Here is a 57,330-nt window from a genome sequence, read left to right as displayed (position 1 = left end):
TTCAATGCCTTCGTCGGTCAGCACTGCACGGCGCGCATCGAGCAGCCGACCGTCTTCGAGCAGTTCAACACTCTCGGCCATCTCGTCGAACTTGGCGCGGGCAAGCGCGTCGATCTGGTCGATCAGCTCGATCTGGCGCGCAGTCGCTTCCTCGCCGATCAGCGTGCGAATGCGGTCGAGCGCCGGATCGATCTGTTCCCTGCCAGCCTGGTAGGGGGCGAGATAGCGGCGATCGAGCGTGATCAGGTAACCGCGCTGGCCGGTCTCGCCGCTCAGCACCGAGCGGTTCACCTGGCGCAGTTCCTCGAGCACCTCGACGGTGCGGCGGACCTGTTCGCGCTGGGCGCGTTCGGACTCGACCGTCTGGTAGACCAGGAACAGGGTCGCGAACATTGCCGCGGCAATGACGCCGAGCAGCGCGACATTCATCCAGCGCGGATCGCGCGTGCGCGCGACGAATTCCTCGATCTCGGTCAGTGTGCCGCTCCCCAACTGGTGCCGGTGCCGATATCGACACCCAGCGGCACATCGAGCGACACCGCAGGTTCGGCGGCGCCCGCCATGACCCGCTCGATAACCGCAGAGGCGGCGGCGACATCGGCTTCGGGCAATTCGAACACCAGTTCGTCATGCACCTGCAGCAGCATGCGGACATGGCCCAGCCCGGCTTCCTGCAGGGCGGGCATCATGCGGACCATCGCGCGCTTGATGATGTCGGCGCTGGTCCCCTGGATCGGCGCATTGATCGCCGCGCGCTCGCTGCCCTGCCGTTCGGCCTGGTTCTTCGAACCGATCCGCGGGAACCAGGTCTTGCGCCCGAAGAGCGTTTCCGAATAGCCGCGTTCGCGGACTTCCTCGAGCGTACGGACGATATATTTCTGGATGCCGGGAAAGCGCTGGAAATAGGTGTCGATCATCGCCTGCGCCTCATCCGCCTCGACCCCAAGCCGTCCGCCCAGGCCCCAGCGCGAGATGCCGTAGAGGATGGCGAAATTGATCGTCTTGGCGCGTCCGCGGGTGTCACGATTGACCTCGCCGAACATCTCGATTGCGGTGCGCGCGTGGATGTCCTCGCCCTGCGCGAAGGCTTCCTTCAAACTCGGCACGTCGGCCATATGCGCCGCCAGCCGCAGCTCGATCTGGCTGTAATCGGCGGCGAGCAGGACATGGCCCTCCTCGGCCACGAAGGCCTCGCGGATCTGGCGGCCAATCTCGGTGCGGATCGGGATGTTCTGCAGGTTGGGATCGGTCGAGCTCAGCCGCCCGGTCTGCGCGCCGACCAGGCTGTAGCTGGTATGCACGCGGCCCGTCTGCGGGTTGATCGCTTCCTGCAGCGCATCGGTATAAGTGCTCTTGAGCTTGGCGAGCTGGCGCCATTCGAGTATTTTGGCCGCAATCGGCGCGCCTTCGCCCGACAGGCGTTCGAGCACGCTCTGGTCGGTCGAATACTGTCCGCTCTTGCCCTTCTTGCCGCCCTTGTAGCCGAGCGTGACGAACAGCACTTCGCCCAATTGCTTGGGGCTGCCGACGGTGAATTCGGTCCCCGCAATCGCGTGGATTTCCTTCTCCAGCCGGGCGGTTTCGCCGGCGAATTCCTCGGACAATCTGGCCAGCCGCGCGCGGTCGACCTTGATCCCGTGCCGTTCCATCTGCGCCACCACCGGGACCAGCGGGCGGTCGACCCGCTCGTAGATCTTCGTCCCGCCTTCGGTCGCGAGCCGTGGTTTCAGCTGCTGGTAGAGCCGCCAGGTGACATCGGCATCCTCGGCGGCATATTCGGTGGCCTTGTCGAGCGGCACTTCGCCAAAGGGGATCGCCTTGCGCCCGGTGCCGCACAATTCCTTGAAGGTGAGGCAGGTATGGCCGAGATGGCGTTCGGCCAGTTCGTCCATCCCGTGACCGCCGCCGATCCCGTCGAGCTGGCGCCCGGCATCGAGATCGAAGCTGATGATCATCGTATCGTCGACCGGCGATACCGCCACGCCGTTGCGCGCGAGTACGTTGAGATCGTATTTGCCGTTGTGGAACACCTTGAGCACGGCATCATTTGCCAGCAGCGGTGCGAGCGCCTTCAGCGCGGCAGCCTTGTCGATCTGCACCGGCTTCTCGGCAAACATGTCGCTGCCGCCATGACCGAGCGGGATATAGCAGGCATCATTGGCGCCCAGCGCCAGGCTGATGCCGACCAAATCGCACTGCATGCAATCGAGCGAGCTGGTTTCGGTATCGACCGCGACCAGCCGTGCGGCCTGCGCGCGTTCGGCCCACGCCTCGAGCCGGTCGAGCGTCTGGACGCATTCATAGGTGCTGCGATCGACCGCGGGAAAATCGGGCAGCGGCTGGCGATTGCCCGCCGCATTGGCGGGCGCACCGGCCGTGTCGCGCTTCGCCGGGTCGAGATCGGTGGTGCGCGAGGGGCTGCCATTGCCTGCCTCGAGCCGTTTGAGCAGGCTGGAGAAGCCATGCTTGCCGAGGAAGGCGGCGAGCGGTTCGCTGGGGACCTGGTCGAGCTTCATGTCGTCGAGCGACACGGGCAGGCCGCAATCCTCGCGCAGCGTCACCAGCACGCGGCTGAGCTCGGCATCGGCGCGATATTCGAGCAGGCGTTCCTTGAGCTTGCTTTTCTTCATGCCCTCTGCCGCATCGAGCGCGGCGGTCAGTCCGCCATGTTCGGCGATCAGGCGGCTGGCTGTCTTGGGCCCGACGCCGAAGATGCCGGGGATGTTGTCGACCGAATCGCCCATCAGCGCGAGGACATCGCCGACCTTTTCGGGCGGGACGCCGAATTTCTCCTCGACCTCCTCGATATAGATGCGCGCGTTCTTCATCGTGTCGAGCATGTCGATCCGCGCGCCGTCCTGCTCGCCGACAAGCTGCATAAGATCCTTGTCGGAGGAGACGATCGTGACGTTCCACCCCTGCCGCTGCGCTTCGCGTGCGTAGGATGCGATCATGTCGTCCGCCTCGACATCGGGTTCCTCGATGCACGGCAGGCTGAAGGCGCGGGTGGCGTCGCGGATCAGCGGGAACTGGGGCACCAGATCCTCCGGCGGCGGGGGCCGGTTGGCCTTGTACTTGTCGTAGATCTCGTTGCGGAAGCTGCGGCTCGACTTGTCGAGAATCACTGCCAGATGCGTCGGCCCATCGGCCTTGTGCAGATCGTCGGCCAGCTTCCACAGCATGGTGGTATAGCCATAGACCGCGCCCACCGGTGTCCCTTCGGGGTCGGTCAGCGGGGGGAGGCGATGATAGGCACGGAAGATATAGGCCGAGCCATCGACGAGGTAGAGATGCGGTGTTTCAGCCATGGCCAAGCGGCTTAGCAACGGCTTGGCACAATGGGGAGCGCGATTTTCGCCCATCCCCACAAGTCGCGGAATTCTGTCGATTTTGGCCAAAATGAGACCACAATGTGGCAAGATTGCGGTGAATCCGCTTGCCGTGCCCCATTTCTGCCATTATTCAGACGCTGTGAGGCCCCAACGGGGTTTCGCGCGGGAGGGGCCACTGGCCTTGCACCGCACCCAACACTCGCTGTTCAAGGATTTAGAACTATGCGCAAGATCGCTCTTTTCGCTGCTGCTTCGGCCGCTGCCCTGACCCTCGCCGCTTGCTCGGAAGCTACCGAAGACAGCGCCGAAGCAACCGCCGATTCGATGGCTGCCGACGCTGAAACCAACATGGAAGCCACTGGTGAAGCCATGGAAGCCGGCGCTGACGAAATCGCTGCTGACGCCGATGCGGCTGTTGCTGAAGTCGAAGCTGCTGTCGAAGGCGACGAGACTGCCGCTGAAGCCGAAGCCGACTAAGTCGATTTCGCTTCGCGAACGGTTTCACGTTCACGAACAGAAAGGGCGGTGCCTCACGGCACCGCCCTTTTTGTTTGTTACAATGGTAGGGGGTCAATCCCCGCCGTAGTCCGCCGTGGCCCAGTTGCGGCCGTCCTGCGCTTCGCGGCCAAAGCCGTCATACAGCGCCTGGGTAATGGTCGAGATCCGCGAATCGCGATTGTAGCGCGCCTCGAGCTTGCGTGTGCGGCTGCCGTTTTCCACCGCCATCGACGGGCTTTGCCCGGTGACATAGATCGCAGCGGCAATTGCGCGCCCATCGGGCGTATGGAAAATACCGATATCGCTCGCGGTCCGCGCAAGCGTCCCGGTCTTGTGCGCCAGATTGGCGCTGAGCGGCAGCGCCGAGCGCATGCGCTTCTTGCCAGTCGTGGTTTCTTCCATCGCATCGAGCAGGACGCGGCGCGAATAATCGCTCAGCCATTTGCCCTGGTAAATCCCGGCGAGCAGCTGGCCCATGGCGCGCGGGGTCGCACTATCCTTGGTATCGACGCTCCAGGCGGGGTCGATGCGGCCATCTTCGCGGATAAGCGTGGCGATATCGCGGGTCAGCTGGAACCCTTCGATCCCGGCATCTTCCATCCACTTGTTGACCGCGCGCGGGCCGCCGACTGCGGCAAGCAGCGCGTCGGTGCAATCGTTGCAGCTCTTGCTGATCATCAGGCTGAGATGACGGTAGGCGGGCATATAGGCTCCGCCAGGACGCGGCAGGCGAAACTCGCTCGTCAGGCTCCACTTGCCCGCATCGACACCGGCCAGATAGGTCGCGGCAATTGCGACCTTGCTGGTGCTGGCCATCGGGAAACGCTGGTCGGCCAACACGCCGACCTCGCGCCCGGTCGACAGATCGATCGCATAGACGCCAATCCGCCCGTTCGACCCTTCCGCTAATTGCGCGATCTGGCGCTCGAGCGGGGTCGCATACAGCGCGTCATAGCTTGGCGGGGTCCGAACCTCGGTCCCCAGAACAGTGTCGAACTGGGATTCGAAGCCATTGCCCTGCGCCAGCGCGGGCGTGCCGCATGCCATCGCCGCAATCGCCAGCAGTCGTCCGAAAAGTCTGTTACCCATACTGACCCTGTATACCTTTCAAGGTTAGGCGAAGCTTAATGCTGATCGATTGGGGCCAGACAAGGGCGCCGCGATGAAAAGTGTTGCGCGCGCGACAGGTTCGATGATCGCCGCGTTACTTTGATGCGGGGAGCATCGGTCAAGCGTTTGCAATCACCTGTTCGATCCGCTCGGTCGGTTCGCCCGACATGGTCTTGTCGATCTCGCCGACCAGCCGCTTTTCCAGTTCGGAATGATAGTGGCGGCGCATTTCGCCCAAAGTCTTGGGATCCGCGATCACCAGTACATTGTCGATCTCTCCTGCGACTGCCTTGGCGTTGAGCCATTCACTGGCGGCGGCGCCATGCGCGAGCTCGTTGAGATCGGTGCGCCCATGCTGCTGGCCACCCGCGTCCTGATGCTTCACCCCGGCGCTGAAATTGGTCGCCGACAGATCGGGTTTTTCGGCTGCCCCAAGCTTGGGTTCGAGCGGCTGGCCGCTGTTGCGCATCACGATGAAGTTCTCGCCGTCGACGATGGCGACATGGGCATTGGTGGGAAGGCGCATGGATTCTCCTCTGGATTGTTGCTTGCCCTGACAACGTTCGAGATCGCGATGAGGTCCGGGCTTGAGCAACGGCCCGTTTCAATGCACAACTCATTCCATGGGAGAGACGGAAAGCGCGGGCGCGCTGGAGCAGGGACTGGCGCAGGCGCTCGCACGCGCCGGTATGGCCGCACCCGAGGGGATCACGCGGCTGACTGGCGGGGCCACCATGGAAAGCTGGCGCTTTGCGAGCGGCGACGGGGATTATGTCCTGCGCCGCGCGCCCAGCCTGTCGTTCATGGAAGACCGGCCCTTCGGACACGATACCGAGGCCGCGATCATCCGCGCCGCGCATGGCGCAGGCGTCACTGCCCCCGAAGTGCTGGTCGAATTGCAGCCCGGTGACGGCATCGGCAGCGGTTTCGTGATGCGCGCCTTGCCCGGGACGCCCGATCCGCGCGCGATCCTGGCGATGGACGAGCCCGCGCAATTGCTCCGTCAGGTGGCGCGCGACCTGGCAAAAATCCATTCGCTGCCGCGCGCCGCGCTGCCCGGAGATGTGCCCGAAATGGATTATGCCGAGGCAGTCGACGGCCTCGCCGCGCAATTCGACGAGGCCGGCGCCGATCGCCCGATCATCGCGCTCGGCCTGCGCTGGCTGCGCGACAACCTGCCCGAGCGTGTCGAACCGGTGCTCAACCATGGCGACTACCGGCTGGGAAATCTGCTCGCTGCGGATTCGCAGCTGACCGGCGTGCTCGACTGGGAGCTGGCGCATTTCGGCGACCGGCACGAGGACCTCGCCTTCGGCTGCATGGCGGTGTGGCGCTTTGCCCGCGTCGACCGGCCCGCGCTCGGACTGGGATCGCTGCAGGACTATGTCGATGCCTATCAGGCCGAAAGCGGCGCGCAGGTGGATGCCGGGCGGTTCCGCTTCTGGCTGGTCTATCGCACGGTGTGGTGGGCGCTCGGCTGCCTGCGCATGGCGAGCTTCTGGCGCAGCGGCGATGATCGCATGCTCGAACGGGTGGTAATCTCGCGGCGGACGAGCGAGCAGGAGCTCGATCTGCTCCTGCTGCTCGAAGAGGATGCCCCGGCCGCCGAACAGGCTCGGCCCGTGCCTCCTGCCGACGATCCGCTCGAACCCGAAGGCGAGGCGAGCGTCGGCGAAATCGCCACTGCCATCGCCGAATGGCTCGGCACGGTGAAGGACCGGATGGAGGGGCACGACCGCTTCCAGCTGGCAGTCGCGCGCAATGCGCTGGGCATGATTGCGCGCAATGACGCGGCCGCTACGCAGAGCGAAGATGCCATGCTTGCGCAGGATCTGCTCGACGGCAAGGCAACGCTGGCAACCCCCGGCCTGCTGGCGATGCTGCGGCGCGCCGCGCTCGACAAGCTGGCCGCCGACGTGCCCAAATACCCGATGCTCGCGCTCGCGCAGGCCAAATGGACAGGAGAGGATTGATGGACTTCGCGATACCGCAGGACCTGGAGGACTATTACGCCGAGCTGGAAGGCTTCATCGACAGCACAATCGCGCCGCTGGTGGCGCGCGACGACAACATCCGCTTTTTCGATCACCGCCGCGAGGATGCGCGCACCGACTGGGATCGCGGCGGCCTGCCGAGCCACGATTGGGAAAACCTGCTGCGCGAATGCCGCAAGGCCGCCGACGAGGCAGGCCACTGGCGCTTCTCCGCGCCGAAGAAATACGGGGGCAAGGATGGCTCGAACCTGTGGATGGCAGTGATCCGCGACCGCTTCGCGCAGCGCGGGCTGGGGCTGCACAACGATCTGCAGAACGAGCACTCGATCGTCGGCAATTTCCCCTTCGTCGCGATGTTCGAGACCTTCGGCACCGAGGCCCAGAAGGAGGAATTCATTACCGGCGGCTTCGAAGGCACGCGCAGGGTCGCCTTCGGCCTGACCGAGCCCGACCACGGTTCCGACGCCACCTGGATGGAAACCAGGGCGGTGCGCGAGACGCGTGAAGGGGTTTCCGGCTGGCGCATCGATGGCGAGAAGATGTGGATCACCGGCATGCATGTCGCCACGCATTGCGCGATGTTCGCGCGCACCGGCGGCGAGAATGGCGATGCCAGCGGGATCACCTGCTTCCTCGTCCCCAATCCCACGCCGGGCCTCGAGATCGAGGAATGGATGTGGACCTTCAACATGCCCACCGATCACCCGCGCCTGTCGGTCAACAATGTCTGGGTGCCCGACGAGGCGATCCTCGGGGTCGAGGGACGCGGGCTCGCGCTGGCGCAGAGCTTCGTCCACCAGAACCGCATCCGGCAGGCCGCATCGAGCCTTGGCGCGGCGCAATATTGCGTGGAAGAAAGCGTCAAATACGCGCGGACCCGCAAGCCGTTCGGCGAGGAGCTGGCGCGCAACCAGGCGATCCAGTTCCCCCTGGTCGAGCTCGCGACGCAATGCGAAATGCTGCGGCTGCTGATCTACAAGACCGCCTGGGACATGGACAACATGCCGCATGAAGAGATCGAGAAGACGATCTCGGACAAGGTCTCAATGTGCAATTACTGGGCGAACCGGTTGGTGTGCGAGGCTGCCGACCGGGCGATGCAGGTGCATGGCGGGATCGGCTATTCGCGGCACAAGCCGTTCGAGCATATCTATCGCCACCACCGCCGCTACCGTATCACCGAAGGGGCGGAGGAAATCCAGATGCGCAAGGTCGGGGCCTATCTGTTCGGCTATCTCGGTCCGCGCCGCGGGAAGTTCTCCGCAGCCTGACCGGGCGCGCGGGCGGTTCCCGAAATTGGCGCTTGACCGGCTGCGGATCGCAGGGCCTTTTGGGACAGCAAATTTAGGGATCGACATTATGAAAATCACGCTTCGGGCGCTGGCGACCGGCCTGCTGCTGTCCACCTCGGCTGCGGCCCTTGCCCAGCCTGCGCCGATCGTGCTGCCCGGCGCGCCGGGCACGGCTTCACGGGTGATCGACGAGGATGAGGCGATCCGCCTGTCCGACACGCGGTTCTCGCCTGCCGACGTCAAGTTCATGCAGGACATGATCGTCCATCACCAGCAGGCGGTCGATCTGGCCGCGCTGGTCGAGGGCCGCAGCAACTACGCCGATCTGGCCAAGATCGCCGGCCGCATCGACGCGAGCCAGGCGGACGAGATCACCTTCATGCGCGACTGGCTGGCCGAACGTAGGCAGCCCGCCGCGGCAATGCAGCACGCGGGAATGGACCATTCCGCGCATCACTTGATGATGGGCATGGCGACGCCCGAACAGATGGCGGAACTGGCAACGCTCGAAGGAACTGCGTTCGACCGCATGTTCCTGCAGCTGATGGTGCGCCATCACGAGGGCGCGATCGACATGGTCGAGGCGCTGCATCGCCAGCCCGGGACCGCCTACGACCCGGTGATGTTCGAATTCAGCAACGATGTGGTCAAGGAACAGAAAGCGGAGATCGACCGGATGAACGGCATCCTCGCGGCGCTGTCGAGCGATCCGCGCGCCAGCCTTGCAGCGGGTTTCCGCGATGCAGAGGAAGCGATCAGCAATCTGCGCCTCGTGACCGCACTGCCCAAGCCGACCGGCTTCTTCGATCCCGAGAACCCGGCCCAGCTCGCGCCGCTGATCGAGGAAGACGAGGAAACCGAAGACAAGGCAGAGCTGGTCGATGCGTCGCGCGCCGATATTCGCGACGAGGAAGACGAGGACGGCCAGCCCCGCTTTGGCGAGCGCGGCTCGCTGCTGAGCTTTGCCAATACCGACATGGCGTTCAGCCGCGACCTGCTGGTGGCGGGCAATTACCACGGGTTCAACACCTACCGGCTGGGCGCGGACGGCGCTCCGCAACTGGTCAGTTCGACCGTCTGCCCCGGCGGACAGGGCGATGTCTCGATCGTCGGTGACCTCTTGCTGATGAGCGTGCAGGACAGCCGGGCACGCAAGGATTGCGGGCTGCAGGGCATTGTCGACAATGTCAGTGACGAACGGTTTCGCGGCCTCAGGATCTTCGACATTTCGGACGCCACCCGCCCGCGCCAGGTCGGGCAGGTGCAGACCTGCCGCGGCAGCCATACGCATTCGGTCGTCAGCGCCGATGCGGACCGCGTGGTGGTCTATAATTCGGGCACCAGCTACGTTCGCGATGGCAAGGAACTGGCGGGCTGTTTCGAAAGCGGCGGCGACAGCACCGCGCTGTTCAGCATCGATGTGATCGCGATCCCCGTAAACGATCCGGGCGGGGCGCGGATCGTCGACAGCCCGCGCATCTTCGCGCAGGATGGGCAGATCGCGGGCCTGTGGCGCGGCGGCGACCATGGCGAGGGCACGCAGGACACCCGCGTCACCGATCAGTGCCACGACATCACCGTCTTCCCGTCGCTCAACCTTGCGGCGGGCGCCTGTTCGGGCAATGGCATCATCCTCGACATTGCCGACCCGCTCAAACCGCAGCGGATCGACGATGTGACCGACCAGGGCTTTGCCTATTGGCACTCGGCCACCTTCAACAATGACGGCACCAAAGTGCTGTTCACCGATGAATGGGGCGGCGGCGGGCGGCCGCGCTGCCAGGCGGGGGATCCGGTGACCTGGGGCGCCAATGCGATTTACGCGATCGAGGATGGCAAGCTCGACTTCCGCAGCCTCTACAAGCTGCCCGCACCGCAGACCGACAAGGAAAACTGCGTCGCGCACAATGGCTCGATCATCCCGGTGCCGGGACGCGATATCTTCGTCCAGGCGTGGTATCAGGGCGGCATTTCGGTGATCGACTTCACCGATGCGGAGAACCCGTTCGAGATCGCCTATTTCGACCGCGGGCCGGTCGATGCGGACCAGCTGGTGACCGGCGGTTACTGGTCGGCCTACTGGTACAATGGCCGCATTTACGCGACCGAGATTACCCGCGGGCTCGATGTCTTCGCGCTCGAGCCGAGCGAGTTCCTCGCCGCCGAGGAGATCGCCGCGGCGGAGGCGGCACGTTATGAAGGCGAGCTGTTCAATCCGCAGACGCAGACGCAGGTGACCTGGCCGGCAGAAGTCGCCGCGGCGGCGGAGGCCAGCCGCAAGGGCGGTTGAGATGGCTATCGATCAGCGAAGCGGAGACCGCTCCCGCAGCCGGACGATCGGGACGAGGCTTGTCATCGGGCTGCTCGCGCTGCTCGCCATCGCAGCGCTGATATCGCTGCTCGATACCAACCGCGGTTCGGTGCGCATGCTCGACATGCTGCGCGAGCCGTCGGTCTATCTGGCTGCCGCGCTGGCGGTGGTCGGCCTGATCCTGTCGCACAGGCGGGCAATGGTGCTGGGTCTCGCGGCGATCACCATCGGCATCAATATGTGGCGTTTGTGGCCCTATACTTTCCTCGCCACTGCGCAGGTTCCCCTGCCCGACGAGGTCGACGGGATGAGCTGCGCGCGGCTGCTGTCGTTCAATGTGCTGCAGGACAACGACCGCTATGATGAAACCGCGAAGCTGATCGAGCGGGTCGATCCCGATATCCTGTTGCTGATGGAAACCCACCAACCGTGGCTCGACGCGCTCGAGCCGCAATTGGCGCGCTATGGCTACCAGCTCGACCGGGCGCTCGATAACAAATACGGCATGGCCTTCGCCACCCGGCTGACGGTGGACCGCGCCGAAATGGTCGCCAACACCAGTTCCAATACCCCGACGCTCTATGCCACTCTGCGCATGGACGATGGCGCGCGGTTCGAACTGATCGGCCTGCATCCGCGCCCGCCGCTACCGGGGCAATCGACCCGGAGCCGCGATGCGAATATCGCGCAGGCGGGTGCGCGCACACCCGACGGCCTTTCGAACGTGCTCGCGATTGGCGATTTCAACGATGTCCCCTGGTCTAAAACCACGACCCGCTTTGCCCGCGAAGGCGGCTATCGCGATCCGCGCGCAGGCCGGGGCAGCTTCGCGACCTTCCCCGCCGACTATGCCTGGGTCGGCTGGCCGCTCGACCAGATCTTCGTCAAGGACGGGGTCAAGGTGGAAGAGCTCGAGATCGGCGACGATGTCGGGTCCGATCACCTCCCGCTGATCGCACGGGTCTGCGTCGATCCGATGTCCGCCGATGCCGATATCGAGGGATTGTTCGCGCCGGAAACCCCCGCCGCACAAGGGCTATAGGACGCACTTTCTCCAGCGCGCGGTGAGCCAATAAAAAGGCCCGGCAGGATCGCTCCTGCCGGGCCTCTACATGTGACCTGTCGGTCGGGGCGGGGCTTAGAAGCCCATGCCGCCCATACCGCCCATGCCGCCCATGTCGGGCATTGCCGGGGCAGCCGACTTGTCTTCGGGCTTCTCGGCGATCGCAGCCTCGGTCGTGATCAGCAGGCCGGCCACCGAAGCGGCGTCCTGCAGCGCGGTGCGCACGACCTTGGTCGGGTCGATGACGCCGGCCTTGACCAGGTCTTCGTAGGTGTCGGTCGCCGCATTGAAGCCAAGCGAGGTATCGTTGGCATCGGTCAGCTTGCCGGCAACCACAGCGCCATCATGGCCTGCGTTCGAGGCGATCTGGCGGACCGGAGCCTGCAGCGCACGACGGATGATGTCGATGCCGCGGGTCTGGTCGTCATTGATGCCTTCGAGGCCTTCGAGAGCCTTGGTCGCATAGAGCAGCGCGGTACCGCCGCCCGGGACGATGCCTTCTTCGACGGCTGCGCGGGTGGCGTGCAGCGCGTCGTCGACGCGGTCCTTGCGTTCCTTGACTTCGATCTCGGTAGCGCCGCCGACCTTGATCACGGCCACACCGCCGGCGAGCTTGGCGAGACGCTCCTGGAGCTTCTCGCGGTCGTAATCGCTGCTGGTGTTGTCGATCTGGGTGCGGATCTCGTTCACGCGCGCCTTGATGTCGCCTTCGTCACCGGCACCGTCGACAATCGTGGTGTTGTCCTTGTCGATGGTGACGCGCTTGGCTTCGCCGAGCATGCCGAGGGTAACGTTCTCGAGCTTGATGCCGAGGTCTTCCGAAATCATCTCGCCCTGCGTCAGGATCGCGATGTCCTGCAGCATCGCCTTGCGGCGATCGCCGAAGCCGGGAGCCTTGACCGCTGCAACCTTGAGGCCGCCGCGCAGCTTGTTGACCACGAGAGTGGCCAGCGCTTCGCCTTCGATGTCTTCCGCGATGATCAGCAGCGGGCGACCGCTCTGAACAGCCGCTTCGAGCACCGGCAGCATTGCCTGCAGGTTCGACAGCTTCTTTTCGTGGATCAGGATGTACGGATTTTCGAGTTCGACCGTCATCTTGTCCGGGTTGGTGATGAAGTAGGGCGACAGGTAGCCGCGGTCGAACTGCATGCCTTCGACGGTTTCGAGCTCGAATTCGAGACCCTTGCTCTCGTCGACGGTGATCACGCCTTCCTTGCCGACCTTTTCCATGGCTTCGGCGATCTTTTCGCCGACTTCACGGTCGCCATTGGCGGAGATCACGCCGACCTGGGCGATTTCTTCGCTGCCCGAGACGTCCTTCGAACGGTTCTTGAGGTCTTCGACGACCTTGATGACGGCGAGGTCGATGCCGCGCTTGAGGTCCATCGGGTTCATGCCCGCGGCGACCGATTTCATGCCTTCGGTCACGATCGACTGTGCCAGCACGGTAGCGGTGGTGGTGCCGTCACCGGCGGCGTCATTCGCCTTCGATGCGACTTCCTTGATCATCTGCGCGCCCATGTTCTCGAACTTGTCCTTAAGTTCGATTTCCTTGGCGACGGTGACGCCGTCCTTGGTGATGCGCGGGGCGCCGAAGCTCTTGTCGATCACGACATTGCGGCCCTTGGGGCCGAGCGTGACCTTAACGGCATTGGCGAGGGTATCGACGCCGCGCAGGATGCCTTCGCGCGCGTCGCGGCCGAACTTTACGTCCTTGGCTGCCATTGGTGTTTCTCCTGGAATTGGTGTGTCTGGTGGAAAGCGTCAGGATCCGGCGATCAGCCGATGATCCCCATGATGTCGCTTTCCTTCATGATCAGCAGGTCTTCGCCATCGAGCTTGACCTCGGTGCCCGACCACTTGCCGAACAAGACGCGGTCGCCGGCCTTGACGTCGAGCGGGGTGACCGTGCCGTCTTCCGCCTTGGCACCCGAACCGACAGCGACGATTTCGCCTTCGCTCGGCTTTTCCTGGGCGCTGTCGGGAATGATGATCCCGCCGGCGGTCTTTTCTTCGGCTTCGATGCGACGGACCAGTACGCGGTCGTGCAGCGGACGAAATGCCATGATGATGACCTCTCTTCTAAGAGTGAAAAAGGGATGTTGGCACTCACTCGGTGAGAGTGCCAGCACGGGGCATTTGGGTGCGCGGGTTGGCAGAGTCAACGGGTCGGCGAGCAAAAAATGAACTCTTGCGCCAGTGCTGCGTTGGGGGTGGCGAAGCGGGTGGGCCAATCCCCGATGGGCCCACCCCGACCGATATGAAAATGCCGCGATAAAAGGCCGCCCACGAATGACGACCGACCAAGCCATTTCCGCACTGACCATTCCCGAACAGATCTGGCTTTGGCTGCGGCTGCACATGATGGATATCGCGGGCGCTTTCGCGGTGCTGGTCATCGGCCTGCTGCTTGCCGGGATACTTTCGCGTTGGGCGGAACGGGCGATGACGCGCTCGCCGCGGTTCGAGCCGACCGTGGCCAACTTCCTCTCGAGCATCGTGAAATACGCTCTGTGGGCGGTGGTGCTGGTCACCGTGCTCGCGCAGTTCGGGGTGGAAACCACCAGCATCCTCGCCGCGCTCGGCGGCATGGCGCTCGCGGTGGGCCTCGCGTTGCAGGGCACGCTCAGCAATGTTGCTTCCGGGGTGATGATCCTCGTCCAGAAGCCGTTCAAGGTGGGCGAGGCGATCTCCGCCGGGTCGGTGACCGGCACGGTCCAGCAGATCGGGCTGTTTACGACCGAACTCAAGCAGTTCGACGGCCTGTTCGTGATGGTGCCCAATTCGCAGCTGTGGAACCAGGCGATCGTCAACTTCCACCGGCATCCGAACCGCCGGCTCGAACTGGTCGTGGGCATTGCCTATGGCGACAGCATGCTGCGCGCGCGAGAGGAGCTGTTGAAGCTGGCCCTGACCGACGAGCGTGTGTTGTCCGAACCCGAGGCGGTCACCTTCGTCAGCTCGCTCGATGACAGCTCGGTCGGGATCGGCCTGCGCGTGTGGTGCAGCACCTCCGACTATCTCGGCCTGTCATGGGATCTCACCGAAGCGGTCAAGGCGCGCTTCGACGATGTCGGCATTTCCATCCCGTTCCCGCAGCGCGAGGTGGTGCAGCGCGCCGCCTGAGCTATGCGTTAAGCGGGTGGCGGGTCAGCCCCAGCGCCTCGCGCCGATGCCAGCGCCAGCCGAGCAGTGCGGCGGCCACCGTCAGCCCGGTCGCCAGCCCGATCCACACGCCGATCCCCGCCAGCGGGGTGTAGAAGCCCAGCACCAGCGCGGTGCCGATCCCCGGGACCCAATAGGCGAAGGCGGCGATCCACATCGGGATGCGGGTATCCTGCAGCCCGCGCAGCGCGCCTGCGGCGACCGCCTGCATTCCGTCGAACAGCTGGAAGGCCGCGGCGATGACGATATACTGCAGCGCGAAGCCTACCAGCACGGCATTCTTCGGGTCCCACGGATCGACATAGATCGCGATCAGCGGCTTGGGGATCACCACCATCGCCAGCGCGGTGAGCGCCATGAAACCGGTGCCGACGATGATCGCGGTCCATCCCGCGCGCTTGACCCCCTCGGGATCGCGCGCGCCATAGAAATAGCCCACCCTGATCGTCGCCGCCTGGCCGACACCGAAGGGCACCTGGAACGCCAGCGCCGCGATCTGCAGCGCCACCGTGTGCGCGGCCAGTTCGCTCGCGCCGATATTGCCCATCAGGAAAGCGGCCGCGCCGAAGATGCCTGCCTCTGCGGTAATGGTCAGCGCGATCGGCGTGCCCACGCGAACGATGTGCATGAAGCGCGCCCAGTCGGGCGACCACCACCGCCCGAACACGCGGTAGCGGTGCAGCTTCGGGTCCACCCGGATCGCGACGACATATGCCGCAAGCGTGGTCAGCGTGGTGAAGATCGTCGCGACCGCGGCGCCCTGCAGCCCAAGCTCGGGCGCGCCCAGATTGCCGAAGATGAAAGCGTAATTGGCCAGCGCATTGACGAAGATGCCGCCCGCAGTAATCGCAGTGGCGAAGATCGGACGGTCGAGTGTGGACACGAAGCTGCGCAGCACGTTGCAGAACAGCATCGGCACCAGGCTGAGCACGAGCAGCGAGTTGTATTCGATCGCCATCGCGATGATCTGAGGTTCCTGCCCGGTCACCTGCATCAGCGGGCCGAGCAGCAGGCACAGGCCGATCCCGGCCACGCCCGAAAACAGCGCCAGCCACAGCGCCATGCGGACCGTCCGCCGGACCGGGCGCAGCGCCGGGGCACGTTCGCCCAGCTCGGCAGCCGCCACCGGCGCCACCGCCCCGGTCAGCCCCGACAGCGCCCATAGCACCAGGCCGAACAGCGCGATCGCCAGCGCCGAGGCCGCAAGCTGGTCCTCGCCCAGCCGCGCGATGAAGATCACGTCGATCGCATAGGTCAGCATCTGCAACAGGTTTGCCGCCGCCAGCGGCCAACTCAGCCGCAGCGTCGCGCGCAGCTCGGTGCGCCAGCCATCACCGCCAGGAGGCGTGGGCTCCATGGCGGTTGCGTTCGTCATGCAGCCGGACCGGATAGGGCAGGATAGTGCCCGGACCAACCCCGTGCATTTGATGAAACCGCTTTCCCCCGGAAGGCGAGGCCCGGAGGGCACACTCTTTGCGATGCGGCATGGCCACGCAAAGAGAGATATGAGCTGTCAGTCCCCGCGTGGATCCGTGGCAGGATCGATGTCCGCCGTCATTTCGGCCACAATCCGGCTGACCTGTTCACGGCCGGTTGCGTTGCCACGGCTCGCATAGAGTCCGCGCAGCAGTGCCAGATCGTAATCGGTCAGGCCAAACCGCGCGGATTCTTCGCGCTTGGTATCGAACATCGCGAGGATCGAACTCTTGGGCCACGGTCCCTCCATGTCGGGCGCGGCGAGCGAGACCATCGCAAGATAATCGGCCAGCTCGCCGATCTGAAAGTCTCCGATCTGTTCGTGGTCGACAATTACAACCAATATCTGGAAATTGGCCTGACTCGAGTGGCTGAGGCGGGAATTCGGCAAGGCGCAGCCTTCGCTACAGAAATCGGTGACAGTCAGCCAGCGAACCGGTCGGTGGGTTTCGCGAAACTGTTGCCATTTGGCATAGCCATCCTGTCTCAAGAGGACGCGCTTGCGATCGGTCAGCGATATGGCGAGTTCACTTGCCCCAAGCGAAAAGGCGATCAGCATGGTGGTATTGCACTCGCCGTCGGCCACGCGAAGCCCGACATCGCTGGCCAGGCTGGTGATCCGTTCACGAATAAAGCGCGCTTCAGCGTCGCGTACGCCGGTGATCTTGGGGCAAACACGGGCGTTCCACCGGGCGAGCTGGTCCGTTTTCGCCGGTTCCAGAACCTGCTCGGTAAAGCGTCTGAGAGCTCTGACATCTTCCGCGGTCTTCACCCGATTTCCGCTAACGATGATCTGCTCTCTATCGGGTTGATTTGAAGCGGGTTCGATATCACCGGGCGTCTGCGCAACCGCTACGACCGAAGTAAAAAGCAGTGCGATTAGGAGACCCGGATAAACAATCATCCACAAAGTATATTGCGGTACCTGCCCGAGTCAAAGTCTCCAAATCCGACTGCGGGTACTCGGATTGCTGCGGGATGATGGAAAACTTCGAGCTACCCGATCCTTTTGCATTGCACGTTTTCTGCCGGGCGCTCCGCCCGTCGACAAAAAAGGGCGGCGCCTTGCGGCACCGCCCTTCCGTGATCTCGCACGCGAGATCGAAGCGTAAGCGCCCAAACGGGCAGTAGCTTACTTGAGCTCGACGGTACCGCCGGCTGCTTCGATCTTGCCCTTGATTTCTTCGGCTTCTGCCTTGTTGACGCCTTCCTTGACGGGCTTGGGCGCACCTTCGACGAGAGCCTTGGCTTCCGAGAGGCCCAGACCGGTGATGGCGCGGACTTCCTTGATGACCTGGATCTTCTTGCCACCGTCGCCGGTCAGGACGACATCGAATTCGTCCTTTTCTTCGGCTGCGGGGGCGTCGCCGCCGCCGGCGGGGCCAGCAACAGCAACAGCAGCAGCGGCGCTCACGCCCCACTCTTCTTCAAGTGCCTTGGCAAGCTCAGCGGCTTCCATGACGGTCAGCTTCGACAGTTCTTCAACAAGCTTGGCGATATCGGCCATGATGTTTCACTCCAAATATAAGGCCGGGGTGTCCTGATGGACGAATGCCCCGATGAATGTGTGTTCGTACGTCGAACCAGCTCTTACGCGGCTTCCTTGGCGCCATAGGCGCCAACAACGCGTGCGAGCATCGACGTGGGTTCCTTGATCGTGCGGACAACCTTGGTTGCCGGCGCGTTGAGGAGGCCCACGATAGTGCCACGAAGTTCGTCGAGGCTGGGCATCGAGGCAAGCGCCCGAACCCCTGCTTCGTCGAGCTTCTGCGCGCCCATCGAACCACCGACGATTTCAATCTTGTCGGTAGTCTTGGCGAACTCCACCACGGCTTTCGCCGCAGCAACCGGATCCTCGGAATAACCAAGGGCGGTCGGACCGGTCAGGTACTCTTCGAGACCTGTGTAGTCGGTGTCCTTCAGGGCGAGCTTGGCGAGACGGTTCTTGGCAACCTTGTAGGACGCACCGGCTTCACGCATCTTCGTACGCAGTTCGGTGGACTGATCCACCGTAAGCCCCAGATTGCGGGTGACGACCACCACGCCGGACTGGGCGAAGACTTCGTTGAGCTGGGCGACCGCATCGGTTTTCTGCGAACGATCCATGCCATACTCCTTCACTATGGCCACGCCGGGAAAACCCGCCGCGACCGGCTACGTTTGTCCGCCCCGGCGAACCGGAACGGGCGAGTCCGTTGATGGGGAAGGAGTGCGCCTGGTGGCGCGAAACGGTGCCGAAGCACCGGAAATCTCTGTCCCCGCCTAGGCTGGAAATTAAGAAGGCGCCAATTCGCCTTCACCAACTGTCTCGGACGGATGAACGGGCGGAATCGAAAGAGACCCGCCGTTCGACCGCGGGCCTCTAAGGATTTGGGCGATTCTGTCAAGCGTCTGGCGCTATCGCTCGGCGGGCCCGGATGACGCTTCGATCGGGGCGGGGCGCGTGGCGATCACATATTGGGCAGCGATCATCACCAGCGCGAGCCATGCGGTGACGACGCTGTCGAGCGTCAACATGGCCCATTTCAGTGCCGCGCCTTCAACGAAGATTGCGCCGATGCCCAGCGCATAGTGCAGCACCATCAGTGGGAGCATGGCGGCCAGCGGGAAGAGGATCGCGAACAGCGCGTCCGGCGCCATCACGCGGATCGACTGCAGCGGACTGATGAAGCTGCCCAGCGGAGCAGCGACGATGAAGCGCACGATCAGCGGCATGAAAATCAGGCCGAAGACAAAGAAGCCGATACCCATCGATCCTTCGGTCCAGACATAGAGGCCAAGCCAGGCGAGCAGTGCCTGCAACGCAATAACGAGGCCGAACAGCGTCGCTGCGGGCCTGTCGAACCGCGTAGCGAAGGTGCGATCGCCTTGCGTATGCAGCCAGCGAATGAGGAAATAGGCGGGCAGGCCCAGCGCGACTGTCTTGAAGAACCCGGCGATCATCCGGTCGGGGTCGCTTTCGAGCGCCTGCGCGGCTTCGACCCCGGCATACATGCCGCTGCGTATCTCGACCACGTGCTGGACGAACTCGGCCACCAGCGGGATCGCCGCGACGAGCGGCAGCGCTGCGGCAAAGGCGAGGCTCCGGGTGTGAACGGTGCGGAATGCGGACAGGAAAGTGGTCATGGTTTGGTCCCCCCGGTTTCGGAATGGATTATCGGCTCGCCCGGTCGATAGAAATACGAACGGATGCGCGGCCGCGCCACCGGATTGTCCCATCCTGATACATCTGCAGGCGAAGAAAAGTGCCCGCAATTTGGCGACAACCCGATTGCGCTGGTTGGCGGCGTGCAAGCCGTTGACTATGACGGGAAACCTAGGTGGTTCCCCTTATCGAGCTTCGATATGACAACGCTGCCAATTATCGTCAATCGACCATCCCGAATTCCGCCGGGTCGGTTGGTTATGCCATTCGCCGGGTGCTGGCGGTCATTGGTGGAGGAGCTTTCGACCGTGAGGGTTCGATCGGCCACCGCGTCCTTGGATCGAAGGAGGAACTGTATGTATCGCCTGGCACCCCTGGTGGCGGCCTTTAGCCTGGCGGCCTTTAGCCTGGCGGCCTTTAGCCTGGCGGCCTGTTCCGGGTCCGCTGCCGATGCGCCCGTCCCCACCGAAGTGCGGATCGGCGGGCTGACCGCGGGGGATCGCGAGGCGCTGCATTCGCTCGACCGGGCCTATGTCAAAGCCTGGCGCGAAGATGGTACCGAGGCGCAGGCGGAGGCGTTACTGAAGCTGTTTGCGCCCGATGCAATCGTCTATCCCGGGCGCGGCCGCGGGCCGCTCTCGGGGACCGAGGAATTGCGCGCCTTCTGGTTTCCCGAAGGCGCGCCGCCGACCAGGATCGAGTATATCGACCATCGCACGATCGATGTCGAAGGCTCGGTCGCGCTGGCCGCGATCACCGGTTACAGCGAGATTGCCTTCGTCTTCGATGGCGCGCGCACCGCGCAGCGCGGCCATTATATCATCCACGCCCGCCCCGACGCGGCAGGCCACTGGAAGATCGAACGGATGATGTGGAGCGCCCGCGCGGAGGGCTGAGCCCCGCCGCAAATCCGGCCCGATCGATTCCGCGTTTGACAGGCGCGGGGGCAATTCCTACATGCTGCTCCGACCGCACGCTTCGAGCGAGTCCGATTCATGCGCGGGAATCGGACACAGGATGGAAGCGGCGTTTCCATAATCGCGACGCTCGAGAAGCTGCAGCAGCCACCGCAACCGGTGTGCCATACGCTGCGGCCTTTTCGCGTCCCGACCATGGATCTCACGCGCATGAGAAGCAATCACCGGTCTTCCCCGCACGGGACCGGCGCACACGAGAAGAGGTACGTACCCCTTATGGCTACCAAGGCGAAAGCTCCCGCGAAGTCCCCCAAGAAGGCACGCGGAGCAAATGCGCAGGGCACGGCGAAACGCCGGATCCGCAAGATCTTCGGCGACATCCATGAAGTCGTCGATATGCCTAACCTCATCGAGGTGCAGCGCGAGAGCTACGAACAGTTCCTGCGTTCGAACAAGGAGATCGATTACGTCTCCGGCCTCGAGAAGACGCTGCGCTCGGTGTTCCCGATCCGCGACTTCGCCGGTACCGCCGAACTCGACTTCGTCCATTACGAACTCGAAGCGCCGAAATACGACATCGTCGAATGCCGCCAGCGTGGGATCACCTATGCCGCGCCGATGAAGGTCACGCTGCGCCTGATCGTGTTCGAGGTCGACCAGGAAACCGAGACCCGCTCGGTCCTCGATATCAAGGAGCAGGACGTCTACATGGGCGACATGCCGCTCATGACCGGCAATGGCACCTTCGTCATCAACGGCACCGAGCGCGTGATCGTATCGCAGATGCACCGTTCGCCGGGTGTGTTGTTCGATCACGACCGCGGCAAGACGCATTCCTCGGGTAAGCTGCTGTTCGCCGCGCGCATCATTCCCTATCGCGGTTCGTGGCTCGATTTCGAATTCGACGCCAAGGACATCGTCAACGTCCGGATCGACCGCAAGCGCAAGCTGCCGGTCACCGCGCTGCTGTATGCGCTGGGCCTCGATAGCGAGGACATCCTCGCGCATTTCTACGAAACCGTCACCTGGAAGCGCGCGACCGGCAAGAAGGGCGAAGGCTGGAACATCCCCTTCGTCCCCGAAAACTGGCGCGGCCAGAAGCCGGCCTTCGCGCTGGTCGATGCCAAGACCGGCGAGGAAGTGTTCCCCGCCGGCCAGAAGATCAGCCCGCGTGCCGCCAACAAGGCGGCCAAGGACGGTCTTGAAACGCTGCTGCTGCCGACCGAGGAAATCTTCGGCCGCTATGCCAGCCGCGACATGATCGACGAGAAGACCGGCCGCATCTACATCGAGGCGGGCGAGGAAGTGTCGGCCGAGAACCTCGAAGTGCTCGATGCCGCGGGCGTCGATTCGATGGTCCTGCTCGACGTCGACCATGTCACCACCGGTCCGTGGATCCGCAACACGCTGCAGGTCGACAAGGCCGAGAACCGCGACGAGGGTCTCGAAGCGATCTACAAGGTCATGCGTCCGGGCGAACCGCCGACCAAGGAAACCGCCGAAGCGCTGTTCGAAGGCCTGTTCTTCGATAGCGAGCGCTACGACCTTTCCGCCGTCGGCCGCGTCAAGCTCAACATGCGTCTCGACCTCGACGCCGAAGACACCGTGACCACGCTGCGCAAGGAAGACATCCTTGCCGTGGTCAAGGAACTGGTCGACCTCAAGGACGGCAAGGGCGACGTCGACGACATCGACAATCTCGGCAACCGCCGGGTGCGTTCGGTCGGCGAACTGCTCGAAAACCAGTACCGCGTCGGCCTGCTGCGCATGGAGCGTGCGGTCAAGGAGCGCATGAGCTCGGTCGATGTCTCGACCGTGATGCCGAACGATCTGATCAACGCGAAGCCGGCTGTCGCCGCAGTGCGCGAGTTCTTCGGTTCCTCGCAGCTCTCGCAGTTCATGGACCAGACCAACCCGCTGTCGGAAGTCACCCACAAGCGCCGCGTCTCGGCGCTTGGCCCCGGTGGTCTCACGCGTGAGCGGGCCGGCTTCGAAGTGCGCGACGTTCACCCGACGCACTACGGCCGCATCTGCCCGATTGAAACGCCCGAAGGCCCGAACATCGGCCTCATCAACTCGCTCTCGACCTTTGCGCGCGTCAACAAATACGGCTTTATCGAAACGCCCTATCGCAAGGTTCTCGACGGCAAGGTCACCGAAGAGGTGGTCTATCTCTCGGCGATGGAAGAGCAGAAGCACACCGTTGCGCAGGCTTCGGCCGATCTCAACGATGACGGTTCGTTCGTCGAGGAACTGGTTTCGGCCCGTCACGACGGTGACAACCTCATGGCGCCGCGCGAATCCATCACGCTGATGGACGTCAGCCCCAAGCAGCTCGTCTCGGTTGCCGCATCGCTCATTCCGTTCCTGGAAAACGATGACGCCAACCGCGCGCTGATGGGCTCGAACATGCAGCGTCAGGCTGTGCCCCTGGTCAAGGCCGAGGCACCCTTCGTCGGTACCGGCATGGAAGAAACCGTGGCGCGTGACAGCGGCGCGGCGATCGCTGCGACCCGCGGCGGGATCGTCGACCAGGTCGACGCGACGCGTATCGTGATCCGCGCGATCGGCGATGTCGAAGCCGGCCAGTCGGGCGTCGACATCTACACGCTGCAGAAGTTCCAGCGTTCGAACCAGAACACCTGCATCAACCAGCGTCCGCTGGTGAAGGTGGGCGAGACGGTCGAACCGGGCGACATCATCGCCGACGGTCCCTCGACCGATCTCGGCGAGCTGGCGCTGGGCCGCAACAGCCTCGTCGCCTTCATGCCCTGGAACGGCTACAACTACGAGGATAGTATCCTCATCTCCGAGCGCATCGTGAAGGACGATGTCTTCACCTCGATCCACATCGAGGAATTCGAAGTCATGGCGCGCGACACCAAGCTCGGGCCCGAAGACATCACCCGCGACATTCCCAATGTCGGCGAGGAAGCGCTGCGCAACCTCGACGAAGCGGGCATCGTCTACATCGGTGCCGAAGTGCATCCGGGCGATATCCTGGCGGGCAAGATCACGCCCAAGGGCGAAAGCCCGATGACGCCGGAAGAAAAGCTCCTGCGCGCCATCTTCGGTGAAAAGGCCAGCGATGTGCGCGACACCTCGCTTCGCCTGCCGCCGGGTGTTGCCGGGACCGTCGTCGAAGTGCGCGTCTTCAACCGTCACGGTATCGAGATCGACGACCGTACCCGGGCGATCCAGAACGAGGAAATCGAACGCCTCCGCAAGGACTCGAACGACGAACGCGCGATCCTCAACCGGGCGACCTACAACCGCCTGCGCGACATGCTGATGGGCCAGACGGCTTCGGCAGCGCCCAAGGGCGTCAAGAAGGGCACCGAGATCAGCGAAGAGCTGCTCGACGACATCGACCGGCACGAATGGTTCAAGTTCGCCGTGGCCGACGATGGCCGCCAGGCGCAGCTTGAAGCGGTCAAGTCGCAGTATGACGAAGCGGTCAAGATCATCGAAGAGAAGTTCGAAGACCGTAAGGAAAAGCTCGAACGCGGCGACGAACTCGCTCCGGGCGTGCTCAAGATGGTCAAGGTCTTCGTCGCGGTGAAGCGCAAGCTGCAGCCGGGCGACAAGATGGCCGGCCGTCACGGGAACAAGGGTGTGATTTCGCGCATCCTGCCGCAGGAGGACATGCCGTTCCTCGAGGACGGTACCCCGGTCGACATCGTGCTCAACCCGCTGGGCGTGCCCTCGCGCATGAACGTCGGTCAGATCTTCGAAACGCATCTCGGCATGGCGGCCCGCAATCTGGGCCACCAGATCGGCGAGCAGCTCGAAGAGTGGAAGCGCGCCAATCCGAACGCGTCGGAAGATTGCGCCAAGGCCAAGCCGCCCGAAGCGATCATCGATCGTCTGAAGGAAGTTTACGGCGAGGAGTATCACGACGCGATCGACAGCCGTTCGACCGCCGAAGTGATCGAACTGGCAGGCAATCTGACCACGGGTGTCCCGATGGGTACGCCGGTGTTCGACGGTGCGCGCGAAGGCGATGTAACGATCGAGCTCGAAAAGGCCGGTCTGCACAGCTCGGGCCAGTCGGTCCTGTTCGACGGGCGTACCGGTGAAGCCTTCGACCGCAAGGTCACCGTGGGCATCATCTACATGCTCAAGCTGCACCACCTCGTCGACGACAAGATCCACGCCCGTTCGATCGGCCCCTACAGCCTCGTCACCCAGCAGCCGCTGGGCGGTAAGGCGCAGTTCGGCGGCCAGCGCTTCGGGGAAATGGAGGTCTGGGCGCTCCAGGCCTACGGCGCCGCCTACACGCTGCAGGAAATCCTCACCGTGAAGTCGGATGACGTGATCGGGCGGACCAAGGTCTACGAAGCGATCGTCAAGGGTGACGATACCTTCGAAGCGGGCATTCCGGAGAGCTTCAACGTGCTCGTCAAGGAAATGCGCAGCCTGGGTCTCAATGTCGAACTCAAGTCGCTCAGCGAAGGCGACGAGGACGGCGACGGCCTCGCGATCGCGGCGGAGTAAGGGGAGCCTAGCGCTCCCCACCACCGCCCCAAGGAATTCACCCGCTAAGGGAATAAGTCATGAACGAACTGACCAAATTCACCAACCAGCTCGCGAAGCCCGAAACCTTCGACGAGATCCAGATCGGCATCGCCAGCCCCGAGCGCATCCGCTCGTGGTCCTTCGGCGAGATCAAGAAGCCCGAAACGATCAACTACCGCACGTTCAAGCCTGAACGCGACGGGTTGTTCTGCGCGCGCATCTTCGGTCCCGTGAAGGATTACGAATGCCTGTGCGGCAAGTACAAGCGCATGAAGTACAAGGGCGTCGTCTGCGAGAAGTGCGGCGTCGAAGTGACCGTGACCAAGGTTCGCCGCGAACGCATGGGCCATATCGAACTGGCCGCGCCGGTCGCGCATATCTGGTTCCTCAAGTCGCTGCCCTCGCGCATCGGCCTGCTGCTCGACATGCAGCTCAAGCAGCTCGAACGCGTGCTGTATTTCGAAAGCTACATCGTCACCGAGCCCGGCCTGACCCCGCTCGAGAAGTTCCAGCTCCTCACCGAGGATGAACTGCTCGAGGCGCAGGACGAGTATGGCGAGGACGCCTTCACCGCCGATATCGGTGCCGCCGCGGTCAAGACCATGCTGATGGATCTCGATCTCGAGCAGGAAAAGGCCGATCTGCTGGAAGAGCTCGCGACGACCAAGTCGAAGCTCAAGCCGGCCAAGATCATCAAGCGCCTCAAGGTCGTCGAAAGCTTCATCGAAAGCGGCAACCGTCCCGAATGGATGATCCTCGAAGTCGTGCCGGTCATCCCGCCCGAACTGCGCCCGCTGGTGCCGCTCGACGGGGGCCGTTTCGCGACCTCGGATCTGAACGATCTCTATCGCCGCGTCATCAACCGTAACAACCGCCTGAAGCGGCTCATGGAACTGCGCGCGCCGGACATCATCGTCCGCAACGAAAAGCGCATGCTGCAGGAAGCCGTCGACGCATTGTTCGACAACGGCCGCCGCGGCCGCGTGATCACCGGCGCCAACAAGCGTCCGCTCAAGTCGCTCAGCGACATGCTCAAGGGCAAGCAGGGCCGCTTCCGCCAGAACCTTCTAGGTAAGCGCGTCGACTATTCGGGCCGTTCGGTCATCGTGACCGGTCCCGAACTCAAGCTGCACCAGTGCGGCCTGCCCAAGAAGATGGCGCTCGAGCTGTTCAAGCCGTTCATCTACGCCCGCCTCGACGCCAAGGGTCTGTCGATGACCCTCAAGCAGGCGAAGAAGTGGGTCGAGAAGGAGCGCAAGGAAGTCTGGGATATCCTGGATGAAGTCATCCGCGAACACCCCGTCCTCCTGAACCGCGCGCCGACGCTTCACCGTCTCGGCATCCAGGCGTTCGAACCCGTGCTGATCGAAGGCAAGGCCATCCAGCTGCACCCGCTGGTCTGCGCCGCCTTCAACGCCGACTTCGATGGCGACCAGATGGCCGTCCACGTCCCGCTTTCGCTTGAAGCCCAGCTCGAAGCGCGCGTGCTGATGATGTCGACCAACAACATCCTCTCGCCCGCCAACGGCAAGCCGATCATCGTGCCGTCGCAGGACATGGTCCTGGGTCTCTACTACCTCTCGATGGAGCGGCAGGAAAAGACGCCCGAATTCGTCGAGGACAGCGACGGCAACAAGGTCGAAAAGCTGCAGATGTTCTCGGACATGGCCGAGGTTCACCAGGCGCTGGAGACCAAGCAGGTCTCGCTGCACACCAAGATCCTCGCCCGCGTTCCGCAGGCTGACGAGAACGGCAAGATCGCGATGTCGCGGTTCGAAACGACCGCCGGCCGCATGCTGATCGGCGAATGTCTGCCCAAGAACCACAAGGTTCCGTTCGACATCGTCAACCGCCTGCTGACCAAGAAGGACATCGCCGACGTCATCGACGAGGTCTATCGTCACACCGGCCAGAAGGACACGGTGCTGTTCGCCGACGCGATCATGTCGCTCGGCTTCCGCCACGCGTTCAAGGCCGGCATCTCCTTCGGCAAGGATGACATGATCATCCCTGAAGAGAAGATCGAAATGGTCGAGACGACCAAGGCGCTGGTGGCCGATTACGAGCAGCAGTATCAGGACGGCCTGATCACCCAGCAGGAAAAGTACAACAAGGTGATCGACGCCTGGAGCCGTTGCGGCGACCAGGTTGCCGAAGCCATGATGGAGAAGATCCGGGCCCGCCCGATCGGCAAGGACGGTGTCCAGGCCGAGATCAACTCGATCTACATGATGGCGCACTCCGGTGCCCGTGGTAGCCCGGCGCAGATGAAGCAGCTCGCCGGGATGCGCGGCCTGATGGCCAAGCCGTCGGGCGAGATCATCGAGAACCCGATTATCTCGAACTTCAAGGAAGGCCTCAACGTCCTCGAATACTTCAACTCCACCCACGGTGCCCGTAAGGGTCTCGCGGATACGGCGTTGAAGACGGCGAACTCGGGTTACCTGACCCGCCGTCTCGTCGACGTGTCGCAGGATTGCACCATCGTCGTCGAGGACTGCAAGACCGACAACTCGCTCGACATGCGCGCCATCGTCCAGGGCGGTAGCGTGATCGCCTCGCTCGGCGAGCGTATCCTGGGCCGCACCGTGGCCGAGGATATCGTCAACGCGGCGACCGACGAGGTCATCGCCAAGGCGGGCACGCTGCTCGACGAACCGATGATCAAGGTCATCGAGGAAGCCGAAGTGCAGGTCGCCAAGATCCGTTCGCCGCTGGTCTGCGAAGCCCAGCAGGGCGTCTGCGCCAAGTGCTACGGCCGCGATCTTGCCCGCGGTACGCCGGTCAACATCGGCGAGGCCGTCGGCGTCATCGCCGCACAGTCGATCGGTGAACCCGGTACGCAGCTGACCATGCGTACCTTCCACATCGGCGGTGCCGCACAGCTCAACGAAACCTCGCATCTCGAAGCCGTATCGGACGGCAAGGTCGTCTATCGCGACATGCCCACCATCACCGACAAGAAGGGCCGTATCCTGTCGCTTGCCCGCAATGGCGAACTGGCAGTGATCGACGCCGAGGGCCGCGAACGCGAAATCCACAAGGTGCCCTACGGTACCGTGCTGATGCACAAGGATGGCGGCAAGGTGAAGGAAGGCGATCGTCTGGCCGAATGGGATCCGTTCAGCCTGCCGATCATCACCGAAACGTCAGGCGTGGCGAAATTCCAGGACCTGATCGACGGTACGACCATGGAAGAACGCGTCGACGATGCCACGGGCATCGCGCAGCGCGTGGTCATCGATACGAAGACGTCGGGCCGCAAGAAGAACGAGGATCTGCGTCCGCGCCTGACCCTGTTCAACGATGCGGGCGATGAGACGGAAGCCGCGCGCTACATGCTGGCGCCGGGTACCGTGCTTTCGGTCGAGGACAACCAGCAGGTCGATGCCGGCGACATCCTCGCCCGTGCATCGCGTGAAGCTGCCAAGACCCGCGACATCACCGGCGGTCTGCCGCGGGTGGCCGAGCTGTTCGAAGCGCGCCTGCCCAAGGACAATTCGGTCATTGCCAAGATTTCGGGCAAGATCGAATTCGTTCGCGAATACAAGGCCAAGCGCAAGATCGCGATCGTTCCGGAAGAAGGCGATGCAGTCGAGTACCTGATCCCCAAGACCAAGGTGATCGACGTGCAGGAAGGCGACTTCGTGAAGAAGGGTGATACCCTGATTTCCGGTTCGCCCAACCCGCACGACATCCTCGAAGTCCTGGGCGTCGAGGCGCTGGCTGAATATCTCTGCACCGAAATCCAGGAAGTCTATCGACTCCAGGGCGTGAAGATCAACGACAAGCACATCGAGGTGATCGTTCGCCAGATGCTGCAGAAGGTCGAGATCAAGGACGGCGGCGACACCGTGCTGCTGCCCGGCGAACAGGTCGACCTGGAAGAGCTCAAGGAAACCAATGCCAAGCTCGGCCGGAACAAGGAGCCCGCCAAGGGCACCCCGATCCTGCTCGGCATCACCAAGGCTTCGCTGCAGACGCGTTCGTTCATTTCGGCGGCTTCGTTCCAGGAAACCACGCGCGTGCTCACGCAGGCCGCGGTCGAAGGCAAGAAGGACACGCTGGTCGGCTTGAAGGAGAACGTGATCGTGGGCCGTCTCATCCCCGCCGGTACCGGCGCGGGTATGAACCGCATGCGCATCACCGCCACCAGCCGCGATGCGGCGCTGCGCGCCCAGTGGAAGAAGGCACAGGAAGCGATCATCGCTGCCCAGACCGCCGAAGAAGAGCACGCGGCGGAACTCGCCCAGGGCCCCGAAGCGGCGATCGGCGACGATCCGCTGGCAGTGATGGAAGGCGAAACGCACGGCACCGATGCCGATGCGGGCGAATACCTCAACGAGGATGCCAAGGACGGCGAATAAGCCGCGCCTAAATCGCACCGAAGTATTGGGCCCCGCCGGAGCGATCCGGCGGGGCCTTTTCTTTGGCGGGTAGCCTTTGCGCCGCGTTAATTAGTTCTGCTTCGCATGTTACTTGACCTTGAGTTGCGGGGGTTGCACGATGTGTCCCGAGTGGCCGCATCGGGGGTGTTGGCAACGACCGAGGGGAATTCGTGGCCACAGAAGTGCCCGATACCGAACTGCGTGCCGAGCCCGGTCCTGCCGGGGCGGATGCGGTGGGCCGTCTGCTCCTGACACGCCGACTGGACGATTTCATGGCCGGGGCGCGTCTGGCGCTGCTCCCCACGATCGGATCGCTTGCCGCGCTGCTGTTCACCTTTATCGGGCAGGTGCCCTTTGCAATTCTGCTCGCCTGGACCGCGATGCAGATCGCGCTGCTGGTGACCTATGTCCTGCTCGAGCGGCAGCTCGATTCTGAAGAGGCCCCGCTGGAGGAACTGGAGCGCCACTGGCGCCGGCTGATCGCGCTGCAATGGGTCGGCTCGTCGATCTGGGCGGCCATCTTTCCCTTTCTCGCCACGGTCGCGACCGGGTTCGACGCGGCAGTGCTGGCAGCCATTGCGATCGCGATCCTGTGCGGGGTCCTGCTGGTCCATCGCACTGCGCCACAGGCGGCGATATTCCATATTATCGTGATGACGGTGTCGATCACCGCGGCGACCTGGATCCAGACCGACGGTGCCGGCTGGCCCGCGCTGATGCTGCTGGCGCTGTTCGTCATCGCGCTCCTTGGTTCGACGCGCGAGCAGGAAAAACAGATCATCAGCGGGGCCGAGGCGGAGATCAGCCGCCGCGAAGCCGCGGGCACCGTCCGCATGCTGTTGTATGATTACGAGGAGCATTCGTCCGACTGGCTCTGGACCGTGGATGCCGCCGGGAACCTGCGCGATGTCCCCGCGCGGTTCGCCGCGGCAGCAGGCAAGGCCGAGGATGCGCTCGAAGCCACGCCGCTGATCGCCATGTTCTCTCCGGGGGACGACCGCGACCGGCTCGCGCGCCATCTGATGGAGCGCAGCCGGTTTCGCGATCTCGTGCTCAAGCTTCGGGTCGATGGCGCGGTGCGGTACTGGAAGCTGTCGGCGCGCCCGCGCAGCGATGGCCGGATGAGCGGGGTCGCGCGCGACGTTACCAACGACCGGCTGATCGAGGACCGGGTCGCCTTCATGGCGCATTACGACAACCTCACCGGCCTCGCCAATCGCTACCTTTTCAACGAACGGCTGCGTGCCGCGCTGGCGCAGCAGGACCGTGTGCGCAACATCGTGCTGTTCTATCTCGATCTCGACGATTTCAAGGCGGTCAACGACACCCGCGGCCATCTGGTCGGGGACCGCCTGCTGCGCGAAGTCGGGACCCGGCTCGAACAGGAGGTGCGCGGACAGGATCTCGTCGCGCGGCTGGGCGGGGACGAATTCGCCGTGCTGCTCGAAACGCGCGCGGGCGCGGGCATGCTGATCGAGCGCGCGCATCGCTTCCTCTCGGTCATCCGCGACCCCTTCGAACTCGACGGGCAGGTCTATCGCATTTCGGGCAGCATCGGCATTGCCAAGGGCGCCGATGGCGACCGCGATGCGGAAGAACTGATGCGGCGCGCGGATATCGCGCTTTTCGCTGCCAAGGCCAAGGGCCGCGACACGCTGGCGCTTTACGACGAGGAACTCGACCGGGTGGCGCGCGAGCGGCGCGATATCGAGACCGATCTGCGCGAAGTGCTCGCCCGCGATCAGCTCCATCTCCATTACCAGCCGGTGATCGATCTCGATTCGGGCGAGGTCGCGGGCTACGAAGCGCTGCTGCGCTGGTACCATCCCAAGCGCGGAATCGTGACACCGGACGACTTCCTCGAGGTGGCCGAGGAAACCGGGATGATCGTGCCCATCGGCGAATGGGTCATCCGGCAGGCGCTGGCCGAAACCGGGCAGTGGGAAGGCAATTTCCGCATCGCGATCAACCTGTCGCCCACGCAGGTGCGCAGTCCGCATCTGGCCGATGTGGTCGCGCAGGCGATCCATGCCCACGGGATCGCGCCCCACCGGGTCGAATTCGAGATTACCGAACATGTGCTGATGCAGAACAGCGACTTGTGCGAAGGCAATCTGGCAAAGCTGCGCGAGCTTGGCACCAAGGTCGCGCTCGACGATTTCGGGATCGGCTATTCCTCGCTCAGCTATCTGCGCCGCTTCCCCTTCGACCGGATCAAGATCGACAAGGATTTCGTCGAGGGGATCGAAGCCTCGGCCGACAATCAGGCGATCGTCTCCAGCATCACGCGGCTGGCCGATGCGCTGGGTATGGCGGCGACCGCCGAAGGCGTCGAAACGCGCGCGCAGCTCGACCTCTTGCGCAAGCTCGGCTGCCAGGAAGCGCAGGGCTATCTGATCTGCCAGCCGGTCCCGGGCGAGAATTTCGCCACCCCCGCGGCGGTCCAGGCGGCGATGCAGGGCGACGCCAGCGGCATCCTCGATTACCGCAAGGCGCGCGAGGCGGCGCTCAGGCGGCGCTCGTCGCGGGCCAGCTGACCTCTCGCCAAGCGCGCGCCCCTCGGCTATCGGCGCGCGCATGACCCATGTCACCCGCTTCGCCCCGTCGCCCACCGGGCGGCTCCATGTCGGCAACATTCGCACTGCGCTGCACAACTGGATGCTCGCCAAGCAAAGCGGCGGGCGTTTCCTGCTGCGCATCGACGATACCGATGCCGAGCGCAGCCGCGAGGACTATGTCGAGGCGATCCGCGCCGATCTCGAATGGCTGGGTCTCGAGCCCGATGGCGAGGCCCGCCAGTCGCAGCGGCTCGCGCTGTACGAACGCGCCTTTGCGGCGCTGCGCGAGGCGGGCCGGGTCTATCCCTGCTACGAGACGCAGCAGGAGCTCGAGCTCAAGCGCAAGATCCGCCTCGGGCGCGGGCTGCCGCCGATCTACGATCGCGGAGCGCTGGAATTGGGCGAAGCCGAGCGTGCCTCCAAGGAAGCCGAGGGCATCGCCCCGCACTGGCGGTTCCAGCTCGACCACACCGCGCCGATCACCTGGGACGATGGCGTGCGCGGCCCGCAGAAATTCGACCCCGCGCAATTGTCCGACCCGGTCATCCGCCGCGCCGACGGCAGCTGGCTCTACATGCTGCCGAGCGCGGTCGACGATCTCGACATGGGTATAACGCAGGTGCTGCGCGGCGAGGATCATGTCAGCAATACCGCAGTGCAGATCCAGATGTTCACTGCGTTGATCGCGGAGCAGGATGGTGCGGGGCAGATGCCGGGGTTCGCGCATGAGGCGCTGCTGGTCGGCGCGGAGGGCAAGCTTTCGAAGCGGCTCGGCTCGCTCGGCTGCGATGCGTTTCGCGAGCGCGGGTTCGAACCGCAGGCGATCGTTGCGCTGCTGGCGCGGCTGGGGACCTCGCTGCCGGTCGAACCGATTGCGGACCGCGCGGTGCTGCTCGAAAGCTTCGATCTCGCCACCTTCGGCCGGGCTCCCGCCCGGTTCGACGATGCCGAGCTCGAACGGATCAACGCCGCGCTGGTCCACCAGATGGACTATGCCGCGGTTGCCGAGCGCCTGCCCGAGGGGATGGATGAAGCCGGCTGGCATGCGATCCGGCCCAATCTTTCACGGGTATCCGAGGCGGATGAATGGTGGCGTCTGGTGACCGGACCGATTGATACGCGCGCATTCTCGGATGAAGACCGCGCCTATTTGGCCGAGGCCGTGCGGAGCCTTGCATGGGGAGACGATCCCTGGCGTGCGCTCACCGCCACGCTGAAAGAGACCACCGGCCGCAAGGGCAAGCCGCTCTTCCTCCCCTTGCGACAGGCCTTGACGGGAATGGACCATGGGCCCGACATGGGCGAATTGCTGCCGCTGATCGGTGAGACGCGCGCACGCGAGCGGCTGGAGCAAGCCGCGCAGGGGTAGGGGAAACGCGATCATGGCCGTGACTTTGGCAAGCGAACTGACATTGCCGTGCGGCGCGGTGCTGCCCAACCGGCTGGCCAAGGCGGCGATGACCGAAGGGCTGGCCACCCCCGACGGGCGGCCCACGCCCGAACTCGAGCGGCTCTACGGTCTGTGGGCCGATGGGGCGGCGGGCATGCTGCTGTCGGGCAACATCATCGTCGATGCGGACCATCTCGAACGGCCCGGCAATGTGGTGATCGACCGCGCACCTGATGCCGACATGCAGGCGCGGCTGGCGCGCTGGGCACAGGCGGCGACGCGGCAGGGCAATCATTTCTGGGCGCAGATCAGCCATGGCGGACGCCAGACGCAGAAGCTGGTAAACGCGCATCCCAAATCCTCTTCCGATGTCGCGGTGGCGCTTCCCGGGGGGCAGTTCGGCAAGCCGGCACCGCTTACCAAGGGGGAAATCGCCGATCTGGTCGAGCGCTGGGCCCTAGCCGCGCGCGTTTGCAAGGATGCGGGCTTCACCGGCGTGCAGGTGCATGGCGCGCATGGCTATCTCGTTTCGCAATTCCTCTCGCCCAGGGTGAACCGGCGGACCGACGAATATGGCGGCAGCCTGGAGAACCGCGCGCGGTTCCTGCTCGAGATCGTCGCCGCGGTGCGCGCGGCAGTGGGGCCGGGCTTCCCCGTCTCGGTCAAGCTCAACAGCGCCGACTTCCAGAAGGGCGGGTTCGATTTCACCGACAGCCTGCAGGTGGTCCAGTGGCTCGAGGCCGCTTCGGTCGACCTGATCGAAATCTCGGGCGGCACTTACGAACAGCCCAAGCTGCTGGGTGTGGCCGGGCAGGAGGCCGAAGAGGCGCCGCAAGTCGCGCCCTCGACCGCCGCGCGCGAAGCCTATTTCGTCGATTTTGCCAAGGCTATGCAGGCCGAGGTTTCGGTCCCGCTAATGGTCACCGGGGGTTTCCGCACCCGCGCGGCGATGGAACAGGCGCTGGCCAGCGGGGCGGCGGATGTGATCGGGCTGGGCCGCCCGCTCTGCGTTGATACCGATGCACCCGCGCAGCTGCTGAAAGGCGCCGACGAGCTGGCGCGCTACGAAGACAGCCTAGAGCTGCTGCCCGGCTGGCTCGGCTTCCTCAAGCGGTTCGGCGCGGTGAAGGCGATCAGCGGCTTCGCGGGGATCTACTGGTTCTACCAGCAGCTCTGGCTGCTCGGGCATGAAGGGCGCACCGACCGCGCGTTTCCCGTGTTCAAGGCCTTCCGGCTGGTCGATGCGCGTAGCAAGCGCATCATGAAGGAACGCCGCGCGCGCTAGTCGTCGTGCTTGTCGAGCTCGTCGCCGCTGATGGTGACGACGTGGAGCAGATTGGTCGATCCCGGCGTGCCGAAGGGAACCCCGGCAAGCGCGATCAATTTGCTGCCCGCCTCGGCAAAGCCATGACGCAGCGCCATGCGCTTGCCCTTGGCGATCATCTCTTCGAAGCTGCCGATATCCTTGGTCGCCACCGCATGCGCGCCCCATAGCAGGCCCAGCCGGCGGGCGGTCCGCATGCTCGGGGTGAGCACCAGCATCGGCACGCTGGGGCGCTCACGCGCCACGCGCCGCGCGGTCGAGCCGGACCCGGTGAAGACCGTGATCGCGCTGACCGGGACGGTATCGGCCACGGTCATGCAGGCATGCGCCAGCGCATCGGCAGTGGTCGAATCGGGCGGCGTGTCGAGCAGGCGCACGCGTTCGATATAGGCCTCGTCGCGTTCCACCTGGCGCGCGATCTTGTGCATGATCGTGACCGCTTCCTCGGGCCAGTCGCCTGCGGCTGTCTCGGCCGAGAGCATCACGCAATCGGCGCCGTCATAGACCGCATTGGCGACGTCGGAGACCTCGGCGCGCGTCGGGGCGGGGCTTTCGATCATGCTTTCGAGCATTTGCGTCGCCACGATCACCGGCTTGCCCTTGAGGCGCGTCTCGTTGACGATCCGCTTCTGCAGCGGCGGGACTTCCTGCGGCTCCAACTCGACCCCCAGGTCGCCGCGCGCGACCATGATCCCGTCCGAAGCCTCGATGATTTCGGCCAGGCGGCTCACCGCATTGGGCTTCTCGATCTTGGCGCAGAGCGAGGCATGCCCGCCCATCAGCCGGCGTGCTTCGGCCAGATCCTCGGGGCGCTGGACGAAGCTGAGACCGATCCAGTCGACCCCCTTCGCCACGGCAAAGGCCAAATCCTTGCGGTCCTTGTCGGTCAGTGCGGGGATCGGCACTTCGGCATCGGGAACATTGACGCCCTTGCGGTCGGAGATCACCCCACCGACTTCGGCCGAACAATGGATTTTCTCTTCATCCGCGCTGATCACCCTGAGGCGGATTTTGCCGTCGTTGATCAGCAGCCGCTGCCCCTTCTCGAGCAGGCCGAACAGTTCGGGATGCGGCAGTTCGACGCGGGTCTCGTCGCCGGGTTCGGGATTGCGGTCGAGCGTGAAATGGCCCGAATGGCGGATCACCGCCTGCCCGTCCTTGAACTTGCCGACGCGCAGCTTGGGACCCTGCAGGTCGGCGAGGATCGCGATCGGGCGGCGGAACTGTTTCTCCAGCGCGCGGATCGTCTCGATCGTCTGCGCATGGTCGGCATGTTCGCCATGGCTCATATTGACGCGGAAGGCGTCGACCCCGGCCTTGAACAGGCGGGCGAGCATTTCGGGCGACCGGCTTGCCGGACCGACGGTGGCGAGGATCTTGACCTTGCGGCCGCGCGGATCGAGCTTGGGGGCGGGGTTGGCCATGACCATCGCCTATGGCAGCGGTGTGCGACAAAGCAAGGACCATACGATCATGATAACGAATGCACGCGATCCGCTTGACGATTTGCCCGATGCCGTAGCGGCGGCAGCATTCCGCCGGCTGGTGCGCCATTTGCGCCATCGCCACGATGCGCAGAACATCGAGCTGATGGGGCTGGCGGGGTTCTGCCGCAATTGCCTCGCCGACTGGATCCGCGAGGCGGGGTTCGAAGGCGACAAGCTGGCCGCGCGCGAGCTGATCCACGGCATGCCGCAGGACGAGTGGAAGGCCACCCGCCAGACGCCCGCGACCGAGGAGCAATTGGCGCGGATGGAAGCGAGCGTCGCGAAAAATCGCGTGGAGTAACGAGTCGCTGCCTTCACCCGCGCAGGCTGGCTGGCTATCGAGCCGTCAACCGATTCTCATTTTACCGGAGTACACCCGACCATGGCCGAAGCCACCGACGACCGCCTGCGCCTGCTGATCGAGCGCATCGAACGCCTCGAGGAAGAGAAGAAGGGCATCGCCGACGACATTCGCGACGTGTACGCCGAATCCAAGGCGGTCGGCTACGACACCAAGATCATGCGCCAGATCATCCGCCTGCGGAAGATGAAGCCCGACGAGCGCAGCGAACAGGAAACCATCCTCGACACCTACAAGGCCGCGCTCGGCATGGGTTGATTGGGGAGGCTGAGACCGTTTCCAGTATCTTGATCCGTGCGGCCGAACCCGCTCGCGATGGCGCCGGATGTGCAGCCATCTACCGGCCATTCGTCACCGATACCTGGGTCAGCTTCGAACAAGAGCCACCTGACACCAATGAAATGGCCCGGCGTATTGGCGAATGTTCCGCCTCCCATGCTTGGCTGGTAGCCGAAATCGGCGACGCACTCGCCGGGTATGCCTATGCCGGGCCGCATCGGCTTAGGGCGGCGTACGCCTCGTCTTGCGACGTGGCGGTCTATGTCGCCCCGACCCACCAAGGTCGCGGCGTAGGAAAAGCGCTGTACGGCGAGCTGCTACCGTCGCTTGCCGGGCGTTACCATGCGGCGTTCGCCGGAATCGCCTTGCCCAATGACGCGAGTATTGGCTTGCATGAGGCGCTCGGCTTTACGAAGATCGGCGTTTATCGCGAGGTCGGCTGGAAACTGGGCGACTGGCGTGATGTAGCTTGGTGGCAGCGGAGGCTGTAGCACCGGTAAAGCGGAGGAAGATAGCAATGCCCAGCCCCTGGAAAGACGCCCGCGGGATCACCGTGACGACCACGCCCACGATCGAAGGGCGGCCGATCCAGGACTATCTCGGCATCGTCACCGGCGAGGTGATCGTGGGCGCCAATCTGTTCCGCGACCTGTTCGCCAATATCCGCGACATCGTCGGCGGGCGTTCGGGCAGTTACGAGCGCATCCTGCGCGATGCGCGCGAACAGGCGATCCAGGAATTGCAGGCCGAATGCGGCGCGCTCGGCGGCAATGCGGTGGTCGGGGTCGATCTCGATTACGAGGTCATCGGCGATACCGGCTCGATGCTGATGGTCAGCGCCAGCGGTACTGCGGTAAAGATCTGAGCTAGCCCGCGCTGCCCGCCAGCAGCACCAGCGAGATGAACGCGCCATTGTGGAGCAGGTGGAGCAGCACGCTGGCCCACAGGCCATAATGGACACGCAGATAGCCGAGCATGGTCCCGGTCGCAAATTGCGGCAGGACCAGCGGCAGCGCCATGGCCATGTCCTCGGCGGGGAAATTGAACAGGTGGACGCTCGCAAACGCCAGCGTGCTCAGCCAGAACAATACCGGGAAGAAGCGCGCGAACCAGCCCATCGCCGCCCGCCTGCGCAGCGCGAAGAGGATCGCCAGCGCGGCCAGCAGTCCGGCTCCCCCGACGAGCGCAGCGTAGATCGTCCCGCTACCGCTCAGCATGATCGCGGCTAATCCGGCACCCAGCAGGACGATCAACGCCAGCACGTGACCCGGCCGGCCCGATAGCCAGCCGCGAAACGCGATCTCTTCCACCAGCGGGGCGAAGACCACCACCGCGAACACCACCGCTGGACCGATATCGATCCCCGCCAGCGCGGTTTCGGGCACGGTGATGCCGGTGGACATGACCAGCCCGGCAATTCCCAGCAACACGCCCATTACTGCCAGATCGAGCAGGAACAGCCGCCATACCGCACCAAGGCTTGCCAGCCGCGGCATGGGCGCGCGTGCGGGCAGGGTGGGCCGCTTCAGGAAAGCGGCAAATTGCGTCCATTCGCCGCGCATCGAATTCGCGGGCGCAAGGCTTGTCGTTGCGGCGTGCATGAGGCTAAGGCGACCCTCTGATTCCAACCATTTCAGCTACGCAAAGCGAAACCATGGCCGGCCATTCCAAATTCAAGAACATCATGCATCGCAAGGGCGCGCAGGACAAGAAGCGCAGCGCGATGTTTTCCAAGCTCAGCCGCGAAATCACCGTGGCGGCGAAAATGGGCATGCCCGACCCCGACATGAACCCGCGCCTGCGGCTGGCGGTCAATGCCGCCAAGGCGCAGTCGATGCCCAAGGACAATATCCAGCGCGCGATCGACAAGGCCAGCGCGCAGGATGGCGAAAGCTACGAGGAAGTGCGCTACGAAGGCTACGGCCCGGGCGGCAGCGCGATCATCGTCGAAGCGCTGACCGACAATCGCAACCGCACCGCCACCAGCATTCGCACTGCCTTTTCGAAGAACGGCGGCAATCTCGGCACCGAGGGCAGCGTTGCGCATGGCTTCGACCGGCTCGGCTTCATTTTCTACCCGGCCGACGCGGGCGGCGAGGAAAAGGTCCTCGAAGCGGCGATGGAAGCGGGCGCGGAAGATATCGCCTCGAGCGATGACGGGCACGAAATCTGGACTGCCGCCGAAGACCTGCACCAGGTCGCGGCCGATCTCGAGAAGGCGCTGGGCGAGGCCGAGACGGTCAAGCTGGCGTGGAAGCCCAATCTCACCGTCGACATGGACGAGAAGAACGCGAGCACGCTGCTCAAGCTGATCGACGCGCTGGATGACGATGACGACGTCCAGACCGTGTGGGGCAATTACGACATCTCCGACGAGGTGATGGACAAGCTCGAGGGATGAGCTTTCGCGGGGTGCGCCTCCGGCCCCGGCGGACACCCTGCGGCACTCGCCGATGACGCTTATCCTCGGCCTCGATCCCTCGCTCAGCTGTACCGGTTGGGGCGTGATCCGCGCCGAGGGATCGCGCATTGCACATGTTGCCAACGGGCAGGTGCCGACCGACCCCAAGGCGCCGATGGCGCAGCGGCTTGCGGGCCTGCAGGCGGCGCTGGCCGATGTCATCGCCGCGCACCGGCCCGACCGCGCGGCAGCCGAAGAAGTCTTCGTCAACAAGAACCCGCAATCGACGCTCAAGCTGGCGCAGGCGCGCGGCTGCGTGCTGGCCGCCTGCGGGGCCGCCGGGCTGATGGTGAACGAACACGCCGCGCGGCTGGTCAAGAAGGCCGTCGTCGGCACGGGCGGGGCGGACAAACAGCAGGTGCAGGCCATGGTCAAGGTCCTGCTGCCGGGCGTGCGGATTGCCGGGGCCGACGCCGCCGATGCGCTGGCCGTGGCGATCGCCGACGCGCATCTGTCCTAGGCTGCGGATTTCGCGCGCCGCAGGCGCGGTCGCCCGATGTCCAAAAGCTGTCCCAATTCCTTCTTATAATTGAAAGACTTTCGCCGCCGGTGTGTCACAAGGCGGGGCTAGGCGCGTTGCGATCCAATCCAACGACAGGGGCCTTCCATGACATTCCCAGCTTTTCGCAGCGCCTTGCTTGCTTCCATCGCTCTCGTTCCCGCTCCGCTGATGGCGCAGGAGGTGCCGGCCGCGGACCAGCCCGCCAGCAGCACCACGATCATTGTCACTTCGCAGAAGATCGAACAGCGCGCGCAGGATGTGCCGATCACCATTTCGGCGGTGACCGGGGACCGGATCGAGGAACTCGGCGTGTCGGATCTGGACGAGCTGTCGAACTATGTTCCGGGGCTCAACATCCAGGAGCAGAGCGCCAACAATCCCGGCATCGTGATCCGCGGGATCACCTCGGATTCGGGTTCCTCGCAGCAGGGGCCGCGCGTCACACTCTATTACAACGGCGTCGACATCTCGCGTTCGCGCGGGTCGTACCAGGCGATCTACGATCTCGAGCGGGTCGAGGTGATCAAGGGCCCGCAGGCGACGTTGTTCGGCACTGCCTCGGCGGTCGGCGCGATCAGCCTCGTATCGGCGCGGCCGCGCGAAGGCTTCTCGGGCGAGATCACCGGCGGCTACGGCAATTTCGACCAGACGCTGCTCGGCGGCTATCTCAATGCCGGCAACGATGTGATCGCCGGACGGCTGGCGTTCGAATGGCGTACGCGCGACGGTTATGTCGAGAACCTCGCCGCCAGCCAGGAGGAAGAACTCTATGCGCAGGACCAACTCGGCCTGCGCGGCTCGCTGCGCTTCACCCCGACATCCGACCTCACGATCGACCTGATCGGGACCTACGACCAGCAGCGCAACGGCGGCACGCCCTTCATCTCGGGCACTTTCCCCGCTTTCGCCGGTGCGCCCGGCGGGCGCGACAATGCCTTCGAAGACGCCAATCTGGGCGGCTCGCCCTTTTTGGGCGCGGCGCTGGGCGACGACCAGCTCGGCCTCAACCGCGAGGTCTATGATGTGAACCTCACCGCCGAGTGGGAATTTGCCGACAGCTGGACCTTCACCACGGTCAATGGCTACCGCAAGTTCGACAGCGCCGAAGTGTTCGATGCCGACGGTTCGGCCGCGCCCTTCCTCGAATTCGCCGAGATCGCCGAGGGCGAGCAGTTCAGCCATGAAGGCCGGTTCAGCTATTCGGGCATGGATCTGCGCGGTTCCTTCGGCTGGAACGTCTTTACCGAGGACGGGTTGCAGAACGTCCCCTTCTCGACCGAGGAAGGCACCTTCCTCCAGTGCCTGACCAGCCTGTTCGGCGCGCCGCTGATCCCGGGTATCCCCTGCGTCGCGCCCGACGGCAGCGTACCGGCCAGCGCGGTCACCGGCCTCGCGACCGGCGGCGCCGCCACTGCCATCCCCTACCGCTCGATGTTCGAGAACCAGGGGCAGAACGACACTTACTCGGTCTTCGCCGATGCCACCTGGCTGGCCACCGACGCGCTCGAACTGACCGCCGGTCTGCGGTATCTGCGCGAAAACCGTCAGTCGGGCTATCGCACCGATGTTCCCAATTCGGTGCTGTCGGGCGCACCGTTGATCCCCGGGCAGGTCGATACCGGGGGGAGACCTTCATCGGCGAAGCCGACTTCGATGCGTGGCTCCCGCGCTTCAACGTGCTCTACCGGATCTCACCCGAAGTGAACGTCTTCGCCACCGTCTCCAAGGGCCGCCGCTCGCCGGTGGTGCAGCAGTCCACCACGCTGCAGCTTGTTGCCCGGGAAACGGTGTGGAACTACGAAGGCGGTATCAAGCTTGCCACCGGCAGGGTCTCGGGCTCGCTGGGCGTCTATTACCAGGTCTATGACAATTTCCAGGTGTCGGTCGAGGAGCTGGACCCCGACGGTAACCCGACCGGCGGTTTCATCACCCAGAGCGCCGGTGCGGCGTCCAATCTGGGTGTCGAGGCCGAAATCGCGGTCGAGGCGACCGACTGGCTCAGCTTCTTCGGCAATGTCGGCTATATCGACGGCGGGATCGACGAGGATAACAGCTTTGCCCCCGAATTTTCGGGCGCGCGTTTCCGCTTACAGCCCGAATGGCAGGCCGCGGCCGGCTTCACTGTCGACTACCCGCTCGGCGGCGGGGCGCGGCTGTTCGCCACCCCCAGCATTACGCATCGCAGCCGGATATATTTCGAAGTGCCCAACAGCGAAGTGACCTCGCAAGGCCCGGTCACGCTGGTGAATGCGCGCGCGGGGGTGAGCTTCGCCGACGACCGCTACGAGATCGCCGGATTCATCCGCAACGCTTTCGACGAAGACTATCTGCTCGATGCGGGCAATACCGGCGGGGCCTTCGGCATTCCGACCTTCATCCCGGCGGAACCGCGCTTCTTCGGCGTCCAGCTGACCGCGCGCTTCGGCGACTGATCTGACAGCGCCGCCGGGGTTCGCGCCCCGGCGGCCTGTTCAAGCGCTGCGCAAGCCGTTAGCGAAGCGCGTTCCAACCAGAAGCGGACAGATCAGTGACTGAGACTATCCTTTACGGCATTCCCAATTGCGACACGGTCAAGAAGGCGCGCAAATGGCTCGACGCGCAGGGCGTCGATTTCGCGTTTCACGATTACAAGAAGCAGGGCGCCGATCCGGCCAGGCTGGCCGCATGGATCGAAACGGCGGGGGTCGATACCGTACTCAACCGCCGCGGGACCACCTGGCGCAAGCTGCCCGAGGCCGACAAGGCCGATGTCGATGCGGCGAAGGCCGTCCAATTGCTGCAAGACAATCCGTCCATGATCAAACGCCCGATCGTCGAAGACGGCGGGGCCCTGCTGGTCGGTTTCAAGGAAGACGAATGGTCCGCGCACTTTTCCTGATCCTCGCGGCACTCGGTGCCGTCCCCGCGGCCGCGGCCGCTGCGGCTGAGGGCGACTTTCTCGTCATCGCGCATCGCGGCGCCAGCGGCGAACGGCCCGAGCATACGCTGGCGGCCTATGAGCGCGCGATCGACCAGGGCGCGGACTATATCGAGCCCGACCTTGTCGCGACGAAGGACATGCGGCTGGTCGCGCGGCACGAGACCGAGATCGGCGAGACGACCGATGTCGGCGTGCGCGAGGAATTTGCCGATCGCAAGCGGTCGAAGACGATCGAGGGGCGGCTGGTGACCGGCTGGTTCGCCGAGGATTTCACGCTGGCCGAATTGCGCAGCCTGCGCGTGAAGGAACGACTGCCCGGATTGCGCCCGGCCAATGCGCGGTTCGACGGGCTCTACCAGATCCCGACCTTCGAAGAGATCGTGACGCTGGTGCGGGCGAAGGAGGCCGAAACGGGCCGCGCGATCGGCATCTATCCCGAGCTCAAGCACCCCACCTGGCTGCTGCAGGAAGAAGGGATCGACACGGTCGACCTGCTCGCCACCGCGCTGCGCAAGGCCGATCTCGACGACGCCGATGATCGCGTGTTCGTGCAGGTCTTCGAGATCGGCCCGCTGCAGCGGCTGGACGCGCTGGTCGAGAGCCCGCTGGTGCTGCTGATCGCGGTCGAGGGCGGCCCCTATGACGAACCCGCGATCACCTGGGACGAATTGCTGACGCCCAGCGGTCTCGCCGATGTGGCGCGATATGCCGATGGTATCGGCCCCTATCTGGGCCATGTCCTTGCTGCGGATGGAAGTCCGACTGCGCTGATCGGCGATGCGCATGCCGCGGGGCTGGCGGTCCATCCGTGGACCCTGCGAAAGGAGAACGCCTTCCTGCCGCCCGCTTTGAAGAAAGGCAGCGATGCCGCCGCGCAGGGCGATCTCGCCGCGCTGGTGGGAATGGTCGTGGCGGCAGGCGCCAACGGTGTCTTCACCGACGATCCCGCGCTGGTGGTCAGCGCGCTCGGGCGGTGACGATATAGTTCAGCGACAGATCGCCGGACAGATGCAGCCCCCTGGCGGGTGAGAAGCCGATCCCGCGCGGCGTCCCCATGTCGAGGCCCGCATCGCCGAGCAATTCGTCCAGTTCCTCGGGCGTGATGAAATCGTCCCAGTGATGCGTGCCCTTGGGGATCAGTCCGATCCCTTCCGCCGCGCCGATCATCAGTAGCCGCGATTGCGGCGTGCGGTTGGGCGTCGACAGCACCATCAGCCCTCCCGGCGCCAGCCGGCCGGCCAGCGCTGCCACGAAGGCGCTCTTGTCGGCAACATGTTCGATCACTTCCATTGCAGTGACGAGGTCGAACGTGCCGAGATCGAGCGAACCGACCTCGCCCGCAATATAGCGGATATCGAGCCCCGCGCCTTCGGCATGCACCGCCGCTGCTGCGGTGTTTTCGGGCGCGGCATCGACGCCGGTGACATCCGCCCCCAGCCGCGCCAGCGGTTCGCACAGCAAGCCGGCACCGCAGCCGACGTCGAGCGCGCTCTTGCCCGCGAGCGGCTGGCGCGCCTCGATATCCCCTGCCCAGTGCAGGTCGATCGCCTCGCGCAGGAATTGCAGCCGCACGGGGTTGAGCCGGTGGAGCATGGCCGAGGAGCCCTTGGGGTCCCACCAGTCCTTGGCCAGCCTTCCGAAATGCGCGGCTTCCTCGGCGCGGATCGTTGCGCCCGAAATTGTGCCGGCCGAAGTATTGCTACGCGGCTGTGTGGTTGCATCGCTCATGCCCTCTGGCTAGCAGCCTAGCTCGACGCATTCCAGCACGGAGACCTCTACGCTTGGCCCGTATCGTGATGAAATTTGGCGGCACCTCGATGGCCGGGACCGAACGCATCCGGCGCGTGGCCAATATCGTGCGCAAGCAGCAGGCGCGCGGGCACGAGGTCGCGGTGGTGGTTTCGGCCATGGCGGGCGAGACCGACCGGCTGGTCAATTTCTGCCGCGAAGCCAATGCGCTCTACGACCCGGCGGAATACGACGTGGTGGTGGCCAGCGGCGAACAGGTCACCAGCGGACTGCTGGCGCTGACGCTGCAGTCGCTCGGTTGCCAGGCGCGTAGCTGGCTTGGCTGGCAGATGCCGATCAACACGATCGAGGCGCATGCCAAGGCGCGGATCGACAGCATCGATGCGGACGCGCTGATTGCCAGCATGGAGCGCGGCGAGATCGCCGTGATCCCCGGCTTCCAGGGCCTGTCGGGCGAGGGCCGGCTGACCACGCTGGGCCGCGGCGGGTCGGATACGTCCGCAGTGGCGGTGGCTGCAGCCATTGGCGCGGATCGCTGCGACATCTATACCGATGTCGACGGTGTCTATACCACCGACCCGCGGATCGTCGCCAAGGCGCGCAAGCAGACCGCGGTGACCTATGAGGAAATGCTCGAACTCGCCAGCGTCGGGGCCAAGGTGCTCCAGACACGCTCGGTCGGGCTGGCGATGAAGGAGGGCGTGCGCGTGCAGGTCCTCTCCAGCTTCGTCGGCGACGACGCGGTTCCCGCAGACGAATACCCCGGCACGATGATCGTGTCGGAGGAAGAAATGAACGCACTGGTGGAGAAGGGCGATATGGAACGCCAGCACGTGACCGGCATCGCGCATGACAAGAACGAGGCCAAGGTGATCCTCACCCGCGTGCCCGACAAACCCGGCGCGGTGGCCCACATCTTCGAACCGCTCGCCGCGGCGAGCATCAATGTCGACATGATCATCCAGAACGTCGGCCGCGACAAGGGCGAGACCGACGTGACCTTCACCGTGCCGCAGGCCGACCTTGCACGCGCGCAGGCGCTGCTCGAGGACAAGCGCGACGACATCGGCTACAATCGCCTGATCACCGACAGCAAGGTCGCCAAGATCAGCGTCGTCGGTGTCGGCATGAAGAGCCACGCGGGCGTCGCCAGCACGATGTTCAAGGCGCTGGCCGACCGCGCGATCAACATCCAGGCGATCACCACCAGCGAGATCAAGGTCAGCGTGCTGATCGACGAGGACGAGACCGAACTCGCGGTCCGCGTGCTCCACACCGCCTATGGGCTGGACGCTGCCGACGAGGCGGCATGAGCCACACTGCCCGGATCCTCCTGCTCGGCTCGGGCGAACTGGGGCGCGAGTTCGCGATATCGGCCAAGCGGCTTGGCGCCTATGTCATCGCCTGCGACAGCTATGACGATGCGCCCGCCATGCAGCTGGCCGATGCACGCGAAGTGTTCTCCATGCTCGATGGCGACAAGCTGCGCGAGGCGGCCGAGAAGCACCGGCCCGATTACATCGTCCCCGAGATCGAGGCGATCCGCACTTCGGTACTGGCCGAACTGGAGGAGGAAGGCTTCACCGTCGTGCCCTCTGCGCGCGCCGCGCAGCTGACCATGAACCGCGACGCGATCCGCGACCTTGCGGCCAATGATCTGGGCCTCGTCACCTCCCGATATCGCTATGCCAAGAATTTCGAGGAAGTGCAGGCGGCCGCGCAGCACACCGGTTTGCCCTGCGTGATCAAGCCGGTCATGTCGTCATCGGGCAAGGGCCAGTCGACCGTGCGCGACGCGGCCGAGCTCGAAGCGGCCTGGGCCTATGCCTGCGCCAACATGCGCGGCGACCGCCAACGCGTGATCGTCGAGCAATTCGTCGATTTCGATTACGAGATCACGCTGCTGACCGTGCGCCACAAGGACGGCATCAGCTTCTGCCCGGCGATCGGCCACCGGCAGGAACGCGGCGATTACCAGGAAAGCTGGCAGCCGACGCCGATGACCGACGCGGCGATCGCCAGGGCGCAGGACATGGCGCGCACCGTGGTCGACGATCTGGGCGGCTACGGCCTGTTCGGGGTCGAGTTCTTCGTGAAGGGCGAGGAGGTGATCTTTTCCGAGCTGTCCCCGCGCCCGCACGACACCGGCATGGTCACGCTGGTCAGCCAGAACCTCACCGAATTCGACCTCCATGCGCGCGCGGTGATGGGGCTGCCGGTTCCGCCCGTGCCGCGCGCGCGCCCCGCCGCCAGCGCGGTGATCCTCGCCGAACGCGACAGCGCGGCGCTGGCTTATGACGGGCTGGCCGAGGCGATGGTCGACGGCGCCGATATCCGCATCTTCGCCAAGCCCACCAGCCGTCCCTACCGCCGCATGGGCGTGGCGCTGGCCACCGCGGGCGACACCGACGAGGCCCGCCGCATCGCGCGCGAGGCGGCGCATAAGGTGCGCATCGACTACGGCGACTAGCCGCTCAGCCGAACAGCATGACGTTCATCAACCGGCCCGGCAGCAGGAATGCGGCAAGGCCGGGAAAGACCAGCCCGGTGAGATAGGTGAACACCAGCTGCCGCTTGTGGCCGGTAATATTGCCGCGCCGCGCGGTCGCGACCGAACGCCAGGCGGAAAAGATCGTCAGCGGCACGAAGATATGGATCGGGCTGTAGCTGCCGCCGGTCTTGATGAAGATCGCCGAGAACGCGGTGAGCAGCATCAGGAGCAGCCAGATCTTGCCCAGCTGCTTGTGCCGCGCATCGCCCTTGCGCGTCAGCAGGACATAGGCGCCCAGCGGGATCGCGGGGATCACCGCCACCACGTGGATCGCGATCGCCACATTGCGCAGGCGCGGCAGTTCGGGCGTCAGTCCGCCCAGCGCGCGCCCGATTGCGACCACGCACAGCACTGTCATGACGGTGCCGACGATCGTCACCAGCGCGCGGCTGACCGGGCCGATATCGAAAGCGGAAGGCGTGCGGGCGGTGAAGGGGGCGGGAAGCGCGAATGCGAACATCGGTAGGTCTCCAGTGCGGGTCGTTGGCCCTGTGGTGGCACCGCGCCACTTGCGGGCAATGGGACATGCGCGGATGGGGCGCCCGCTTCGCAAAAGGGTCGCAAATCGGGTGCTTGGCCACTTTACGAAGCGCGAACGGGCACTAGTCTGCACAGCCATGAACCAGCCCCAGACTGCTTCCGCGCGAATCGCCCGCAAGCTCGTGATCGACCTCTCGGTGATGACCGTGATCGGGCTGGTGCTGGCGATGATCGGTCCGTTCGGGACCGCCACCGCGCCGCTCGCGCTGCGGCTGGTGAGCTGGGTCGCCCTCGCTTGGGTCGGCTACGCCTTCTACCGTCCGCTGGCGCCGCTGGTCGCGTGGCTGCATGTGCGGCTCCAGCTGCCCAAGGCGGGGCTGTGGATCGGCTTGACCATGCTCGCCACCATTCCGCTGACTGCGGCAATCTGGGCCATCGAATTCCTGCCCGGGCCGATCCCCGCACCCACGCTCGAAGACGCGCTGCTTGCGTATCTCAACGTGCTGGTGATCGGAGCCAGCGTCATCGTGGTGTTCTACCTGCTCGAACGCGGCAAGGGAGATACGCCCGCGCAACCCGGCGCAACCTCGCCTGTTGTCGCGCAGCCCGCCCGGCAAGACGATCCGCGGCCCGCGTTCCTGCAGCGCCTGCCGGCCGAACTGGGGTCCGACCTGATCGCGCTTGAGATGGAGGACCACTACGTCCGCGCGCATACCATGCTCGGCTCGGACCTCGTGCTGCTGCGCCTGCGCGATGCGCTGGGCGAACTCGACGGGATCGACGGCGCGCAGGTCCATCGCAGCTGGTGGGTGGCGCGCGATGCGGTGGAGGGTGTCGAGCGCGACGGGCGCAGCGTCCGGTTGGTGCTGCCACGCGGGATCGTGGCCCCGGTCGCGCGCAGCCGCATGGCCGAACTGACCAAGGCCGGCTGGTTCTAAGCATCTTGCCGTTGCCCCGCGCGCGCCGTAAGCGCCCCGCCATGAGCACCTATCCCAAGACCGCCCGCCTGATGCAGCGCGGCGCAGATTTCCTCGGCAGCGAAACCGCGATCCTGTGCGGCGCGATGAGCTGGGTTTCCGAGCGCACGCTCGTCTCCGCGATTTCCAATGCGGGCGGCTTCGGCGTGATTGCCTGCGGGGCGATGACGCCCGACCTGCTCGACGCCGAAATCGCCGCAACCCGCGCGCTGACCGACAAGCCCTTCGGCGTGAACCTGATCACCATGCATCCCGACCTGTTCGACCTTATCGCCGTGTGCGAGAAGCACGCGGTGGGCCATGTCGTGCTGGCGGGCGGCATCCCGCCCAAGGGCAGTGTCGAGGCGATCAAGGGCGGCAAGAACCCCGCCAAGGTCATCTGCTTTGCGCCCACGCTGGCGCTGGCCAAGAAGCTGCTGCGCTCGGGCGCCGATGCGCTGGTGATCGAAGGGATGGAAGCGGGCGGCCATATCGGCCCCGTATCGACCAGCGTACTGGCGCAGGAAATGCTGCCCGAACTGGCCGAAGACCATCTGATCTTCGTTGCCGGTGGGATCGGGCGCGGGCAGGCGATCGCGGGCTATCTCGAAATGGGTGCGGCGGGCGTCCAGCTCGGCACGCGTTTCGCCTGCGCGCAGGAAAGCATCGCCCATCCCGATTTCAAGAAGGCCTTCTTCCGCGCCAGCGCCCGCGACGCGGTGGCCAGCGTCCAGGTCGATCCGCGCCTGCCGGTGATCCCGGTCCGCGCGCTAAAAAACAAGGGAAGTGAACTATTTACCCGGAAACAGATCGAGGTTGCCGGCGTTCTGGACCGCGAGGAGATCGCGATGAACGAAGCGCAATTGCAGATCGAGCATTACTGGGCGGGCGCATTGCGCCGCGCGGTCATCGATGGCGATGTCGAGAACGGCAGCCTGATGGCCGGGCAATCGGTCGGCATGCTCAAGGAAGAAGAACCGGTCGCCGCGATCATCGACAAGCTGATGGCCCAAAGCGAAGCAGCGCTCGCGCGTCGCTGATATGCCCCCTCGCCCGCTCGACCTCGATGTCGCCATCTATCGCGATCGCGTGCAGGTCACCAATCGCGCCACCGCAACCTTTGCCGACCAGCGCGCCAATCACGAATTTTCGAACGCGGCCTCGGTAGTCGCCGAGCCGCGTTATCTGGAAGACACGATCGTCCGCGCGATCCGCCAGCTCGCGCATGAGGACAGGGCCTTCATGCTGTGCGATCCGATCGCACATGTGGTCGGCTGCGAGACCGCGCTCGACGAATCCGAACGTTACATCGTGGAAAGCGCCTTGCACCAGTCGGGCATGAAGACGGTGGTCTTCGAGATCGACTGACCAAGCCTGTATTGCGCAAGCCCAAGCCTGTTTGCGCTTGCACGGTTGGGCGCGGGGCGCACATGAGGGCGCATGCCCGACCCATTCGTCCTGACCCTGTCCTGCGCCGATCGTCCCGGGATCACCGCGCGCGTCACCTCCTTCCTGTTCGAGCGCGGCGGCAATATCCTCGAAGCGCAGCAGTTCAACGACCGGATGAGCGACGCCTTCTTCATGCGCGTCGAATTCGATCCGGGCGCGATCTCGCGCGATGCCTTCCGCGCCGAGTTCGCCCCTCTGGCGAGCGAGTTGGCAATGGAGTGGAAGCTGTCGCTGCGCGACCGCCCGCGGCGCGTGCTGATCATGGTCAGCAAGTTCGACCATTGCCTGGCCGACCTGCTCTATCGCTGGCGGATCGGCGAATTGCCGATGAAGCCGGTGGCGATCGTATCGAACCATCCGCGCGAGGCGATCGAGCATACCGATCTGGGCGACCTCCCGTTCCACCATCTGCCGATCACCCGCGACACCAAGCCAGCACAGGAAGCGCAGGTGCGCGCGATTGCCGAGCAGAGCGGGGCCGAACTCATCGTGCTGGCGCGCTATATGCAGATCCTGTCGGACGAACAGGCGGCGCATTTCGCCGGGCGCTGCATCAATATCCACCACAGCTTCCTGCCCGGCTTCAAGGGTGCCAAGCCCTATCACCAGGCCTATGAGCGCGGGGTCAAGATGATCGGCGCCAGCGCGCATTACGTCACCGGCGATCTCGATGAAGGCCCGATCATCCACCAGGACGCCGAAAGCATCGGCCATGCCGACACCCCCGATGCGCTGGTGCGCAAGGGCCGCGACATCGAAAGCCGGGTGCTCGCCGAAGCGGTGCGTCTCCACCTGGAAGAGCGCGTCCTGCTCAACGGCCAGCGAACCGTGGTGTTCAGGGGCTGAGCAGCGCCTTCCACGGTGCTGCTCGCGGATCATCGCTGGTAAGCGGATCCCAGATCGCAGCCATCCGCGCGCGGGCTTCGGGCTCGGCCATGCCGGCGGCGATATCGAGCAGGTAGAAGAAGGCGCTCACGCGCCAGTTCATAATGCAATGGACGTGGACCGGACCCTCGGCCTCGGCCAGCGCGCGGTCCAGCCGGGCGACATGGTCGCGGGTAGGGGCGTCGAAGGGCACGGGGATATGCGTGTAGCCTATCCCCTCCGCCGCCAGCGCGGCCGCTTCATCCGCCAGCGCTTCGGGATGGTCGTCCAGCGCCAGATTGATGACATGGCGCACGCCGATGGCCGCCAGCCTCGCGGGATCGCCCGGCTCGAGCTTGCCCGACGTGGTGATCCCGTCTGGTCGCCTGCGCCAGTTCCGGATGTCGGCCGGGTCGGCCACGCTCAGCGCCGCGTGATGCGCGTCTTGGCGCGTTCCGCCTCCATCGCCTTGTCCTCGTTGGCGCGCTTGATGACATATTGGCGCACCGCCTCGACCTCGTCCTCGCTCAGCGAGGGGGCGAAGCTGGCCATGCCGTTGTCGCTCAGTGCGCCGCCATGGACGATCTGCAGCCATGCGGTGCGGTTTTCGAGCGCGCCCGAGCGGCGCAGGTCGGGCAGTTCGGTCGATCCGACCGCACCCGGGGCGTGGCACACCGCGCAATAGCGCGCGTATTTCGTGCGTCCCAGTTCGATCACCTCCGCGCTCGCCTTGGAAAGCGGCGGGTCGAGCGGCGCGAGCGCGAAATCGGGTTCTTCGGGCAGGGCAGCGGTCCCGCCCAGCTTGAATACCAGCAACCGGCTGATGTTGCGCACCGGGTGCAGGTTGTCGATCAGCGCGCCGTCGGCGGACAGGGCGAAGGCGCCGCCCCATCCGGCCAGCACCGCGACATATTGCTCGCCATCGACGGTATAGGTGATCGGCGGAGCGACCACGCCGGTCTGCGCGGCGAAGCTCCACAGCCGCTCGCCAGTGGCCGAGTTGTAGGCGGCAAACTCGCTGCCCGAATTGCCCTGGAAGACCAGCCCGCCGCCGGTCGCCAGCAACCCGCCGTTCCACGGGCCGGGGTGTTCGACGCTCCAGCGCGCTTCCTGCGCCACCGGGTCCCACGCCACCAGCTTGCCCTTGATCGTGCCCTGCACCTCGCGGCGGATGCCCAGATCGGGCGGCAAATCGCCTGCGCCGAGGTCGAAGCCGATGTTGAAGCCGCGCGCGCGGTCGGGTTTCCAGTTCGCTTCGGGGGCATAGAGCATCGCGGCTTCGAAGGCGGGGATATAGACGAGGTTCTCGCCCGGGTGGTACGCCATCGGGTGCCAGTTGTGCCCGCCCAGCGGCCCGGGCATCACCAGCGCGGGCTGGCCGGTGATGTCGATCCGCGTTTCGGGGTTCATCTGCGGCCGGCCATCCTCGCTCATCCCGGTCGACCAATTGAGCGGAATATAGGGCTCCGCCGAAATGAACTCACCCGTCGCGCGGTCGAGCACGTAGAAATAGCCGTTCTTGGGCGCCTGCATCAGCACCTGCCGGCTGCGCCCGTCGATTTCCATATCGGCCAGCACGATGTGCTGCGTGGCGGTGTAGTCCCAGGTTTCGCCCGGCGTGGTCTGGTAGTGCCAGACATATTCGCCCGTATCGGGCCGGATCGCGACGATGCTCGACAGGTAGAGATTGTCGCCTTCGCCGCGCCCGTCTGCTCCGGGGCTGCGATAGGCGCGGTTCCACGGGCTGCCATTGCCGACCCCGAAATAGAGCAGGTCGAGCTCGGGATCGTAGGCCATCGAATCCCACACCGTGCCGCCGCCGCCGATGCCGTTTTCGCCTGCCAGCGCATCGCCGCTCCAGGTCTCGGCCGCGGTCTTGAGATAGTCGGGCGCGTCCTCGGCCTCGTCGCCGGGCACGGTGTAGAAGCGCCACAGCTCCTCCCCGTCGGCCGCGTCATAGGCCGCGATATAGCCGCGCACGCCGAACTCGGCGCCGCCATTTCCGATCAGCACCTTGCCATCGACCACGCGCGGCGCGCCGGTGATGGTGTAGCTCTTGTCCTGGTCGACCGTGACCTTCTCCCACGCCACCGCGCCGGTGTCGCGGTCGAGCGCGACCAGCCGCCCGTCGAGCGTGCCGAAGAAGAGCTTGTCTCCCCAAGCCGCCAGCCCGCGATTGACCACGTCGCAGCACGCTTTGACCCCGGTTTCGCCGGGCACTTGCGGATCGTAGCTCCACAGCGGTTCGCCGGTCGCGGCGTCATAGGCGAAGACCTTGCTCCACGCGGTGGTGACATAGAGCTTGCCGTCCATCACCAGCGGGGTGGCTTCCTGCCCGCGCGCGGTGTCCATGTCGGAGAACCAGGCGAGCCCGAGGTCGCCCACGCTGTTGCGGTCGATCTGGGCCAACGGCGAGAAGCGCTGTTCGGCATAGCTGCCACCATGCGTGATCCAGTTGGCCGGGTCCTTGCCTGCATTGACCAGCCGGACGGTGTCGATCCCGCCTTCGGGCGCGTCCGCGGCACCCATCTTGCAGCCAGCCAGCGTCCCGCAAAACCCCAGCGCGGCCACTGCCGCCCAACCGATCCCTCGCATCATCCTCTCCCCGGCGACATTTGCGTCGCTCTATGAAACCTATCCTGCCGACGATGCGCGGGCTTGTCCATAAGGCTGCACCCTGCGAGGATCGGCGCGAACGGGACTGCGAGGAGAGACGAGCGATGTGCGATGAACAGGATCTGGCGCGCTGGGCGCGCGGTACAGTATCGCGCCGGGCCTTCGGCGGCGGCGCGCTGGCGGCGGGCGTGGCGGCTTGCGCGCCGGTCGATGCCAGCGTCGATCGTCCGGCGGAGGCAGGCAGGCTGACCGAGCGCATGGTCAGCTTTGCCGCACCCGGCGGGACGATGGACGGGTTCTTCGTCCATCCCGCAGACAGGGCGAGCCCGCTCGTGCTGTTCTGGCCCGATATTGCCGGGCTGCGCGAGGCGAAGCGGCAGATGGCGCGGCGGCTGGCGGGCGCGGGCTATGCCGTGTTCGTCGCCAATCCCTATTACCGCGATGTGGCAGGCGAGCAGTTCGCCGACTTCGCCGATTTCGCGGGCAATGGCGGCTGGGACAAGGCGCGCCAGTGGCGCGCAAAGCTCGATGCGGACGCGATCCAGGCCGATGCGCGCGCCGCCACCGCATGGCTCGATACGCAGCAAGCCGTCGATACCGCGCGTGGTATCGGCACGCAGGGCTATTGCATGGGCGGTCCGTTCACCGTGTGGAGCACGGCGGCGGTTTCGCGAATGAAAGCGGCGGGCAGTTTCCATGGCGGCGGCCTGGTGCGCGAGGGCGCGGACAGCCCGCACCGCATGCTGCGCGAGGACGCCCATTATCTGATCGCGATCGCGCAGAACGACGATGCCAAGGAGCCCGAGGCCAAGACCGAATTCCGCGCGGCCGCCGATGCGGTGGGCGCGGCTGCGGAGGTCGAGGTCTATCCCGCCGACCACGGCTGGTGCGTGCCCGATTCGCCCTCCTACGACGAAGCCGAGGCCGAGCGGGCCTGGGCGCGCTTGCTGGCAACCTACGCCGCGGCGCTCTGACCGCTTTCGCTTGCCGCCAGCCCCACGCGCGCTACGATGCGGGCGAATAGAGGAGGGTCGTGATGCTTGGTGGTACGCTTGTCCTGATGCTGCTGGTCCTGGTCGTTGTCATGTTCCTGGTGATGGGCGTGCGCATCGTGAAACAGGGCTTCGTCTACACCATCGAACGGCTCGGGAAATATCACCTCGCCGCCGATCCCGGCCTGCACATCATCTACCCCTTCATCGATCGCGTCGGTCACAAGATCAACATGATGGAGCAGGTGCTTGATATTCCGGGACAGGAAATCATCACCAAGGACAACGCCATGGTCGGCGTGGATGCGGTGGTGTTCTTCCAGGTGCTCGATGCGGGCAAGGCGGCTTACGAGGTGTCGGGCCTCCACAATGCGATCCTTGCGCTGACGACGACCAATCTGCGCACGGTGATGGGTTCGATGGACCTCGACGAGACGCTGTCGAAGCGGGACGAGATCAACGCCCGGCTGCTCAGCGTGGTCGATCACGCCACTTCGCCGTGGGGGATCAAGATCACCCGGGTGGAAATCAAGGACATCCGCCCGCCGGTCGATATCTCCGAAGCCATGGCACGGCAGATGAAGGCCGAACGCCTCAAGCGTGCCGAAATCCTCGAGGCCGAAGGCGACAAGACCAGCTCGATCCTGCGCGCCGAGGGCCGCAAGCAATCCGCCATCCTCGAAGCCGAGGGCAAACGCGAAGCGCAGTTCCGCGATGCCGAAGCGCGCGAGCGCGCGGCGCAGGCCGAAGCCAAGGCGACCGAGATGGTTTCCAACGCCATCGCTTCCTCGGGCAACCAGGCGATCAATTACTTCATCGCGCAGGAATACACCAAGGCGGTGGGCAAGTTCGCCGACAGCCCGAACACCAAGACCATCCTGTTCCCGGTCGAAGCAACCCAGCTGATCGGCTCGCTCGGCGGTATCGGCGAACTGATCAAGGGCACGTTCGACGGTGTCGAGGGTACGGTGGACAGCGGTATGCCGATCCCCGCCGGCCGCGATACCACGCCCCCGCGCCGCACCAGCGTCCCGCGTTCGCGCGGCGAGTGAGCACAGCCGCGATGGATGGCATCGAATCCTACTGGATCTGGCTGATCCTCGGCCTCGCCCTGGCCACGCTCGAGATGGTCGTGCCCGGGGTCTATCTGATCTGGCTGGCGATGGCGGCGCTGGGCATCGCGGTGCTGGCCTTCGTCTCGGCGCCCCCGCTGGCGCTGCAGATCATCGCCTGGCTGTCGCTCTCGCTGATCCTCGCCTTTTCGGCAAAGCGCTGGCTGCGCGACCGCCCGGTCAGCTCCTCCGACCCGTTGCTCAACAACCGCGTCGGCCGGCTCCACGGCGAAACCGCACTGGTGACGCAGGCGATCGAAAGCGGCTCGGGCCGGGTGAAGGTGGGTGATAGCGAATGGATCGCGCGCGGAGCGGATACGGCGGCGGGTGCGCGCGTGCGCATCATCGGCAGCAATGGCGCCGAACTGCTGGTCGAGCCGGTCGCGCTGCTCGAGGACGATAGCCCGCCCGGGGGCGAGGCCTAGCTCAGCCGTTCAGCGCTTCGGTGAAGCGGCCGTGCTTGCGGTAGCGCACCATCCATTTGTCGAGGAACAGGCCCAGCGGCTTGGGGTCGATGCCCAGCTTCGCGAACCCCGGAAACTCGCCCGAGACGACATTGCCCTGCTTGAGCAGCTTCCACTGGTCGCTACCCATCGGCGTGCCCGGCAGCGCGGCAAAGGTCGCCGAAAGCGCATCGGGCATCGCCAGGAAAGTGCGCTTGCGCTGCTGCGCGGCGGCGATCGCCTCGTTGATCTGCATCATCGACATCTGCTCGGGCCCGCCAAGCTCGTAGATCTTGCCGCCGAACGTGCCCGGGTCCTCGAGCGCGCGCACCGCCGCTTCGGCGACATCGTCGACATAGACCGGCTGCAGCTTCGCCTCGGGCGCGAAGACCGGCAACACGGGCAGCGCCGAAATCAGCCCGGCGAACATGTTGATGAAATTGTCGTCCTTGCCGAACAATATGCTCGGCCGCAGGATGGTCGCCTTGGGAAAGGCGGCAAGCACGCGCTCCTCGCCCAGCTTCTTGGCCGCGGCATATTCGATCTCGGTGCCCTCCTCGAGCTCTGCCGCGATCGCGCTGACATGGACGAACGCGCTTGCGCCTTCCTTCGCGGCGGCCTCGGCCATCCAGCCCGGTGCTTCGCCCATCAGCCGGCGCAGATTGCCACCAAATGCGCCGACGAGGTTGATCACCGCATCCGCTCCGACGAGGCAGCGCTCGACCGACTGGCGATCGTTCGCATCGCAGCGCGCGAACTGCATCTGGCCGAGGTTGGCGAGCGGCTTGAGCTTGAACGCCTTTTCGGGATTGCGGCTGGCGATCCGCACCCGCGCACCGCGCTCGAGCAGCGCCTGCGCCACGTAATTGCCGATAAAGCCGCTGCCGCCCATCAGCACTACCAGTCTGCCGTTCAACGCGCCGCTTTTCGCCATGGTATTCGCCTGTTTCCTCGAAGGGAGAAGTGTCGCCACGCCCCTAGCCTCAACCCCCGCTGCGCCGCAAGCGTTCCGGCGGGTGTGAAAGGCGTTGACAGGTAAGCCACTGCTTCGCTAGTGGCCCGCGCCTACCCGCAGCCGTGCTACGACGACCGGCCAGCGACAGTGTGCCCAGATGGCGGAATTGGTAGACGCGCATGCTTCAGGTGCATGTATCCGCAAGGGTGTGGAGGTTCGAGTCCTCTTCTGGGCACCATCAACTCATTCCAAACCATCCCAAAAGGGTCGACAAAACGGCAGAATTCTGCCATTTTCGAGCCTCACCTATCCCGGAATGTGTCAGGCGATTTCAGGCAATCCGGGGCCATGGCGTGCCAGAAAAAGGGCGATATGGCCCCGCTCGAAGCTCTCATGGCCCCATGACCCTATTGCACCCTCGTCGACCTTCTCCGGAAACGTTGAGGAGATTCGATCGTGGCGCTCACAGACATGCAAATTCGGAACATCCGTCCGACTGGGAAGATATCCCAGCATACGGATGAGCGCGGCCTTTACCTGGAGGTCCAAGTCAGCGGATCGAAGCTATGGCGGTACAAATACCGTTATATGGGGAAGCAGAAGCGGCTTGCGCTTGGTCGCTATCCGGACGTCGGTCTCGCCGAAGCTCGCAAGAGGCGGGACGATGCGCGG

General features: G+C 64.9%; 48 protein-coding genes, 1 tRNA gene and 1 pseudogene (2 of these 50 cut by a window edge). 32 read left to right on the top strand and 18 right to left on the bottom strand.

Translation table 11 applies throughout. From position 1 onward, the window contains the following. Together VWN43_RS12830 and polA are read right to left on the bottom strand one after the other, a co-directional pair. A protein-coding gene (locus VWN43_RS12830) for a sensor histidine kinase (RefSeq protein WP_320181502.1) crosses the window boundary here: on the bottom strand, positions 1–492 show its 5' end (the start). It extends 804 nt beyond the left edge of the window; 492 of the gene's 1,296 nt are visible here — the first part of the coding sequence; the start codon lies at positions 490–492; the stop codon falls past the left edge of the window. Continuing rightward, on the bottom strand, positions 474–3,308 hold the full coding sequence (gene polA / locus VWN43_RS12825) for a DNA polymerase I (protein ID WP_320181503.1): 2,835 nt from the start codon (positions 3,306–3,308) through the stop codon (positions 474–476). Before polA ends, VWN43_RS12830 begins: the two co-directional genes overlap by 19 nt. A 246-nt stretch (positions 3,309–3,554) precedes the next feature. Here polA and VWN43_RS12820 point away from each other — a divergent pair, with 246 nt between their 5' ends. Then, positions 3,555–3,809, top strand: a complete 255-nt coding sequence (locus tag VWN43_RS12820) for a hypothetical protein (protein ID WP_320181504.1) — start codon at positions 3,555–3,557, stop codon at positions 3,807–3,809. A gap of 93 nt (positions 3,810–3,902) precedes the next feature. On the opposite strand, the gene VWN43_RS12815 is transcribed toward VWN43_RS12820, so the two are convergent. Both VWN43_RS12815 and VWN43_RS12810 read right to left on the bottom strand, forming a co-directional pair. Continuing rightward, a complete protein-coding gene (locus tag VWN43_RS12815; RefSeq protein ID WP_320181505.1) occupies positions 3,903–4,919 on the bottom strand; it encodes a serine hydrolase in 1,017 nt (338 codons plus the stop codon). Positions 4,920–5,058: 139 nt separating this feature from the next. After that, positions 5,059–5,466, bottom strand: a complete 408-nt coding sequence (locus VWN43_RS12810) for a baeRF12 domain-containing protein (protein WP_320181506.1) — start codon at positions 5,464–5,466, stop codon at positions 5,059–5,061. 97 nt (positions 5,467–5,563) lie between these two features. Here VWN43_RS12810 and VWN43_RS12805 point away from each other — a divergent pair, with 97 nt between their 5' ends. The 4 genes from VWN43_RS12805 (at position 5,564) to VWN43_RS12790 (ending at position 11,579) form a co-directional block, all read left to right on the top strand. Next, on the top strand, positions 5,564–6,913 hold the full coding sequence (locus VWN43_RS12805; RefSeq protein WP_320181507.1) for a phosphotransferase: 1,350 nt from the start codon (positions 5,564–5,566) through the stop codon (positions 6,911–6,913). Further along, on the top strand, positions 6,913–8,205 hold the full coding sequence (locus tag VWN43_RS12800; protein WP_320181508.1) for an acyl-CoA dehydrogenase family protein: 1,293 nt from the start codon (positions 6,913–6,915) through the stop codon (positions 8,203–8,205). Before VWN43_RS12805 ends, VWN43_RS12800 begins: the two co-directional genes overlap by 1 nt. An 88-nt stretch (positions 8,206–8,293) precedes the next feature. Then, positions 8,294–10,516, top strand: a complete 2,223-nt coding sequence (locus VWN43_RS12795; protein WP_320181509.1) for a DUF305 domain-containing protein — start codon at positions 8,294–8,296, stop codon at positions 10,514–10,516. Position 10,517: 1 nt separating this feature from the next. Continuing rightward, on the top strand, positions 10,518–11,579 hold the full coding sequence (locus tag VWN43_RS12790; protein WP_320181510.1) for an endonuclease/exonuclease/phosphatase family protein: 1,062 nt from the start codon (positions 10,518–10,520) through the stop codon (positions 11,577–11,579). 96 nt (positions 11,580–11,675) lie between these two features. Here VWN43_RS12790 and groL read toward each other — a convergent pair whose 3' ends face one another. Together groL and groES are read right to left on the bottom strand one after the other, a co-directional pair. Further along, complete coding sequence (groL, locus tag VWN43_RS12785; RefSeq protein WP_253521765.1) at positions 11,676–13,325, bottom strand: chaperonin GroEL; 1,650 nt, start codon at positions 13,323–13,325, stop codon at positions 11,676–11,678. Positions 13,326–13,378: 53 nt separating this feature from the next. Beyond that, positions 13,379–13,666: a co-chaperone GroES gene (gene groES / locus VWN43_RS12780; protein WP_253521769.1), complete on the bottom strand. Its 288-nt coding sequence runs from the start codon at positions 13,664–13,666 to the stop codon at positions 13,379–13,381. A gap of 226 nt (positions 13,667–13,892) precedes the next feature. Between groES and VWN43_RS12775 the strand changes: the two genes are divergently transcribed. After that, complete coding sequence (locus VWN43_RS12775; protein ID WP_320181511.1) at positions 13,893–14,726, top strand: mechanosensitive ion channel family protein; 834 nt, start codon at positions 13,893–13,895, stop codon at positions 14,724–14,726. A 1-nt stretch (position 14,727) separates the two neighbouring features. Here the strand turns inward: VWN43_RS12775 and VWN43_RS12770 are convergent, their stop codons facing one another. The 5 genes from VWN43_RS12770 to VWN43_RS12750 all read right to left on the bottom strand — a co-directional run bounded on the left by VWN43_RS12770 (position 14,728) and on the right by VWN43_RS12750 (position 19,367). After that, the gene (locus tag VWN43_RS12770) at positions 14,728–16,140 is read right to left on the bottom strand and encodes an MATE family efflux transporter (RefSeq protein WP_320181512.1); all 1,413 of its coding nucleotides are present in this window, start codon (positions 16,138–16,140) and stop codon (positions 14,728–14,730) included. A gap of 138 nt (positions 16,141–16,278) precedes the next feature. Continuing rightward, positions 16,279–17,145 (bottom strand): hypothetical protein, encoded by an 867-nt coding sequence (locus VWN43_RS12765; protein WP_320181513.1) that lies wholly within the window; start codon positions 17,143–17,145, stop codon positions 16,279–16,281. Between the two features lie 228 nt (positions 17,146–17,373). Further along, entirely contained in the window at positions 17,374–17,748 is a 375-nt protein-coding gene (rplL, locus tag VWN43_RS12760) for a 50S ribosomal protein L7/L12 (protein ID WP_253521782.1), read from the bottom strand. Positions 17,749–17,831: 83 nt separating this feature from the next. After that, the gene (rplJ, locus tag VWN43_RS12755; protein WP_253521785.1) at positions 17,832–18,347 is read right to left on the bottom strand and encodes a 50S ribosomal protein L10; all 516 of its coding nucleotides are present in this window, start codon (positions 18,345–18,347) and stop codon (positions 17,832–17,834) included. Positions 18,348–18,638: 291 nt separating this feature from the next. Then, the gene (locus VWN43_RS12750; RefSeq protein ID WP_320181514.1) at positions 18,639–19,367 is read right to left on the bottom strand and encodes a hypothetical protein; all 729 of its coding nucleotides are present in this window, start codon (positions 19,365–19,367) and stop codon (positions 18,639–18,641) included. Positions 19,368–19,742: 375 nt separating this feature from the next. Here VWN43_RS12750 and VWN43_RS12745 point away from each other — a divergent pair, with 375 nt between their 5' ends. The 6 genes from VWN43_RS12745 to VWN43_RS12720 all read left to right on the top strand — a co-directional run bounded on the left by VWN43_RS12745 (position 19,743) and on the right by VWN43_RS12720 (position 34,442). Beyond that, a complete protein-coding gene (locus VWN43_RS12745; protein WP_320181515.1) occupies positions 19,743–20,282 on the top strand; it encodes a YybH family protein in 540 nt (179 codons plus the stop codon). A 297-nt stretch (positions 20,283–20,579) separates the two neighbouring features. Then, positions 20,580–24,800 carry a DNA-directed RNA polymerase subunit beta gene (rpoB, locus tag VWN43_RS12740; RefSeq protein WP_320181516.1) on the top strand — a complete coding sequence of 1,407 codons (4,221 nt, stop codon included), beginning with the start codon at positions 20,580–20,582 and terminating at the stop codon, positions 24,798–24,800. A gap of 59 nt (positions 24,801–24,859) precedes the next feature. Further along, positions 24,860–29,188, top strand: coding sequence for a DNA-directed RNA polymerase subunit beta' (rpoC, locus tag VWN43_RS12735; RefSeq protein WP_253521795.1), 4,329 nt, complete (start codon positions 24,860–24,862; stop codon positions 29,186–29,188). A 191-nt stretch (positions 29,189–29,379) separates the two neighbouring features. Continuing rightward, positions 29,380–31,746: a putative bifunctional diguanylate cyclase/phosphodiesterase gene (locus VWN43_RS12730; RefSeq protein WP_253521797.1), complete on the top strand. Its 2,367-nt coding sequence runs from the start codon at positions 29,380–29,382 to the stop codon at positions 31,744–31,746. Between the two features lie 40 nt (positions 31,747–31,786). Continuing rightward, entirely contained in the window at positions 31,787–33,136 is a 1,350-nt protein-coding gene (gltX, locus tag VWN43_RS12725; RefSeq protein ID WP_320181517.1) for a glutamate--tRNA ligase, read from the top strand. A gap of 13 nt (positions 33,137–33,149) precedes the next feature. Next, the gene (locus VWN43_RS12720; RefSeq protein WP_320181518.1) at positions 33,150–34,442 is read left to right on the top strand and encodes an NADH:flavin oxidoreductase/NADH oxidase family protein; all 1,293 of its coding nucleotides are present in this window, start codon (positions 33,150–33,152) and stop codon (positions 34,440–34,442) included. Here the strand turns inward: VWN43_RS12720 and pyk are convergent. Then, positions 34,439–35,905, bottom strand: coding sequence for a pyruvate kinase (pyk, locus tag VWN43_RS12715; protein WP_253521805.1), 1,467 nt, complete (start codon positions 35,903–35,905; stop codon positions 34,439–34,441). The two genes, VWN43_RS12720 and pyk, sit on opposite strands and share 4 nt — an antisense overlap. Before the next feature lie 49 nt (positions 35,906–35,954). On the opposite strand from pyk, the gene VWN43_RS12710 reads away from it, so the two are divergent. The 4 genes from VWN43_RS12710 to VWN43_RS12695 all read left to right on the top strand — a co-directional run bounded on the left by VWN43_RS12710 (position 35,955) and on the right by VWN43_RS12695 (position 37,473). Next, the gene (locus VWN43_RS12710; RefSeq protein WP_320182170.1) at positions 35,955–36,269 is read left to right on the top strand and encodes a DUF1244 domain-containing protein; all 315 of its coding nucleotides are present in this window, start codon (positions 35,955–35,957) and stop codon (positions 36,267–36,269) included. 81 nt (positions 36,270–36,350) lie between these two features. After that, positions 36,351–36,587, top strand: coding sequence for a DUF2312 domain-containing protein (locus VWN43_RS12705; protein ID WP_050601763.1), 237 nt, complete (start codon positions 36,351–36,353; stop codon positions 36,585–36,587). Between the two features lie 29 nt (positions 36,588–36,616). Beyond that, complete coding sequence (locus tag VWN43_RS12700) at positions 36,617–37,099, top strand: GNAT family N-acetyltransferase (protein ID WP_320181519.1); 483 nt, start codon at positions 36,617–36,619, stop codon at positions 37,097–37,099. A 26-nt stretch (positions 37,100–37,125) separates the two neighbouring features. Next, positions 37,126–37,473: a heavy metal-binding domain-containing protein gene (locus VWN43_RS12695; RefSeq protein ID WP_320181520.1), complete on the top strand. Its 348-nt coding sequence runs from the start codon at positions 37,126–37,128 to the stop codon at positions 37,471–37,473. Between the two features lies 1 nt (position 37,474). Here the strand turns inward: VWN43_RS12695 and VWN43_RS12690 are convergent, their stop codons facing one another. After that, positions 37,475–38,170, bottom strand: a complete 696-nt coding sequence (locus tag VWN43_RS12690) for a CPBP family glutamic-type intramembrane protease (RefSeq protein WP_320181521.1) — start codon at positions 38,168–38,170, stop codon at positions 37,475–37,477. 92 nt (positions 38,171–38,262) lie between these two features. Here VWN43_RS12690 and VWN43_RS12685 point away from each other — a divergent pair, with 92 nt between their 5' ends. From VWN43_RS12685 to VWN43_RS12665, 5 genes and pseudogenes are all read left to right on the top strand, one after another. Beyond that, entirely contained in the window at positions 38,263–39,009 is a 747-nt protein-coding gene (locus VWN43_RS12685) for a YebC/PmpR family DNA-binding transcriptional regulator (RefSeq protein ID WP_320181522.1), read from the top strand. Between the two features lie 52 nt (positions 39,010–39,061). Then, on the top strand, positions 39,062–39,529 hold the full coding sequence (gene ruvC / locus VWN43_RS12680; RefSeq protein WP_320181523.1) for a crossover junction endodeoxyribonuclease RuvC: 468 nt from the start codon (positions 39,062–39,064) through the stop codon (positions 39,527–39,529). A gap of 147 nt (positions 39,530–39,676) precedes the next feature. Next, a pseudogene (locus tag VWN43_RS12675) lies at positions 39,677–42,003 on the top strand (TonB-dependent receptor). Between the two features lie 95 nt (positions 42,004–42,098). Beyond that, the gene (locus VWN43_RS12670; protein ID WP_320181525.1) at positions 42,099–42,449 is read left to right on the top strand and encodes an ArsC family reductase; all 351 of its coding nucleotides are present in this window, start codon (positions 42,099–42,101) and stop codon (positions 42,447–42,449) included. Beyond that, positions 42,428–43,468, top strand: coding sequence for a glycerophosphodiester phosphodiesterase family protein (locus VWN43_RS12665; RefSeq protein ID WP_320181526.1), 1,041 nt, complete (start codon positions 42,428–42,430; stop codon positions 43,466–43,468). Before VWN43_RS12670 ends, VWN43_RS12665 begins: the two co-directional genes overlap by 22 nt. Here the strand turns inward: VWN43_RS12665 and ubiG are convergent. After that, positions 43,449–44,219 carry a bifunctional 2-polyprenyl-6-hydroxyphenol methylase/3-demethylubiquinol 3-O-methyltransferase UbiG gene (gene ubiG / locus VWN43_RS12660; protein ID WP_320181527.1) on the bottom strand — a complete coding sequence of 257 codons (771 nt, stop codon included), beginning with the start codon at positions 44,217–44,219 and terminating at the stop codon, positions 43,449–43,451. The two genes, VWN43_RS12665 and ubiG, sit on opposite strands and share 20 nt — an antisense overlap. 53 nt (positions 44,220–44,272) lie before the next feature. On the opposite strand from ubiG, the gene VWN43_RS12655 reads away from it, so the two are divergent. Together VWN43_RS12655 and purT are read left to right on the top strand one after the other, a co-directional pair. Continuing rightward, the gene (locus VWN43_RS12655; RefSeq protein ID WP_050601771.1) at positions 44,273–45,553 is read left to right on the top strand and encodes an aspartate kinase; all 1,281 of its coding nucleotides are present in this window, start codon (positions 44,273–44,275) and stop codon (positions 45,551–45,553) included. Next, on the top strand, positions 45,550–46,710 hold the full coding sequence (purT, locus tag VWN43_RS12650; protein ID WP_320181528.1) for a formate-dependent phosphoribosylglycinamide formyltransferase: 1,161 nt from the start codon (positions 45,550–45,552) through the stop codon (positions 46,708–46,710). Before VWN43_RS12655 ends, purT begins: the two co-directional genes overlap by 4 nt. A gap of 4 nt (positions 46,711–46,714) precedes the next feature. On the opposite strand, the gene VWN43_RS12645 is transcribed toward purT, so the two are convergent. Further along, the gene (locus VWN43_RS12645) at positions 46,715–47,251 is read right to left on the bottom strand and encodes a DUF2306 domain-containing protein (protein WP_320181529.1); all 537 of its coding nucleotides are present in this window, start codon (positions 47,249–47,251) and stop codon (positions 46,715–46,717) included. Between the two features lie 157 nt (positions 47,252–47,408). Here VWN43_RS12645 and VWN43_RS12640 point away from each other — a divergent pair, with 157 nt between their 5' ends. The 4 genes from VWN43_RS12640 (at position 47,409) to purU (ending at position 50,522) form a co-directional block, all read left to right on the top strand. After that, the gene (locus VWN43_RS12640) at positions 47,409–48,209 is read left to right on the top strand and encodes a LytTR family DNA-binding domain-containing protein (protein ID WP_320181530.1); all 801 of its coding nucleotides are present in this window, start codon (positions 47,409–47,411) and stop codon (positions 48,207–48,209) included. A 41-nt stretch (positions 48,210–48,250) separates the two neighbouring features. Next, positions 48,251–49,267, top strand: a complete 1,017-nt coding sequence (locus tag VWN43_RS12635; RefSeq protein WP_320181531.1) for an NAD(P)H-dependent flavin oxidoreductase — start codon at positions 48,251–48,253, stop codon at positions 49,265–49,267. Between the two features lies 1 nt (position 49,268). Then, positions 49,269–49,595 (top strand): hypothetical protein, encoded by a 327-nt coding sequence (locus VWN43_RS12630; RefSeq protein WP_253521836.1) that lies wholly within the window; start codon positions 49,269–49,271, stop codon positions 49,593–49,595. 72 nt (positions 49,596–49,667) lie between these two features. Further along, positions 49,668–50,522, top strand: coding sequence for a formyltetrahydrofolate deformylase (gene purU / locus VWN43_RS12625; protein ID WP_320181532.1), 855 nt, complete (start codon positions 49,668–49,670; stop codon positions 50,520–50,522). Here purU and VWN43_RS12620 read toward each other — a convergent pair. Then, positions 50,512–50,961, bottom strand: coding sequence for a protein tyrosine phosphatase family protein (locus tag VWN43_RS12620; protein ID WP_320181533.1), 450 nt, complete (start codon positions 50,959–50,961; stop codon positions 50,512–50,514). The two genes, purU and VWN43_RS12620, sit on opposite strands and share 11 nt — an antisense overlap. A 2-nt stretch (positions 50,962–50,963) precedes the next feature. Beyond that, positions 50,964–53,138 (bottom strand): PQQ-dependent dehydrogenase, methanol/ethanol family, encoded by a 2,175-nt coding sequence (locus VWN43_RS12615; RefSeq protein ID WP_320181534.1) that lies wholly within the window; start codon positions 53,136–53,138, stop codon positions 50,964–50,966. Positions 53,139–53,260: 122 nt separating this feature from the next. On the opposite strand from VWN43_RS12615, the gene VWN43_RS12610 reads away from it, so the two are divergent. From VWN43_RS12610 to VWN43_RS12600, 3 genes are all read left to right on the top strand, one after another. Then, a complete protein-coding gene (locus tag VWN43_RS12610) occupies positions 53,261–54,130 on the top strand; it encodes a dienelactone hydrolase family protein (protein ID WP_320181535.1) in 870 nt (289 codons plus the stop codon). Positions 54,131–54,192: 62 nt separating this feature from the next. After that, positions 54,193–55,200, top strand: coding sequence for an SPFH domain-containing protein (locus tag VWN43_RS12605; RefSeq protein ID WP_320181536.1), 1,008 nt, complete (start codon positions 54,193–54,195; stop codon positions 55,198–55,200). Positions 55,201–55,211: 11 nt separating this feature from the next. After that, positions 55,212–55,685 (top strand): NfeD family protein, encoded by a 474-nt coding sequence (locus VWN43_RS12600; protein ID WP_320181537.1) that lies wholly within the window; start codon positions 55,212–55,214, stop codon positions 55,683–55,685. A gap of 1 nt (position 55,686) precedes the next feature. Here the strand turns inward: VWN43_RS12600 and VWN43_RS12595 are convergent, their stop codons facing one another. Continuing rightward, a complete protein-coding gene (locus tag VWN43_RS12595; RefSeq protein WP_320181538.1) occupies positions 55,687–56,637 on the bottom strand; it encodes a complex I NDUFA9 subunit family protein in 951 nt (316 codons plus the stop codon). Between the two features lie 172 nt (positions 56,638–56,809). Here VWN43_RS12595 and VWN43_RS12590 point away from each other — a divergent pair. Further along, positions 56,810–56,896: transfer RNA gene (locus tag VWN43_RS12590), tRNA-Leu, on the top strand. A gap of 218 nt (positions 56,897–57,114) precedes the next feature. Continuing rightward, positions 57,115–57,330: the 5' portion of a tyrosine-type recombinase/integrase gene (locus VWN43_RS12585; protein WP_320181539.1), read on the top strand. Its footprint extends 1,005 nt past the window's final position; 216 of the gene's 1,221 nt are visible here — the first part of the coding sequence; its start codon is at positions 57,115–57,117; its stop codon lies beyond the right edge, outside the window.

Origin of the sequence: Qipengyuania sp. HL-TH1 (genome assembly GCF_036365825.1) — a bacterium.
Taxonomy (GTDB): Bacteria; Pseudomonadota; Alphaproteobacteria; order Sphingomonadales; family Sphingomonadaceae; genus Qipengyuania; species Qipengyuania profunda.
This window is presented reverse-complemented; position numbering and strand designations above follow the sequence as displayed.

Bases quoted from the DNA above. Each gene is read 5' to 3' on its own strand.
- polA (WP_320181503.1), bottom strand. From the start codon at position 3,308: ATGGCTGAAACACCGCATCTCTACCTCGTCGATGGCTCGGCCTATATC.
- VWN43_RS12820 (WP_320181504.1), top strand. From the start codon at position 3,555: ATGCGCAAGATCGCTCTTTTCGCTGCTGCTTCGGCCGCTGCCCTGACC.
- VWN43_RS12815 (WP_320181505.1), bottom strand. From the start codon at position 4,919: ATGGGTAACAGACTTTTCGGACGACTGCTGGCGATTGCGGCGATGGCA.
- VWN43_RS12810 (WP_320181506.1), bottom strand. From the start codon at position 5,466: ATGCGCCTTCCCACCAATGCCCATGTCGCCATCGTCGACGGCGAGAAC.
- VWN43_RS12805 (WP_320181507.1), top strand. From the start codon at position 5,564: ATGGGAGAGACGGAAAGCGCGGGCGCGCTGGAGCAGGGACTGGCGCAG.
- VWN43_RS12800 (WP_320181508.1), top strand. From the start codon at position 6,913: ATGGACTTCGCGATACCGCAGGACCTGGAGGACTATTACGCCGAGCTG.
- VWN43_RS12795 (WP_320181509.1), top strand. From the start codon at position 8,294: ATGAAAATCACGCTTCGGGCGCTGGCGACCGGCCTGCTGCTGTCCACC.
- VWN43_RS12790 (WP_320181510.1), top strand. From the start codon at position 10,518: ATGGCTATCGATCAGCGAAGCGGAGACCGCTCCCGCAGCCGGACGATC.
- groL (WP_253521765.1), bottom strand. From the start codon at position 13,325: ATGGCAGCCAAGGACGTAAAGTTCGGCCGCGACGCGCGCGAAGGCATC.
- groES (WP_253521769.1), bottom strand. From the start codon at position 13,666: ATGGCATTTCGTCCGCTGCACGACCGCGTACTGGTCCGTCGCATCGAA.
- VWN43_RS12775 (WP_320181511.1), top strand. From the start codon at position 13,893: ATGACGACCGACCAAGCCATTTCCGCACTGACCATTCCCGAACAGATC.
- VWN43_RS12770 (WP_320181512.1), bottom strand. From the start codon at position 16,140: ATGACGAACGCAACCGCCATGGAGCCCACGCCTCCTGGCGGTGATGGC.
- VWN43_RS12765 (WP_320181513.1), bottom strand. From the start codon at position 17,145: ATGATTGTTTATCCGGGTCTCCTAATCGCACTGCTTTTTACTTCGGTC.
- rplL (WP_253521782.1), bottom strand. From the start codon at position 17,748: ATGGCCGATATCGCCAAGCTTGTTGAAGAACTGTCGAAGCTGACCGTC.
- rplJ (WP_253521785.1), bottom strand. From the start codon at position 18,347: ATGGATCGTTCGCAGAAAACCGATGCGGTCGCCCAGCTCAACGAAGTC.
- VWN43_RS12750 (WP_320181514.1), bottom strand. From the start codon at position 19,367: ATGACCACTTTCCTGTCCGCATTCCGCACCGTTCACACCCGGAGCCTC.
- VWN43_RS12745 (WP_320181515.1), top strand. From the start codon at position 19,743: ATGTATCGCCTGGCACCCCTGGTGGCGGCCTTTAGCCTGGCGGCCTTT.
- rpoB (WP_320181516.1), top strand. From the start codon at position 20,580: ATGGCTACCAAGGCGAAAGCTCCCGCGAAGTCCCCCAAGAAGGCACGC.
- rpoC (WP_253521795.1), top strand. From the start codon at position 24,860: ATGAACGAACTGACCAAATTCACCAACCAGCTCGCGAAGCCCGAAACC.
- gltX (WP_320181517.1), top strand. From the start codon at position 31,787: ATGACCCATGTCACCCGCTTCGCCCCGTCGCCCACCGGGCGGCTCCAT.
- VWN43_RS12720 (WP_320181518.1), top strand. From the start codon at position 33,150: ATGGCCGTGACTTTGGCAAGCGAACTGACATTGCCGTGCGGCGCGGTG.
- pyk (WP_253521805.1), bottom strand. From the start codon at position 35,905: ATGGCCAACCCCGCCCCCAAGCTCGATCCGCGCGGCCGCAAGGTCAAG.
- VWN43_RS12710 (WP_320182170.1), top strand. From the start codon at position 35,955: ATGATAACGAATGCACGCGATCCGCTTGACGATTTGCCCGATGCCGTA.
- VWN43_RS12705 (WP_050601763.1), top strand. From the start codon at position 36,351: ATGGCCGAAGCCACCGACGACCGCCTGCGCCTGCTGATCGAGCGCATC.
- VWN43_RS12695 (WP_320181520.1), top strand. From the start codon at position 37,126: ATGCCCAGCCCCTGGAAAGACGCCCGCGGGATCACCGTGACGACCACG.
- VWN43_RS12690 (WP_320181521.1), bottom strand. From the start codon at position 38,170: ATGCGCGGCGAATGGACGCAATTTGCCGCTTTCCTGAAGCGGCCCACC.
- VWN43_RS12685 (WP_320181522.1), top strand. From the start codon at position 38,263: ATGGCCGGCCATTCCAAATTCAAGAACATCATGCATCGCAAGGGCGCG.
- ruvC (WP_320181523.1), top strand. From the start codon at position 39,062: ATGACGCTTATCCTCGGCCTCGATCCCTCGCTCAGCTGTACCGGTTGG.
- VWN43_RS12665 (WP_320181526.1), top strand. From the start codon at position 42,428: ATGGTCCGCGCACTTTTCCTGATCCTCGCGGCACTCGGTGCCGTCCCC.
- ubiG (WP_320181527.1), bottom strand. From the start codon at position 44,219: ATGAGCGATGCAACCACACAGCCGCGTAGCAATACTTCGGCCGGCACA.
- purT (WP_320181528.1), top strand. From the start codon at position 45,550: ATGAGCCACACTGCCCGGATCCTCCTGCTCGGCTCGGGCGAACTGGGG.
- VWN43_RS12645 (WP_320181529.1), bottom strand. From the start codon at position 47,251: ATGTTCGCATTCGCGCTTCCCGCCCCCTTCACCGCCCGCACGCCTTCC.
- VWN43_RS12640 (WP_320181530.1), top strand. From the start codon at position 47,409: ATGAACCAGCCCCAGACTGCTTCCGCGCGAATCGCCCGCAAGCTCGTG.
- VWN43_RS12635 (WP_320181531.1), top strand. From the start codon at position 48,251: ATGAGCACCTATCCCAAGACCGCCCGCCTGATGCAGCGCGGCGCAGAT.
- VWN43_RS12630 (WP_253521836.1), top strand. From the start codon at position 49,269: ATGCCCCCTCGCCCGCTCGACCTCGATGTCGCCATCTATCGCGATCGC.
- purU (WP_320181532.1), top strand. From the start codon at position 49,668: ATGCCCGACCCATTCGTCCTGACCCTGTCCTGCGCCGATCGTCCCGGG.
- VWN43_RS12615 (WP_320181534.1), bottom strand. From the start codon at position 53,138: ATGATGCGAGGGATCGGTTGGGCGGCAGTGGCCGCGCTGGGGTTTTGC.
- VWN43_RS12610 (WP_320181535.1), top strand. From the start codon at position 53,261: ATGTGCGATGAACAGGATCTGGCGCGCTGGGCGCGCGGTACAGTATCG.
- VWN43_RS12605 (WP_320181536.1), top strand. From the start codon at position 54,193: ATGCTTGGTGGTACGCTTGTCCTGATGCTGCTGGTCCTGGTCGTTGTC.
- VWN43_RS12600 (WP_320181537.1), top strand. From the start codon at position 55,212: ATGGATGGCATCGAATCCTACTGGATCTGGCTGATCCTCGGCCTCGCC.
- VWN43_RS12595 (WP_320181538.1), bottom strand. From the start codon at position 56,637: ATGGCGAAAAGCGGCGCGTTGAACGGCAGACTGGTAGTGCTGATGGGC.